Source organism: Gammaproteobacteria bacterium (genome assembly GCA_016712635.1).
Taxonomy (GTDB): Bacteria; Pseudomonadota; Gammaproteobacteria; order SZUA-140; family SZUA-140; genus JADJWH01.
This window is the reverse complement of record JADJQS010000007.1, coordinates 1-56,753: the sequence shown is the minus strand read 5'-3', so window position 1 is coordinate 56,753 and position 56,753 is coordinate 1. Positions and strand designations below refer to the sequence as shown.

The 56,753-nt window shown below is 66.2% G+C and carries 54 protein-coding genes, 4 tRNA genes and 4 pseudogenes (1 of these 62 running past the window's edge); 18 read left to right on the top strand and 44 right to left on the bottom strand.

What is annotated here, in order from left to right:
* From IPK65_09940 to prmB, 11 genes are all read right to left on the bottom strand, one after another.
* Positions 1-1,868, bottom strand: partial view of a TonB-dependent siderophore receptor gene (locus IPK65_09940; GenBank protein ID MBK8163439.1) — the 5' portion only. 271 nt of this gene lie to the left of the window's left edge; the window shows 1,868 of its 2,139 coding nt (coding positions 1-1,868); it begins with the start codon at positions 1,866-1,868; its stop codon lies off the left edge, out of view.
* Between the two features lie 266 nt (positions 1,869-2,134).
* Positions 2,135-2,323, bottom strand: coding sequence for a hemin uptake protein HemP (locus tag IPK65_09935; protein MBK8163438.1), 189 nt, complete (start codon positions 2,321-2,323; stop codon positions 2,135-2,137).
* A 335-nt stretch (positions 2,324-2,658) separates the two neighbouring features.
* Positions 2,659-2,734 (bottom strand) — tRNA-Lys (locus tag IPK65_09930).
* 64 nt (positions 2,735-2,798) lie between these two features.
* Positions 2,799-2,874 (bottom strand) — tRNA-His (locus IPK65_09925).
* Between the two features lie 40 nt (positions 2,875-2,914).
* A tRNA-Arg gene (locus IPK65_09920) sits at positions 2,915-2,991 on the bottom strand.
* Between the two features lie 60 nt (positions 2,992-3,051).
* Positions 3,052-3,128 (bottom strand) — tRNA-Pro (locus tag IPK65_09915).
* 107 nt (positions 3,129-3,235) lie between these two features.
* On the bottom strand, positions 3,236-4,375 hold the full coding sequence (locus IPK65_09910) for an MFS transporter (GenBank protein MBK8163437.1): 1,140 nt from the start codon (positions 4,373-4,375) through the stop codon (positions 3,236-3,238).
* Positions 4,376-4,457: 82 nt separating this feature from the next.
* The gene (aroC, locus tag IPK65_09905) at positions 4,458-5,564 is read right to left on the bottom strand and encodes a chorismate synthase (protein MBK8163436.1); all 1,107 of its coding nucleotides are present in this window, start codon (positions 5,562-5,564) and stop codon (positions 4,458-4,460) included.
* A 51-nt stretch (positions 5,565-5,615) separates the two neighbouring features.
* Positions 5,616-7,004, bottom strand: a complete 1,389-nt coding sequence (hemN, locus tag IPK65_09900; protein MBK8163435.1) for an oxygen-independent coproporphyrinogen III oxidase — start codon at positions 7,002-7,004, stop codon at positions 5,616-5,618.
* A gap of 60 nt (positions 7,005-7,064) precedes the next feature.
* Entirely contained in the window at positions 7,065-8,327 is a 1,263-nt protein-coding gene (locus IPK65_09895) for an MFS transporter (GenBank protein ID MBK8163434.1), read from the bottom strand.
* Positions 8,328-8,394: 67 nt separating this feature from the next.
* Positions 8,395-9,396 carry a 50S ribosomal protein L3 N(5)-glutamine methyltransferase gene (gene prmB, locus IPK65_09890; GenBank protein MBK8163433.1) on the bottom strand — a complete coding sequence of 334 codons (1,002 nt, stop codon included), beginning with the start codon at positions 9,394-9,396 and terminating at the stop codon, positions 8,395-8,397.
* A 104-nt stretch (positions 9,397-9,500) separates the two neighbouring features.
* Between prmB and IPK65_09885 the strand changes: the two genes are divergently transcribed.
* Complete coding sequence (locus IPK65_09885; protein MBK8163432.1) at positions 9,501-9,968, top strand: ATP-dependent zinc protease; 468 nt, start codon at positions 9,501-9,503, stop codon at positions 9,966-9,968.
* 79 nt (positions 9,969-10,047) lie between these two features.
* Here IPK65_09885 and IPK65_09880 read toward each other — a convergent pair whose 3' ends face one another.
* Together IPK65_09880 and rimK are read right to left on the bottom strand one after the other, a co-directional pair.
* The gene (locus IPK65_09880; protein ID MBK8163431.1) at positions 10,048-11,142 is read right to left on the bottom strand and encodes a succinylglutamate desuccinylase/aspartoacylase family protein; all 1,095 of its coding nucleotides are present in this window, start codon (positions 11,140-11,142) and stop codon (positions 10,048-10,050) included.
* The gene (gene rimK, locus IPK65_09875) at positions 11,102-12,007 is read right to left on the bottom strand and encodes a 30S ribosomal protein S6--L-glutamate ligase (protein ID MBK8163430.1); all 906 of its coding nucleotides are present in this window, start codon (positions 12,005-12,007) and stop codon (positions 11,102-11,104) included. The genes IPK65_09880 and rimK overlap by 41 nt, the downstream gene beginning before the upstream one ends.
* Before the next feature lie 144 nt (positions 12,008-12,151).
* On the opposite strand from rimK, the gene ettA reads away from it, so the two are divergent.
* Entirely contained in the window at positions 12,152-13,825 is a 1,674-nt protein-coding gene (gene ettA, locus IPK65_09870; protein ID MBK8163429.1) for an energy-dependent translational throttle protein EttA, read from the top strand.
* Positions 13,826-14,140: 315 nt separating this feature from the next.
* Here the strand turns inward: ettA and IPK65_09865 are convergent, their stop codons facing one another.
* From IPK65_09865 to IPK65_09825, 9 genes are all read right to left on the bottom strand, one after another.
* Entirely contained in the window at positions 14,141-14,884 is a 744-nt protein-coding gene (locus IPK65_09865) for a hypothetical protein (protein ID MBK8163428.1), read from the bottom strand.
* A gap of 97 nt (positions 14,885-14,981) precedes the next feature.
* Positions 14,982-15,431, bottom strand: a complete 450-nt coding sequence (locus IPK65_09860) for a hypothetical protein (GenBank protein MBK8163427.1) — start codon at positions 15,429-15,431, stop codon at positions 14,982-14,984.
* 27 nt (positions 15,432-15,458) lie between these two features.
* Complete coding sequence (gene rimI / locus IPK65_09855; GenBank protein MBK8163426.1) at positions 15,459-15,941, bottom strand: ribosomal protein S18-alanine N-acetyltransferase; 483 nt, start codon at positions 15,939-15,941, stop codon at positions 15,459-15,461.
* A gap of 10 nt (positions 15,942-15,951) precedes the next feature.
* A complete protein-coding gene (locus IPK65_09850; GenBank protein ID MBK8163425.1) occupies positions 15,952-16,668 on the bottom strand; it encodes a uracil-DNA glycosylase in 717 nt (238 codons plus the stop codon).
* 24 nt (positions 16,669-16,692) lie between these two features.
* Positions 16,693-18,243 (bottom strand): 2-isopropylmalate synthase, encoded by a 1,551-nt coding sequence (locus tag IPK65_09845; protein ID MBK8163424.1) that lies wholly within the window; start codon positions 18,241-18,243, stop codon positions 16,693-16,695.
* Positions 18,244-18,563: 320 nt separating this feature from the next.
* Positions 18,564-19,370 (bottom strand): CDP-diacylglycerol--serine O-phosphatidyltransferase, encoded by an 807-nt coding sequence (pssA, locus tag IPK65_09840; GenBank protein MBK8163423.1) that lies wholly within the window; start codon positions 19,368-19,370, stop codon positions 18,564-18,566.
* Between the two features lie 98 nt (positions 19,371-19,468).
* On the bottom strand, positions 19,469-20,485 hold the full coding sequence (gene ilvC / locus IPK65_09835) for a ketol-acid reductoisomerase (protein ID MBK8163422.1): 1,017 nt from the start codon (positions 20,483-20,485) through the stop codon (positions 19,469-19,471).
* A gap of 194 nt (positions 20,486-20,679) precedes the next feature.
* Complete coding sequence (ilvN, locus tag IPK65_09830; protein ID MBK8163421.1) at positions 20,680-21,171, bottom strand: acetolactate synthase small subunit; 492 nt, start codon at positions 21,169-21,171, stop codon at positions 20,680-20,682.
* Positions 21,168-22,889, bottom strand: coding sequence for an acetolactate synthase 3 catalytic subunit (locus tag IPK65_09825; GenBank protein MBK8163420.1), 1,722 nt, complete (start codon positions 22,887-22,889; stop codon positions 21,168-21,170). The genes ilvN and IPK65_09825 overlap by 4 nt, the downstream gene beginning before the upstream one ends.
* A 212-nt stretch (positions 22,890-23,101) precedes the next feature.
* Between IPK65_09825 and IPK65_09820 the strand changes: the two genes are divergently transcribed.
* Positions 23,102-23,446: a hypothetical protein gene (locus tag IPK65_09820; GenBank protein ID MBK8163419.1), complete on the top strand. Its 345-nt coding sequence runs from the start codon at positions 23,102-23,104 to the stop codon at positions 23,444-23,446.
* Between the two features lie 7 nt (positions 23,447-23,453).
* Here IPK65_09820 and IPK65_09815 read toward each other — a convergent pair whose 3' ends face one another.
* The 3 genes from IPK65_09815 to IPK65_09805 form a co-directional block, all read right to left on the bottom strand.
* The gene (locus IPK65_09815) at positions 23,454-24,158 is read right to left on the bottom strand and encodes a dienelactone hydrolase family protein (protein MBK8163418.1); all 705 of its coding nucleotides are present in this window, start codon (positions 24,156-24,158) and stop codon (positions 23,454-23,456) included.
* A 218-nt stretch (positions 24,159-24,376) separates the two neighbouring features.
* Positions 24,377-26,875, bottom strand: a complete 2,499-nt coding sequence (locus tag IPK65_09810; GenBank protein ID MBK8163417.1) for an FtsX-like permease family protein — start codon at positions 26,873-26,875, stop codon at positions 24,377-24,379.
* Positions 26,872-27,564 (bottom strand): ABC transporter ATP-binding protein, encoded by a 693-nt coding sequence (locus IPK65_09805; GenBank protein MBK8163416.1) that lies wholly within the window; start codon positions 27,562-27,564, stop codon positions 26,872-26,874. The genes IPK65_09810 and IPK65_09805 overlap by 4 nt, the downstream gene beginning before the upstream one ends.
* Between IPK65_09805 and IPK65_09800 the strand changes: the two genes are divergently transcribed.
* Positions 27,563-28,168, top strand: a complete 606-nt coding sequence (locus IPK65_09800) for an arylesterase (protein MBK8163415.1) — start codon at positions 27,563-27,565, stop codon at positions 28,166-28,168. The genes IPK65_09805 and IPK65_09800 overlap by 2 nt on opposite strands.
* 18 nt (positions 28,169-28,186) lie before the next feature.
* Here the strand turns inward: IPK65_09800 and hda are convergent, their stop codons facing one another.
* The 4 genes and pseudogenes from hda to IPK65_09780 form a co-directional block, all read right to left on the bottom strand.
* Positions 28,187-28,852, bottom strand: a complete 666-nt coding sequence (hda, locus tag IPK65_09795; protein MBK8163414.1) for a DnaA regulatory inactivator Hda — start codon at positions 28,850-28,852, stop codon at positions 28,187-28,189.
* 36 nt (positions 28,853-28,888) lie between these two features.
* Positions 28,889-29,975 (bottom strand): annotated as a pseudogene (locus IPK65_09790) (AI-2E family transporter).
* Positions 29,976-29,997: 22 nt separating this feature from the next.
* A complete protein-coding gene (locus IPK65_09785; GenBank protein ID MBK8163413.1) occupies positions 29,998-30,555 on the bottom strand; it encodes a CDP-alcohol phosphatidyltransferase family protein in 558 nt (185 codons plus the stop codon).
* A gap of 277 nt (positions 30,556-30,832) precedes the next feature.
* A pseudogene (locus IPK65_09780) lies at positions 30,833-31,648 on the bottom strand (DUF2066 domain-containing protein).
* A 105-nt stretch (positions 31,649-31,753) separates the two neighbouring features.
* On the opposite strand from IPK65_09780, the gene purM reads away from it, so the two are divergent.
* The 3 genes from purM to IPK65_09765 are packed head-to-tail and all read left to right on the top strand — an operon-like array spanning position 31,754 to position 34,367.
* Entirely contained in the window at positions 31,754-32,893 is a 1,140-nt protein-coding gene (gene purM, locus IPK65_09775; protein MBK8163412.1) for a phosphoribosylformylglycinamidine cyclo-ligase, read from the top strand.
* Between the two features lie 45 nt (positions 32,894-32,938).
* Positions 32,939-33,640 (top strand): phosphoribosylglycinamide formyltransferase, encoded by a 702-nt coding sequence (gene purN, locus IPK65_09770; protein ID MBK8163411.1) that lies wholly within the window; start codon positions 32,939-32,941, stop codon positions 33,638-33,640.
* 1 nt (position 33,641) lies between these two features.
* Positions 33,642-34,367, top strand: coding sequence for a DUF3108 domain-containing protein (locus IPK65_09765; protein MBK8163410.1), 726 nt, complete (start codon positions 33,642-33,644; stop codon positions 34,365-34,367).
* 215 nt (positions 34,368-34,582) lie between these two features.
* Here the strand turns inward: IPK65_09765 and IPK65_09760 are convergent, their stop codons facing one another.
* On the bottom strand, positions 34,583-35,149 hold the full coding sequence (locus tag IPK65_09760) for a dCTP deaminase (GenBank protein ID MBK8163409.1): 567 nt from the start codon (positions 35,147-35,149) through the stop codon (positions 34,583-34,585).
* A gap of 25 nt (positions 35,150-35,174) precedes the next feature.
* Positions 35,175-36,263 (bottom strand): iron-sulfur cluster carrier protein ApbC, encoded by a 1,089-nt coding sequence (gene apbC, locus IPK65_09755; GenBank protein MBK8163408.1) that lies wholly within the window; start codon positions 36,261-36,263, stop codon positions 35,175-35,177.
* 203 nt (positions 36,264-36,466) lie between these two features.
* Here apbC and metG point away from each other — a divergent pair, with 203 nt between their 5' ends.
* From metG to IPK65_09710, 9 genes are all read left to right on the top strand, one after another.
* Positions 36,467-38,560 (top strand): methionine--tRNA ligase, encoded by a 2,094-nt coding sequence (gene metG / locus IPK65_09750; GenBank protein ID MBK8163407.1) that lies wholly within the window; start codon positions 36,467-36,469, stop codon positions 38,558-38,560.
* A gap of 183 nt (positions 38,561-38,743) precedes the next feature.
* Complete coding sequence (gene rsxA / locus IPK65_09745) at positions 38,744-39,325, top strand: electron transport complex subunit RsxA (protein MBK8163406.1); 582 nt, start codon at positions 38,744-38,746, stop codon at positions 39,323-39,325.
* Positions 39,326-39,331: 6 nt separating this feature from the next.
* Positions 39,332-39,886: an electron transport complex subunit RsxB gene (gene rsxB / locus IPK65_09740; protein ID MBK8163405.1), complete on the top strand. Its 555-nt coding sequence runs from the start codon at positions 39,332-39,334 to the stop codon at positions 39,884-39,886.
* A gap of 8 nt (positions 39,887-39,894) precedes the next feature.
* Positions 39,895-41,508: an electron transport complex subunit RsxC gene (rsxC, locus tag IPK65_09735; GenBank protein MBK8163404.1), complete on the top strand. Its 1,614-nt coding sequence runs from the start codon at positions 39,895-39,897 to the stop codon at positions 41,506-41,508.
* A 42-nt stretch (positions 41,509-41,550) separates the two neighbouring features.
* The gene (rsxD, locus tag IPK65_09730; GenBank protein MBK8163403.1) at positions 41,551-42,627 is read left to right on the top strand and encodes an electron transport complex subunit RsxD; all 1,077 of its coding nucleotides are present in this window, start codon (positions 41,551-41,553) and stop codon (positions 42,625-42,627) included.
* 20 nt (positions 42,628-42,647) lie between these two features.
* Positions 42,648-43,301: an electron transport complex subunit RsxG gene (gene rsxG, locus IPK65_09725; protein ID MBK8163402.1), complete on the top strand. Its 654-nt coding sequence runs from the start codon at positions 42,648-42,650 to the stop codon at positions 43,299-43,301.
* Positions 43,288-43,977, top strand: a complete 690-nt coding sequence (locus IPK65_09720; GenBank protein MBK8163401.1) for an electron transport complex subunit E — start codon at positions 43,288-43,290, stop codon at positions 43,975-43,977. The genes rsxG and IPK65_09720 overlap by 14 nt, the downstream gene beginning before the upstream one ends.
* A gap of 37 nt (positions 43,978-44,014) precedes the next feature.
* Positions 44,015-44,701 carry an endonuclease III gene (gene nth, locus IPK65_09715; GenBank protein ID MBK8163400.1) on the top strand — a complete coding sequence of 229 codons (687 nt, stop codon included), beginning with the start codon at positions 44,015-44,017 and terminating at the stop codon, positions 44,699-44,701.
* A 15-nt stretch (positions 44,702-44,716) separates the two neighbouring features.
* On the top strand, positions 44,717-45,142 hold the full coding sequence (locus tag IPK65_09710) for a DUF1841 family protein (protein MBK8163399.1): 426 nt from the start codon (positions 44,717-44,719) through the stop codon (positions 45,140-45,142).
* An 18-nt stretch (positions 45,143-45,160) separates the two neighbouring features.
* Here IPK65_09710 and IPK65_09705 read toward each other — a convergent pair whose 3' ends face one another.
* Positions 45,161-45,637 carry a hypothetical protein gene (locus tag IPK65_09705; GenBank protein MBK8163398.1) on the bottom strand — a complete coding sequence of 159 codons (477 nt, stop codon included), beginning with the start codon at positions 45,635-45,637 and terminating at the stop codon, positions 45,161-45,163.
* 33 nt (positions 45,638-45,670) lie between these two features.
* Complete coding sequence (locus IPK65_09700; GenBank protein MBK8163397.1) at positions 45,671-46,450, bottom strand: RMD1 family protein; 780 nt, start codon at positions 46,448-46,450, stop codon at positions 45,671-45,673.
* Positions 46,451-46,636: 186 nt separating this feature from the next.
* Between IPK65_09700 and IPK65_09695 the strand changes: the two genes are divergently transcribed.
* Complete coding sequence (locus IPK65_09695; GenBank protein MBK8163396.1) at positions 46,637-47,482, top strand: ATPase; 846 nt, start codon at positions 46,637-46,639, stop codon at positions 47,480-47,482.
* A gap of 33 nt (positions 47,483-47,515) precedes the next feature.
* Complete coding sequence (locus tag IPK65_09690; protein MBK8163395.1) at positions 47,516-48,592, top strand: homoserine O-succinyltransferase; 1,077 nt, start codon at positions 47,516-47,518, stop codon at positions 48,590-48,592.
* Between the two features lie 83 nt (positions 48,593-48,675).
* On the opposite strand, the gene IPK65_09685 is transcribed toward IPK65_09690, so the two are convergent.
* The 11 genes and pseudogenes from IPK65_09685 to IPK65_09635 all read right to left on the bottom strand — a co-directional run.
* Positions 48,676-49,167, bottom strand: a complete 492-nt coding sequence (locus tag IPK65_09685) for a hypothetical protein (protein MBK8163394.1) — start codon at positions 49,165-49,167, stop codon at positions 48,676-48,678.
* A gap of 90 nt (positions 49,168-49,257) precedes the next feature.
* The gene (locus IPK65_09680; GenBank protein MBK8163393.1) at positions 49,258-49,452 is read right to left on the bottom strand and encodes a hypothetical protein; all 195 of its coding nucleotides are present in this window, start codon (positions 49,450-49,452) and stop codon (positions 49,258-49,260) included.
* Between the two features lie 87 nt (positions 49,453-49,539).
* The gene (locus IPK65_09675) at positions 49,540-50,130 is read right to left on the bottom strand and encodes a flavin reductase family protein (protein MBK8163392.1); all 591 of its coding nucleotides are present in this window, start codon (positions 50,128-50,130) and stop codon (positions 49,540-49,542) included.
* Positions 50,127-50,564 carry a flavin reductase family protein gene (locus tag IPK65_09670; GenBank protein MBK8163391.1) on the bottom strand — a complete coding sequence of 146 codons (438 nt, stop codon included), beginning with the start codon at positions 50,562-50,564 and terminating at the stop codon, positions 50,127-50,129. The genes IPK65_09675 and IPK65_09670 overlap by 4 nt, the downstream gene beginning before the upstream one ends.
* A gap of 116 nt (positions 50,565-50,680) precedes the next feature.
* Positions 50,681-51,194 (bottom strand): annotated as a pseudogene (locus IPK65_09665) (DUF4411 family protein).
* Between the two features lie 5 nt (positions 51,195-51,199).
* Positions 51,200-51,958 (bottom strand): ImmA/IrrE family metallo-endopeptidase, encoded by a 759-nt coding sequence (locus IPK65_09660; GenBank protein ID MBK8163390.1) that lies wholly within the window; start codon positions 51,956-51,958, stop codon positions 51,200-51,202.
* A gap of 90 nt (positions 51,959-52,048) precedes the next feature.
* On the bottom strand, positions 52,049-52,387 hold the full coding sequence (locus tag IPK65_09655; protein MBK8163389.1) for a hypothetical protein: 339 nt from the start codon (positions 52,385-52,387) through the stop codon (positions 52,049-52,051).
* A 183-nt stretch (positions 52,388-52,570) separates the two neighbouring features.
* A complete protein-coding gene (locus IPK65_09650; protein ID MBK8163388.1) occupies positions 52,571-52,792 on the bottom strand; it encodes a hypothetical protein in 222 nt (73 codons plus the stop codon).
* A gap of 80 nt (positions 52,793-52,872) precedes the next feature.
* Positions 52,873-53,481 carry a hypothetical protein gene (locus IPK65_09645; GenBank protein ID MBK8163387.1) on the bottom strand — a complete coding sequence of 203 codons (609 nt, stop codon included), beginning with the start codon at positions 53,479-53,481 and terminating at the stop codon, positions 52,873-52,875.
* A 279-nt stretch (positions 53,482-53,760) separates the two neighbouring features.
* Positions 53,761-56,440 (bottom strand): annotated as a pseudogene (locus IPK65_09640) (GNAT family N-acetyltransferase).
* A 97-nt stretch (positions 56,441-56,537) separates the two neighbouring features.
* Positions 56,538-56,753 (bottom strand): FixH family protein (locus tag IPK65_09635; protein ID MBK8163386.1); only part of this gene is annotated, 216 nt, incomplete at its 5' end.

Here is a 56,753-nt window from a genome sequence, read left to right as displayed (position 1 = left end):
TAGCTGATCCACGAGGACGCCAGCGTCTCCGCTACGAACGGCAGGCGCTCGCCGGTCTCTCCGTCCTCGGCGCTGAAATCGGTGAGATTCACCAGCATCTCCAGCCGCTCCCACTGCTTCCGCAGCTCGAGCTCCCAGCCCCTGATCACCGCGCCCGTCTGCGTGACACCCCCGGGCGTCAGGCCGTCGCTGACGCGGTTCTCCTGCTCGATGTCGAAATAGGCGAACATGACGGCCAGGGCCCGGTCGATCGACAGGTATTTCACGCCGGCCTCCACCTGCTCTCCGGTGGTCGGCTCGAGCGTGTTGCCGAATCCGTCATCGCCGTTCGGGACAAAGGATTCCGAGTAGCTGACGTAGGGGGAGGCCCCCGAATCGAATTTGTACATCAGTCCGAAGCGCCCCGTCGTCGCATCCGATTCATGCGTCTCGTCGGGGCCGCTGATGTTCAGCGTCGTATCCTCGGTCTCGTCGCGCCGCAACGACGCCGTGACGATCGTACGGCCGATGTCGACGTGATCGATCAGATAGAACCCGGTCTGTTTCAGGGCGCTGTCCGTCAGGTCCGCCGGCGTGAAACCGGTCGCGAGGTTGCCGTACACGGGATTGTAGAGGTTGATCGGGCCGCCATCACCGCTGAAGAAATTATCGCCGGTCCACTCCGCGTCCTGGTAATCGAGGCCGATGGCCAGATTGTGCCGCGTGGATCCGAGGGCGAGCTTCCCCTCCGCGCGGATATCGAAGCCGAACACCTCGGTCTCCCTGTCCACCGAATAGATCGTCCTTTGCGCCGTGCCGTCGTCCGCGGGCACGGTGGGAATGGCTATCCAGTGCTCGCGCGTCTCGGTGGCGGAATCGGTGGCACGCATGATGGAGGCGAATTTCCAGTCATCACTGATCCGGCGGTCGAATATCACCGTCAGATCCTGCCGCTCCTGGTCATAGCGGTCCCAGCCGGGTTCGCCCACGAAGGTATTGGTGGGTATCTGGCCCAGCGGCGCCGGGTCGATGGTCCCCTTGGACGGCAGGAACTGCGCGGAGACCTGCCCGTTGGTTTCCTGCAGATTCGCCAGCACGGTCAAGGTCGTCGCCTCGTCGGGGCGCCACGTGACGGCGGGCGATACCACGTAACCGTCATCGGCGACGTGATCGACCTGGGTGTCGCTCTCGCGGGCCAGGGCGATGAAGCGGTACAGGAACTTTCCTTCCTCGTCGATCGGCCCGGTGACATCCGTGGCCAGCTGCATGCGGTCATAGGACCCGAGCTGGGCCCACACCTCTCCCGTCGACTCCTCCTGCGGCATCTTCGATACGGCGTTGACGATCCCGCCGAGCTCGCTCTGCCCGTACAGGACCGACGAGGGGCCCTTCAGCACTTCTATGCTTTCCAGGGTATAGGTATTCGTGCGCACGCTGTTATAGAAACCGTAGATCGAACGCAGACCGTCCTGGTAACTGCTCGCGTCGAGGCCGCGCACCGACGTCCAGTCGCCGCGGGTATCGAAGCCGAACTGGCCCGCATACACCCCGGACGAATACAGCAGCGCATCCTGGATGTTTTTCGCACCGCTGTCGGCCATGAATTCCTCGTCCACGACCGTGATGGAGAACGGCGTTTCCACGACAGGCGCGTCGCTCTTGCTTCCCGCCGCCTTGCGGGCCGCGGTCTTTTCGATGTTCGCGCCGTCTTTCCGGGCGTCCGCCTCCACGGTCAGTTCATCGAGCATGACCTCATCGCCCTCCGCGGAAAAGACATGTTGCGCGAACAACAATGACACGGCGGCGGACATCGACAGGACGCCCGCCGACAGCCGGCTGCGCTGCACGCCTGTGAACGTATTGGATGATTGATAGCGTTGTAAATGCATGCACATCGAGATTCTCCCCCGTGTAATCCGGTTGATTAAGTCCGCCGCAGGGCGGCTGGACATGGAACTGCAGAGATCCCGGGTGGCACGCAGATGGAGTGGTCCGTGCCGTGCAGACACGGCGCGGAAACCATGGACGAATACGTCACTGAAACCTCCCTGACAGAGATGCCGAACCCGAATTCTCTATTGGCTGGCTGTCTCTGCCGGAGGCACGATTGGCTGGCTGTTCGTCCGCATCACATGAGGCGTGATGGCGGGACGCATTACTTGGTCAAGATCAATTTGCCCTTGCTTGTGATCCTCAAACGATACTCCGCACCCGCGTGCTCGATGATCAGCTCGGGCCTGCCGTCGAGCAGGACATCGATGGGAAGGCGATGGGGCGCGGAACTCGCCCCCGGCCGCCGCGCACCCGCGGGTCGTGTTGTCAGGTCCTGTGGCCCTTCGCCCATTCCCGTCATCCGAAACGAATGCTGCCCTGCTCTGTCGCCGCGGGACGGTGGCGAGTCGCATGTCCCCGACCGGCACCAGTTATCCGCACCGCGCCCATGACGAATGATAATTATTATTATTCCAATGTCAACAGGCATGACTGCCATTCATCAAACAAGACGGCCATGCGTGAACCGCCAGACATCGGACTGCGCAGCAGGGCGCCTGGCGCCGGGGCGGCGGCAACCGGCCACGAACGTCATATATAAGGGAATACCGGGCGGGTGAACGCCGATTGAAAAAACCCGCTCTCGCGGGTTCTCTGGGCTTGCCGGACTGAATGAAACCACCATGATGGTGGGCCGTGTTGGGATCGAACCAACGACCCGCTGATTAAGAGTCAGCTGCTCTACCAACTGAGCTAACGGCCCTGATGCAACAACAAGCAGAAACTTTACGGCTTCCCGCGCGCCAGTGTCTCGCGCTGCGAGAAAGTGGGGTGAACGATGGGGATCGAACCCACGACAACCGGAATCACAATCCGGGGCTCTACCAACTGAGCTACGTCCACCATAATTCTCCGCGGCAGCACATTCACGCGACGCAAAAAATGGCGCGCCCGGCAGGACTCGAACCTGCTACCCTCGGCTTAGAAGGCCGATGCTCTGTCCAGATGAGCTACGGGCGCAGGCTGAGGCGCTACTCCCGAATCTGTCCGCACGACCCGATTGGCAGCCGACGCAACTGATGGTCGGGGTAGAGGGATTCGAACCCCCGACATCCAGCTCCCAAAGCTGGCGCGCTACCAGACTGCGCTATACCCCGCACCGGGCTGAGCATAACGGGGTCACCCGTCCGCCGCAAGGATGGGGATGATACGCCGTGGCGACCCGGTGCGTCAAACCTCCACCGCCCTGCGCGTCCGGACCGCGCTAGTGCCCGGCCGTTGCCAGCGTGCGCCAGGCGACCAGCAGGGCCGCCGCGCTTGTCGCCGCCGCGACCGCGAACGCCGCCGTCGCCCCGCCTCCCGCCGCGCCCCACAGGTAACCCGCGTAAAGGCTCCCCACCGCCCCGCCCGCACCGAAGCTCAGGCTGCTGTAGAGCGCCTGGCCGCGGCCCTGGTGGCGGCCGGTGAAGAATTTGTGGATCAGCGTGATGGCGACCGCATGATAGACGCCGAAACTGGCCGCGTGCAGCATCTGCGCGAAGACCAGCACCGCGAGGCTGTCGACGAAGTACGCGATCAGCAGCCAGCGCAGCGTGGTCAGCGCGAGGCTCGCCAGCAGCAGGCGGCGCGCCCCGAAACGCGGCAGCCAGCGGTGCATCAGCAGGAAGACCGCGATCTCGGCGATCACGCCGAGCGCCCACAACTGGCCGATCAGCCAGCGCGCGTAGCCGTGCTCCTCGAGATAGATGGAATAGAAGCTGTAGTACGGTCCATGGCTCGCCTGCATCAGGAAACACACCAGCAGCAGGGTCGCCACCTGCGGGCGGCGCAGCACTTCCCACAGGCGCACGCGCTCATGGTGCACCGGCGCGGCGCCCTGATCAGGCACCAGCAGGGTGGAGACCCAGATCGCGCCATACAGCACGACCAGCACCCACGGCAGCAGGCCCGCGTCGTAGCGTCCGAGCAGCGGGCCCAGGACGGCCACCGCCGCGATGAATCCGATCGAGCCCCACAGCCGGATGCTGCTGTAGCGATGCGCGTCCGCGCCGAGCCGGCTCATGGTGACCGCCTCGAACTGCGGCAGCGCGGCGTTCCAGAAGAAGCTGAACAGGATCATCACGCCCGCCAGCCACCAGTAGCTCTTCCCGAAGAACACGCCGCAGAAGGCGATGACCGCCAGCAGCGAGGCGACGCGCACCACCGCCATGCGCCGGCCGGTGTGGTCGGCGATCCAGCCCCACACGTTGGGCGCGACGATCTTGGTCGCCATCAGCAGCGCGATCAGCTCGCCGATGGCCCCGGAGGAGAACCCGAGCGACTTGAGGTACAGGCCCCAGTACGGCAGCAGCGCACCGAGGGCGGCGAAATAGAACAGGTAGAAACCGGACAGGCGGAAGTACATTACCAGGTGAGGCGTGAAGCGTCAGGCGTGAGGCGGAAAACCGCCCCGGGATCTTTTCTCCTCACACTTCACGCCTCACACCTCACCCTTTGATCGCCGATGCGGGAACGACCGGCGTCCCGGACTGCACGTCGATGTTCTGCGCGCGATGCCGCAGCAGGTGGTCCATCAGCACGATGGCGACCATGGCCTCTGCGATCGGCGTGGCGCGGATGCCGACGCAGGGATCGTGGCGGCCCTTGGTCTCGATCTCGACCGCCTCGCCGCGGACATTGACGGTGCGGCCCGGCAGCCGGATGCTGGAGGTGGGCTTGAGCGCGATGCTCGCGAGGATGTCCTGCCCGCTCGAGATGCCGCCGAGGATGCCGCCGGCGTTGTTGCCGAGGAAGCCCGCCGGGGTGATCTCGTCGCGGTGCTCGGTGCCGCGCTGCTCGACGCTGGCGAAGCCGGCGCCGATCTCGACGCCCTTCACCGCGTTGATGCCCATCAGGGCGTGCGCGAGGTCGGCGTCGAGGCGGTCGAACACCGGCTCGCCGAGGCCCGGCATCATCCCGCCCGCCACCACATTGATGCGCGCGCCGACCGAATCGCCGGACTTGCGCAGCGCGTCCATGAAGGCCTCCATCTCGGCGACCTTGCCCGCATCCGGGCAGAAGAACGGGTTGCGCTCCACCTCGTCCCAGTCGAAACGGTCCGGGCGGATCGGCCCGAGCTGCGCCAGGTAGCCGCGGATCACGATGTCGTGGCGCGTGTTCAGGTATTTCTTCGCGATCGCGCCCGCGGCGACCCGCATCGCGGTCTCGCGCGCCGAGGAGCGCCCGCCGCCGCGGTAGTCGCGGAAGCCGTATTTCTGCTGGTAGGTGTAATCCGCGTGGCCCGGGCGGAAGCGGTCCATGATCTCGGAGTAATCCTTCGACTTCTGGTCCATGTTCCGGATCAGCAGGCCGATCGGCGTGCCGGTGGTGCGGCCCTCGAACACGCCGGACAGGATCTGCACCGCGTCATCCTCGCGCCGCTGGGTGACGTGGCGCGACTGGCCCGGCTTGCGCCGGTCGAGGTCGTGCTGCAGGTCCTGCTCCGACAGCTCCATCCCCGGCGGGCAACCGTCGACGATGCAGCCGAGCGCGGGGCCGTGGCTCTCGCCGAAGGTGGTGACGGTGAACAGCTTGCCGATGGAGTTGCCGGACATGCGCGCTATTGTAGCGGGTAATCCGGGCGCCGTCTTGCCCTGCGCGGCGGCTCAGATCACCTTGGAATAGCGCCGCTCGCCGCTGCCGCGCAGGTAGCGGTCGAACACCATGCAGACGTTGCGGATCAGCAGGTGCCCGACCGGATGCACGGTGATGACGTCCGCGCCGATGTCGAGCAGGCCGTCGGCCTGCATCGCCGCGAGGTCGCGCAGCTCGGCGGCGAAATAACCGGCGAAGTCGATGGCGAATTCGCGCTCGATCGCGCGCATGTCGAGCTCGAAGTGGCAGATCAGGCGGGTGATCACCTCGCGCCGCAGGCGGTCGTCGGCGTCGAGGCGGATGCCGCGGTAGACCGGCAGCCGGCCCTCCGCCAGCAGGCGCTGGTACTCGTCCAGCTCCTTGACGTTCTGGGCATAGCAGTCGCCGACCATGCCGATGGAGGTGACGCCGAGCCCGACCAGGTCGCAGTCGGCGTGGGTGGAATAGCCCTGGAAATTGCGGTACAGCGTGCGCTCGCGCTGCGCCACCGCGAGTTCGTCGTCCGGCCGCGCGAAGTGGTCCATGCCGATGTAGACATAGCCCGCCGCGGTCAGGCGGTCGATGGTCGCGTGCAGGATGGCGAGCTTCTCCGCCGGCTGCGGCAGGTCCTCGGCCCGGATGCGCCGCTGCGGCGCGAAGCGTTCGGGCAGGTGCGCGTAGTTGAACACCGACAGCCGGTCCGGACCGGCGGCGATGACCTTGTCCAGCGTAGCCATGAAACCCTGCCGGTTCTGGAACGGCAGGCCGTAGATCAGGTCGATGCTGACCGAATGGAAGCCGGCGGCGCGGGCCTGGTCAAGCACGGCGAAGGTCTCCGCCTCGCCCTGCAGGCGGTTGACGGCGCGCTGCACGACCGTGTCGAAATCCTGCACGCCCATGCTCATGCGGTTGAAGCCCAGCTCGCGCAGCAGGCGGATGGTGTCGGTCTTCACTTCACGCGGGTCGATCTCGATGGAATACTCGCCGCTGTCGTCGTCACGCAGCGTGAAATGCTCGCGCGTCGCCTGCATCAGCGCGCGCATCTGCTCGTGGCTGATGAAGGTCGGCGTGCCGCCGCCCCAGTGCAGCTGGTCGACGGTGCGCGAACGGTCGAACAGCCCGGCCTGCAGGGCGATCTCGCGGTGCAGCGCCTCCAGGTACGGCACGGCATGCGCGCGGTTCTTGGTCGCGATCTTGTTGCACGCGCAGTAGAAGCACAGCGTGTCGCAGAACGGAATGTGGAAATACAGCGACAGCGGCCGCAGCGCGGGCTCATCATGGGTGGCGGCGGCGCAGGCGCGGTAATCGTCGGCGGTGAACCCGGCATGGAAGCGGTCCGCCGTCGGATAGGAGGTATAGCGCGGCCCGCTCTTGTCGTAGCGCCGTATCAGCCCGTCGTCGATGGACAGCGATTGATCCATGCCATTCCCCCAGTGGATGAATGGCCATTATACGCGACCGACAGGACGGGCGAAATCCGCTCAGAGCCCCCGGCGCAGGCCGCGCCCCTTCTCGACGTCGACGAAATAGAGCAGCATCGCCCCCAGCACGAACAGCACCAGCAGGGCCAGCACCGAAAAGCGCGCGCTGCCGGTCAGCAGCGCGACCCAGCCCATCATGACCGGGCCGATGACGGCGGCGAATTTGCCCAGCATGTTGTAGAAACCGAAGAACTCGGCGGTCTTGTCCGGCGGAATCAGGCGCGCGTACAGCGCCCGGCTGAGCGACTGGATGCCGCCCTGCACCAGCCCGATCACCACCGCGATCTGGTAGAACCCGGCGACCGAGTCGATGAACGCGGCCCACACCGTCACCACCATGTAGACGGCGATCGCGATGAAGATGCCGGTCTTGGTGCCGAAGCGCTCGCCGATGCGGCCGAAGACGATCGCCGCCGGAAAGCCGATGAACTGGGTGATCAGCAGCGCGGTGATCAGGTCGTTGGAGCTGAAACCGAGCGAGAGCCCGTAATCCACCGCCATGCGGATGATGGTGTCGACGCCGTCGATGTAGAGCCAGTAGGCGGCGAGGAACAGCATGACCACGCGCATCTGGCGCAGGTGATGGAAGGTATCGACGAGCTGGCGCAGGCCGGCGCGCACCGCCGCGCCCAGCGAGCTGGCCGCGGGCGGAGCCTCGCGCACGAACAGCAGCACCGGCAGCGAGAACACCATCCACCACACCGCCACCGCGAGGAAGGAAAGCCGCACCACCTGCGAGGCGTCGTCGAAGCCGAAGCGCTGCGGAAACACCGCCATCGCGACCAGCACGGCGAACAGCAGGCCGCCGCCGAGGTAGCCGAGGGCATAACCCCAGGCCGACACGCGGTCGAAGCGGTCTTCCGAGGCGACCTCGACGATGAGGGAGTCGTAGAACAGGTTGCCGCCCATGAATCCCAGCGTCGCGACGACGTAGAAGGCGACGGCGACGAGGTATTCCCCCTGCGCGACCAGGTACAGCGAGGCCGTTGCGCTCACGCCCAGCACGGTGAAGAACAGCAGCAGGCGCTTGCGCGCCCCGGCCCGGTCCGCGATCGCGCCCAGCAGCGGCGCGCACAGCGCGATCAGCACGCTCGCGAGCGAATTGGCGACACCGAGCGCGAAGGTGCTCTCCCCCGTCGTGAGGCCGGCAGCCCAGTACTGCTTGAAAAATACCGGGAAGAAACCCGCCATCACCACCGTGGCATAGGCGGAGTTCGCCCAGTCATAGAAGGCCCAGGAGAGTACCTTGCGGTCCATAGCCATGATTTTCCCTTCCATTCCCGGCATGCAGCGGGGACGGATTTATTTACCGGAGAGCAAGGGGACAGATTTACAAATCTGTCCCCATCTCTCCAGGCACGTCGGGGACGGATTTTACAATCCGTCCCCATTCAACGATGCGCCCGCTTTCCACGGCAAGAACTAGGCTGTCACAAAGCGACGCGCGGTGCGCATTCACCTGCTCGGCCGTGAGCAGGAACACCCCGCCGCCGCCGCGCTCGAACTCCAGCCACAGGAACGGCACCCCGGGGAAGCGCCGCGCCAGTGCCTCCTCGCTGTTGCCGACCTCGACCACGAGTATGCCGCCGGGCGCGAGATGATCGGGCGCCGCGCGCAGCAGGCGTACGACGATGTCGAGCCCGTCCTCACCGCCGGCCAGCCCGAGCTCCGGTTCGTGGCGGTACTCGCGCGGCAGCGCGGCCATGTCGTCCGCGTCGACGTAGGGCGGGTTGCTGACGATGATGTCGTAGCGCCGCCCGGCGAGGCCCGAGAACAGGTCGGATTCCAGCGCATGCACGCGGCCCGCGAGGCCGTGATCGGCGATGTTGCGCCGCGCGACCGCGAGCGCGTCCGGCGACACGTCCACGGCGTCGACCTCGGCGTCCGGGAAGGCGCAGGCGCAGGCCATCGCGATGCAGCCGCTGCCGGTGCCGATGTCCAGCACGCGCCGCACCGGATGCTCCGCCGCCAGCCACGGTTCGAAACCGCCCTCGATCAGTTCGGCGATCGGCGAGCGCGGCACCAGCACGCGCTCGTCGACGTAGAACTTCAGGCCGCAGAACCACGCGGCGTGGACCAGATAGGCGGTCGGGATGCACTCCTCCACGCGCCGGCGCACCAGCGCGTCCAGCGCGGCCTGCTCCGCCCGCGTCAGCACGGTCGCCAGCACCGCATCCGGCACCACGGGCGGCAGTCCCAGCGCGCCCAGCACCAGCCAGGCCGCCTCGTCCAGGGCATTGTCGGTGCCGTGGCCGAAGCTGATGCCGGCGCGCTCGAAGCGCGCGGCGGCGCCGCGTATGGCCTGCTCGATGGTCGTCGTCTGATCCCGCATCATCCGTCCAATCCACTGCCGCGCGATTGCCGCGGGCGGGTGATTGCCACTACACTGGTCGACGGGGCCGCTGACATCAACATTTCGATATACCGTTCCACCGTATGGGACAGGCAGTTATACCACAGGACAAACGCATCGCGGTCGGCTGGCGGGAATGGGTCTCGCTGCCGGAGCTCGGCATCCACGCCATCAAGGCCAAGGTGGACACCGGCGCGCGCACCTCCGCCCTGCACACCTTCGAACTGCTGGCCTACCGCGAGAAGAGCCGCGACATGGTGCGCTTCAGCATCCACCCGCTGCAGAAGCACACCAGCACCGTCATCGTCTGCCGCGCCCATGTCATCGACCGGCGCTGGGTCAGCGACTCGGGCGGCCACCGCGAGCTGCGCTACGTGATCACGACGCCGCTGCACCTCGGCCCCCATGTCTGGCCGATCGAGATCACGCTGACCGCGCGCGACCCGATGCGCTTCCGCATGCTGCTTGGGCGCACCGCCATGGACAACCGCCTCCAGGTCCTCCCCGACGCCTCCTACCTCGTCGGCAAGGCGCCGTCAGCGGCGCACTGAACCGATGCCATGATGGGGACAGATTTATAAATCTGTCCCCTTACACTCGATAAATCTGTCCCCGCGTGAATTTCTTGACTCAATCCGCCGACGCCTCCTCCACCAGCTCGGGGTCGAGCTCCTGCTGCCGGCTGCGGAATTCCGCCACCCGCGCCGCGGCCTCGCGCAACCGGGCGAAGCGCGCGATGTGGAACACCGCGTCCCCCTCATTGACCAGCGGCAGGTTGAGGCAGCCGATCACGATGCCGTGCGTCGGCGCCTCGAGCGTGATCTCGCGCTCGCCGAAGGGATCGGAGACCACGCCCAGCACCTCGCCCTTGCGCACGTGGCTGCCGAGCGGCAGCAGCGTGCGCAGAATGCCGCCGCTGGGCGCGCGCAGCCACGTGGTGGAGCGCGCGATGACCGAATCGCCGGTGTGGTGCGGCCGCTTCGGCCGCGCCGGGGGCAGCATGCCGAGCTCGCGCATCACCCCGACCACCCCGCGCAGGCCGACGCGGATCGAGTCCTCGTCGAAGCGCAGCGCCTCGCCGCCCTCGTACACCAGCACCGGGATGCCGAGCCGGGTCGCGACCTCGCGCACCGAGCCCGCCCGCACCTCGGCGTTGATCAGCACCGGGACGTGGAAGGCCGCGGCCAGGCGCAGCGTTTCCGCGTCCTCCAGGCGCGCGCGCACCTGCGGCAGGTTGCTGCGGTGCAGTGCGCCGGTGTGCAGGTCGATGCCGTGGGTGGAACGGCTGACGACCTCCCTGGTGAACATGTGCGCGAGCCGGGACGCGAGCGAGCCCTGCCCGCTGCCGGGGAAGCTGCGGTTGAGGTCGCGCCGGTCGGGCAGATAACGCGACTGCGCGATGAAGCCGTGCACGTTGACGATCGGCACCGCGATCAGCACGCCGTGCAGGCGGTCCAGCAGCGGCAGCCGGATCAGGCGGCGGATGATCTCGACGCCGTTGATCTCGTCGCCGTGCATCGCGGCGGAGATGAACAGCCGCGGCCCCGGCCTGCGGCCGTGCACGACGTGCACCGGCATGGTCAGCTCGCTGTGGGTGTAGAAGCGCGCGATGCTGAGGTCTACGGTGCGGCGTTCGCCGGGCGCGACCTTTGCGCCCGCGATCTCGAACGGCGCGGCCGCCGCCTCAGCCCTTGCCGCGCGTGCGCGTATGGTTCGCCTTGGCATTTTTTTCCGCGAACTCCACCATCCGGCCGGCGATGTCGAGGCCGGTCACCCCTTCGATGCCCTCCAGCCCGGGCGTGGAATTCACCTCCATCACCACCGGCCCGTGATTGGACCGCAGTATGTCGACGCCGGCCACGTTCAGCCCGATCGCGCGCGCGGCGCGCAACGCGGTGGAACGCTCCTCCGGCGTCAGCTTGACCCTGGAGGCCTCGCCGCCGCGGTGCAGGTTGGAGCGGAACTCGCCCTCCTTCGCCTGCCGCTTCATCGCCGCCACCACCTTGTCGCCGATGACGAAGCAGCGGATGTCGGCGCCGCCGGCCTCGCGGATGTATTCCTGCACCAGGATGTTTGCCTTCAGGCCGAAGAAGGCCTCGATGACGCTCTCCGCCGCCTGCCGCGTCTCCGCCAGCACCACGCCGATGCCCTGCGTCCCCTCCAGCAGCTTGATCACCAGCGGCGCGCCGCCCACCATCGAGATCACGTGCTCGACGTCGTCCGGCGAGTGGGCGAAGGCCGTCACCGGCAGGCCGATGCCCTTGCGCGACAAGAGCTGCATCGAGCGCAGCTTGTCGCGCGCGCGCGAGATCGCAACCGACTCGTTGAGCGGGTAGACGCCCAGCATCTCGAACTGGCGCAGCACGGCAGTACCGTAGAAGGTGATCGACGCCCCGATGCGCGGCACGACGACGTCGAAGGGTTCCAGTGCCTTGCCCTTGTAGAAGATGCCCGGCCGGTGGGTGGCGATGTTCATGTAGCAGCGCAGCGGATCGATGACCTGCGCCTCGTGCCCGCGCGCCTGCGCCGCCTCGACCATGCGGCGGGTGGAGTAGAGGCCGGGCTTGCGTGACAGGATGGCGAATCTCATCGGATACCGGGCTCTGACGGTTGCACCTGCTGTTACACGGCGATCCGCCGCATCCGTGCAGCCGGCGGGGGACACGCTCCGCCGGGGAGTGTGCTAAGATTCCGCCCGATCCACGGCCTCATCAACATTATCCGGGAAGCATTCATGGCGCAATACATCTTCACGATGAACCGCGTGGGCAAGGTCGTCCCGCCCAAGCGTGAAATCCTCAAGGACATTTCGCTGTCATTTTTCCCCGGCGCCAAGATCGGTGTGCTGGGCCTCAACGGCTCCGGCAAGTCGAGCCTGCTCCGCATCATGGCCGGCGTCGACAAGGACCACCTCGGCGAGGCGCGCCCGCAGCCCGGCATCCGCATCGGCTACCTGCCGCAGGAGCCGCAGCTCGATGCGGGCAAGGACGTGCGCGGCAACGTCGAGCAGGCCGTCGGCCCGGTGAAGGACCTGCTCGACCGCTTCAACGAGATCAGCATGAAATTCGGCGAGCCGATGGGCGACGACGAGATGAACGCCCTGCTGGAACAGCAGGCCAAGCTGCAGGACGCCATCGAGATCGCCGGCGGCTGGGAGCTGGACCGCACGCTGGAGATCGCCGCCGACGCGCTGCGTCTGCCGCCGTGGGACGCCGACGTCAGCAAACTGTCGGGCGGCGAGCGCCGCCGCGTCGCGCTGTGCACGCTGCTGCTGTCCAAGCCGGACATGCTGCTGCTCGACGAGCCGACCAACCACCTCGACGCCGAATCGGTCGCCTGGCTGGAGCGCTTCCTGCACGACTTCCCCGGCACCGTGGTCGCGATCACCCACGACCGCTACTTCCTCGACAACGTCGCCGGCTGGATCCTCGAACTCGACCGCGGCCACGGCATCCCGTGGGAGGGCAATTATTCCTCCTGGCTGGAGCAGAAGGAAAAGCGGCTGGAGACGGAAGAGAAGCAGGAGAGCGCCAAGCAGCGCGCCATGAAGGCCGAGCTCGAGTGGGTGCGCACCAACCCCAAGGGCCGCCACGCCAAGAGCAAGGCGCGCCTCGCCCGCTTCGAGGAACTGGCCTCGCAGGAATCGCAGAAGCGCAGCGAGACCCAGGAGATCTTCATCCCGCCCGGCCCGCGCCTCGGCGACCAGGTGATCGAGGTCAAGGGCCTGAGCAAGGGCTTCGGCGACACCTTATTAATAGACGACCTCAGCTTCAGCCTGCCGCCCGGCGGCATCGTCGGCGTCATCGGACCCAACGGCGCCGGCAAGACCACGCTGTTCCGCATGCTGGCCGGCACCGACACGCCGGACTCCGGTGAGATCGTCTACGGCGCGACCGTCAGCCTCGCCTGCGTCGACCAGTCACGCGACTCGCTCGACGACAAGAAGACGGTATGGGAAGAGATCTCCGGCGGCCAGGACATCATCCAGGTCGGCAAATACGAGACGCCGTCGCGCTCCTACCTGTCGCGCTTCAACTTCAAGGGCACCGACCAGCAGAAGCACATCGGCAACCTGTCCGGCGGCGAGCGCAACCGCGTTCACCTGGCCAAGATCCTGAAGAGCGGCGGCAACGTGCTGCTGCTCGACGAGCCGACCAACGACCTCGACGTCGAGACGCTGCGCGCACTGGAAGAAGCATTACTCGCCTTCCCCGGCTGCGCCGTCGTCATCTCGCATGACAGATGGTTCCTCGACCGCATCGCCACCCACATCCTCGCCTTCGAGGGCGACAGCCACGTCGAATGGTTCCAGGGCAACTACGCGGACTACGAGGCCGACCGGCACAAAAGGCTGGGGACCGACGCGGATTCACCGCACCGGCTGAAGTACAAGAAGCTGACGAAGTAAAACCGCAACGGGGACAGATTTCACAATCTGTCCCCGCTGATTCATTCAATACGTAACCAGCCAATGAGAACTACGCCGACATGAGGAAACGCAAACCTAACCCCGGGCTGATTGACAAGGAAAACCCGGAATGGACAGCGGCAGATTTCAAGCGCGCCCGGCCGGCCAGCGAGGTATTGCCCAATCTAGTCAGCAAACAGACTGCTGAACGCCTGTTGAAACCCAAAAACCGTCTCCGATAGCACTAATCGTGCTGGGAATATGTAGGTTGGACTGAATAAAATGAAGCCCGACATTTCACACCCCTCCTTGATATTAGGGTTTTGTTGAATCATTTGCATTACTAGGCGATTCGCCTTTAATCGCTCGAACTACCTCATCGGATTCATAGAGCCGAACAGGAATTTTCTTACCTGTATTTGATGCCAAATATGGAATTGCTGCACCAATAAGAATAGGAAATACTTGCCGAAGATCACCGCTGGAGCCTGTACTGGTTATCGTAGTGCGCCAAAGTTGAATTTGCTTATTTGAATCTTTAAACGCTTTAAAATCATACCCTGTAATAAGCGCATACCGGTAATAAGTTGTTACTGACCCAATCTGGGTTGTATAACCAGTCACACCATAAGTTGGAGTGTATGTTGTTGTTCCTGAATAATTGACAGAATTGCCATAAGACGTTGCAGTTCCATAAGTGTGCGATGAAGAAATCCCAGTTTTCCCCCACACAGGAAGAGCATAGCTATATTGATGCTCCCGCGGATCACCAATTCCATAAGACAACACTATAGCTACATCAGCATCTTCGGCCTTATCAGTCGCTATGAAACCTTGAGAATTCAGGGCGCGCATAAGATACATGGCAAACTCTTGAAACTGGAGATCTTCCCATTCAACGCCTTCATTACCTGGTAGCAGTAAATAGGTATGTTTTTCTTTGGCTTCTGACGATGCCAGCGAGTCAACTTCGACATGATATTGTGGTTGTAGTCCTACTGTGGCACATCCCGAAAGAACCATTAGTGCAGAGAAAAATACTATTCTTAGAATCAACATATAATCACCCAAGTCCCAAAATCATGCCGGTCGGCCTGGAGCTAAGGCAAAAGCTAGAGACTGCCGCAGCATCACAGTATCTACATCGAATACAGAGCTAGAGGATATGAGCACAATATCTTGAGAAAATCTGAATAAAAATACCAATACCCACTGCAACAGAACCAAGTGCAAAACTCCAGAGTTGGCCGCGAAAAATGCCCCAAGTCATCTCTCCAAGACATCTAGATTCTTCTCGCCATTCCTCAAGACGAGGGTCATTACTATTTTTCGGGTTTGCAATTTTGGTAGTAACCCGAAAATCCGTAAGACGATTTATTGCACACCACAGAGCTAATACAACTGACATTACAAGAAAAAAACATGCTGTAATGCCAGAATCTAATGCGAAAGTTGTTACCAACTTCTCATCAAGCAGAAGCAACGTTGTAAATGCGAGCAAACCAGTAGCTAGCCCAAGCACTAAATTTGAAGTGGCCCCAAGTTGCTCACGGGTGATGCCCTGCCACCTTGCAAACCGATAATATCCATTTTCCAGGTCCGCCATTTAGCTCTCTCCAATTAAAATTCAGCACTAAATCTCCCGCTCCAACATAATCGCATCCTCCCTCCCATTCCTCGCCGGATAATAACCCCTCCGCATCCCGATGCGCTTGAACCCCATCTGCTCATACAACGCGATCCCCGCCGCGTTCGACTCGCGCACCTCGAGCAGCATGGTCTTCGCGCCTGCGGCGCCGGCGTCTTCCAGTAGATAGGCGAGCAGCGCGCGACCGAGGCCGCGGCGGCGCAGGTGGGGGTCGATGCAGAGGTTGAGGATGTGAGACTCGCCGGCGGCGGCGGCCATGACGCCGTAGCCGGCGATCATGCCGTCGAGCAGGATCACATGGCAGCGGTAGCCGACAGTGAGGCAGTCGCGGAAGATGCCTTCGGTCCAGCAGAATTCATAGGCGCGCTGCTCGATGTCCATCACCACCGGCAGGTCGGCCAGGCGCATGGCGCGGAAGCGGCGGGCCGGCGCGGGTGACGGGGGTTCGTCGATGCGCGCCGAGGCCATGCGGTTTCCCTCAGCCCGCGTCCCCGGCCAGGGTGCGGGCGGCGAGCTGCAGGTCGTCCCAGGCCTTGCGTTTTTCCAGCGGCGAGCGCAGCAGATAGGCGGGATGATAGGTCACCACCAGCGGGATGCCGGTGTCGGCGTAGCGATGCACGCGGCCACGCAGCGCGCCGATGCGGGTGTCGGTCTTGAGCAGGTTCTGCGCGGCGATGCGGCCGACGGCGAGGATGAGCTTCGGCTGGATCAGCGCCACCTGCCGCTTCAGGTAGGGCTCGCAGCAGGCGACCTCGTCGGGATTCGGGTCGCGGTTGCCGGGCGGGCGGCACTTCAGCACGTTGGCGATGTAGACCGCGCCGCGCTCGAGGCCGAGCGCCCACAGCATCTCGTTCAGCAACTGGCCGGCGCGGCCGACGAAGGGCTCGCCCTGCTTGTCCTCGTCCGCGCCGGGTGCCTCGCCGACGACCATCCACTGTGCCTCGCGGCTGCCGACGCCAAACACGGTCTGCGTGCGTGTCTTTTCCAGGCCGCACAGCGCGCAGCCCGCGACGCGCTGCTGCAGCGCGTCCCAGTCGAGGCGCGCGATGTCGCCGCCCGCCTCATCCGTCCCGCGGTCCGGATACGAGGATGCCGGTTCGGCGACGGCCGCGGTCGGCGACGGCGACCCGCGCTCGACCCAGGCCTGGATGCCCATGGCCTCCAGGTATTGCCGCCGCCGCAGCGCGTCGCTCATCCCTGCACGCTCATCGGCGCCGCGTTACAGCTGCACCTGCTGCGGGTGCTGGCGCTGCAGCGGCTCGAGGATCTTGTTCACGCCGTTGATGTAGGCCTTGGCGGAGGCGACGACGATGTCGGTGTCCGCGCCCTGCCCGTTGACGATGCGCCCGCCCCGCTCCAGCCGTACCGTCACCTCGCCCTGCGAGTCGGTGCCGCTGGTGATGTTGTTGACCGAATAGAGCTGCAGCGTCGTGCCGCTCTTCACCACCGACTCGATCGCCTTGAACGCGGCGTCGACCGGGCCGCCGCCGGTGGCATGCGCGCGGCACTCGCTGCCGTCCACCGTCAGCGTGAGCTGCGCCTCGGGCGCGGTGCCGGTCTCCGAGCACACGCGCAGGTAGACCAGCTTGATGCGCTCGTCGCCCTCCTGCTGGTAGGTCTCACTGACCAGCGCCTGGATGTCCTCGTCGAAGATCTCCGACTTCTTGTCGGCGAGCTCCTTGAAGCGGGCGAAGGCGGCGTTGAGCGCCTCCTCGCCGTCGAGCTGGATGCCGAGATCCTGCAGGCGCGCGCGGAAGGCGTTGCGGCCGGAGAGCTTGCCGAGCGTGAGCTTGTTGGTGGTCCAGCCGACGTCCTGCGCGCGCATGATCTCGTAGGTCTCGCGGCTCTTCAGCACGCCGTCCTGGTGGATGCCGGACTCGTGCGCGAAGGCGTTGGCGCCGACCACCGCCTTGTTCGGCTGCACCGGGTAGCCGGTGATCTGGCTGACCAGCTTGGAAGTCGGCACGATCTGGGTGGTATCGATGTTGCTGTCGCAGGGGAAGACGTCGCGGCGGACCTTCACCGCCATGACGACCTCCTCCAGGCTGGCGTTGCCCGCGCGCTCGCCGAGACCGTTGATGGTGCACTCGACCTGGCGCGCCCCGGCCAGCACCGCGGCGAGCGAATTCGCAACCGCCATGCCGAGGTCGTTGTGGCAGTGGGTGGACCATACCACCGTGTCCGCGCCGGGCACGCGCTCGATGAGCTGCCTGATGCGCTCGCCCCACAGGCCGGGGATGCTGTAGCCGACCGTGTCCGGCACGTTGATGGTGCGCGCGCCGGCCTTGATCGCCGCCTCGAACACGCGGCACAGGAAGTCGAACTCGGAGCGCACCGCGTCCTCGGCGGAGAACTCGACGTCGTCGGTGTACTGGCGCGCGCGCTTCACCGCGTGCACCGCCTGCGCCAGCACCTGCTCCGGCGTCATGCGCAGCTTCTGCTGCATGTGGATGGGCGAGGTGGCGATGAAGGTGTGGATGCGGCCGGAGGCCGCATTCTTCAGCGCCTCGCCGGCGCGGTCGATGTCCTTGTCCAGCGCGCGCGCGAGGCCGCACACGGTACTGTCCTTCACCGCCTCGGCGACCGCCTGCACGGCCTCGAAGTCGCCCGGGCTCGCGATCGGGAAGCCGGCCTCGATGACGTCGACGCGCATGCGCTCCAGCGCCTTGGCGATGCGCACCTTTTCTTCCTTCGTCATGGCCGCGCCGGGGCTCTGCTCGCCGTCGCGCATGGTGGTATCGAATATGATGAGTCTGTCTTTGCCGCTCATGGGTCTGCTCCTGGGTAGCGCTCAGTTTACCCCACCGTCAGGCGCGCACAAATCGGCGCTGCGCCTCGGTCGGGGCGTGGGAACTGCGTAATGGGGGAAACGGGTCGGTGGCTGCCTTACGGCAGCAGCAGTCGCAGGGACAACAGGGAGGCACGGGCAAACACAACGCCGGAACGGCCGGAGACGGCCGCGCGCGAAAGGATGGAACCGGTTGTGCTTGCTATACCCATGTGGCGACTATAGACCAAGTTTGAACGGATGCCAAGCGCGGCACCGGACGCCGCGCCCTGTAACAGGCATCGGCCGCGGCGGGCGGCGCTTTAGCGGCTGGAATGACGGTCCTCGTCGGCGCCTGCCTCGCCCGCCTCCGGCTCGGGCGGCGGGGGCAGATGGCGCTCGCGCAGGCGCCGGCGGCGCTGGAACAGGGTCATGACCGGGCCGGACACGGTGTAGATCAGGGCCATGCTGAACAGCACCAGCGGCGGATCGATCGAGATGAAGACGAAGACGAGCACGATCACCAGCACGGCGACGAAGGGGATCCTGCCGCGCAGGTCGAGGTCCTTGAAGCTCTTGTAGCGGATGTTGCTGACCATCAGGAGGCCGGTCAGCACGGTGAGCGGGAAGGTGAACAGGACGATGTCCTCGCCCGGCATGCCGTAGTCCGCCCCGACCCACACCAGGCCGGCGATCAGCGCCGCGGCGGACGGGGAGGCGAGGCCCTGGAAGTAGGCCTTGTCGACGATCCCGAGCTGGGTGTTGAAGCGCGCGAGGCGCAGCGCCGCGCAGGCGGTGTAGACGAAGGCGGCCAGCCAGCCAAGCTTGCCGAGGCTCGCCAGCGACCACTCGTACATCACCAGCGCCGGGGCGAGGCCGAAGGCGATCATGTCGGACAGGCTGTCGTACTGGGCGCCGAATTCGCTCTGGGTGTGCGTGATGCGCGCGATGCGCCCGTCCATGCCGTCGAGGATCATGGCGGTGAAGATCGCGACCGCGGCGGCGTCGAAGTGCCCGCGCGAGGCCGCGACGATGGCGTAGAAGCCGGCGAACAGCGCCGCGGTCGTGAGCAGGTTGGGCAGCAGGTAGATTCCGCGGTGGCGCCTGGGTTCCCTGGTCTCGTCGTGCATGCCGCTATCCGGTCGGAGTGAGGGCTATTATAAGGAAACGGGGTTGCCCTTCAATCCAAGGGCAACCCCGCGGGTATTGCATGCGGCCGGACGGGATGTCAGTTCCTGTCGCGGTCGACGATCTTGTTGGCCTTGATCCACGGCATCATGCTGCGCAGCTTCTCGCCGACCACCTCGATCTGGTGCTCGCGGCCGATGCGGCGCTTGGCCTTCAGCGTCGCGGCGCCGCCCATGTTCTCCAGGATGAATTCGCGCGCGAACTCGCCGGTCTGGATCTCCTTCAGGATGCGCCGCATCTCGGCGCGCGTCTCGTCGGTGACGATGCGCGGGCCGCGCGTCAGGTCGCCGTACTCGGCGGTGTTGGAGATCGAGTAGCGCATGTTGGCGATGCCGCCCTCGTACATCAGGTCGACGATCAGCTTGAGCTCGTGCAGGCACTCGAAGTAGGCCATCTCGGGGGCGTAGCCCGCCTCGACCAGGGTCTCGAAGCCGGCCTGCACCAGCGCGGTGGCGCCGCCGCACAGCACGGCCTGCTCGCCGAACAGGTCGGTCTCGGTCTCCTCGCGGAAGTTGGTCTCGATGATGCCGGCGCGGCCGCCGCCGTTGGCGCTGGCATAGGACAGCGCGATGTCCTTCGCGCGGCCGCTCGCGTCCTGGTGGATCGCGATCAGGCTCGGCACGCCGCCGCCCTGGGTGTAGGTGGAGCGCACCAGGTGGCCGGGGCCCTTGGGCGCGATCATGATCACGTCGAGGTCCGCGCGCGGCTCGATCTGGCCGAAGTGGATGTTGAAGCCGTGCGCGAAGGCGAGCGCCGCGCCCTTCCTGATGTTCGGAACGATGTCCTCGCGGTACAGGCGCGCCTGATGCTCATCCGGCGCCAGGATCATCACCACGTCGGCCCAGGCGACCGCGTCCTTTATCGTCTTGACCTCCAGCCCGGCCTTCTTCGCCTTCGCTGCCGAACCCGAGTCGGGACGCAGGCCGACGACGACGGACACGCCGGAATCCTTCAGGTTGTTGGCGTGGGCATGGCCCTGCGAACCGTAGCCGATGATGGCGACCTTCAGCTTGCGGATGATGGAAAGGTCGGCGTCTTTGTCGTAGTAGATTTTCATGGATGGTTTCCCTGCTTTCTCGTTGGCAAATGTCATTCAGGTCGATGGTTACACCGGGCGCAGCCCCGGCAAGCGGGTGCCGATCAGGGAAGATTCCGTTTTGCTCGTCATGCCCGCGAAAGCGGGCATCCAGGGTTCGACGGCATGGATTCCCGCCTGCGCGGGAACGACGGCAAAGAGGTTCTGCGCGACACCTATAAACTCAGGTTTTTCTCCCCGCATGCGATACCGGTTACGCCCGAACGGACGGTCTCGACGATCGGCACGCCGTCCATCGCGGCGATGAAGGCATCCAGCTTGTGGCTGGTGCTGGTCAGCTCGATGGTGTAGGTCTTGTCGGTGACGTCGATGACGCGGCCGCCGTAACTTTCGGTCAGGCGTTGCACCTCGTCGCGGTCGTGGTCGGTCGCGCGCACCTTCAGCAGCAGCAGCTCGCGTTCGATGTACGCGCCGTCGGTCAGGTCGAGCAGCTTGATGACGTCGATCAGCTTGTTGAGCTGCTTGGTGATCTGCTCGATGACCTCGGCCGAGCCGCCGGTCACGATGGTCATGCGCGACATCGAGGGGTCCTCGGTCGGCGCCACGGTGAGCGACTCGATGTTGTAGCCGCGCGCCGAGAACAGCCCGGCCACGCGCGACAGCGCACCCGCCTCGTTCTCGAGCAGGATGGAGATGACGCGCCTCACAGATCCTCCGAGCCGAGCAGCATCTCGGACAGCCCCTTGCCGGCCTTCACCATCGGCCACACATTCTCGGTCTGGTCGGTGATGAAATCGAGGAATACCAGCCGGTCCTTGAGTTTGAATGCCTCGCGCAACGCGCCCTCGACATCGGCCGGCTTGTCGATGCGCATGCCGACGTGGCCATAGGCCTCGGCCAGCAGCATGAAGTCCGGCAGCGCGTCCATATACGATTCCGAGTAGCGGCTCGAATAGTCGATTTGCTGCCACTGCCGCACCATGCCGAGGTAGCGGTTGTTGAGATTCACGATCTTGATCGGCAGGCGGTACTGGCGGCAGGTCGAGAGTTCCTGGATGCACATCTGGATGCTGCCCTCGCCCGTCACGCACGCCACGTCGGCGCCGGGGTTGGCCAACTGCACACCCATGGCCGCCGGCAGGCCGAAGCCCATGGTGCCCAGGCCGCCGGAGTTGATCCAGCGCCGCGGCTTGTCGAACTTGTAGTACTGGGCGGCCCACATCTGGTGCTGTCCCACATCCGAGGTCACGAAGGCATCGCCGCCCGTCACCTTCCACAGCGCCTCGATCACGGCCTGCGGCTTGATGCTCTGGCTCGTACGGTCGTATTTGAGGCAATCGCGCGCACGCCATTCGCCGATCTGCGTCCACCAGGACTTGAGCACCGCCGCATCGGGCGCATCGCGTCCCGCACGCAGCTGCTCGCCGAGATCGGCCAGCACCTGGCGCACATCGCCCACGATCGGGATGTCCACCTTCACGCGCTTGGCGATGGACGATGGATCGATATCAATGTGGATGATGGTGCGCGGCTGCTGGAAAAAGTGCTTGGGGTTGCCGATCACGCGGTCATCGAAGCGGGCGCCCACCGCCAGCAGGACGTCGCAGTGCTGCATCGCCATGTTGGCTTCGTAGGTGCCGTGCATGCCCAGCATGCCGACGAACTGCGGGTCGGTGGCCGGATAGCCGCCCAATCCCATCAGGGTATTGGTGCAGGGATAACCCAGGGCGCGCACCAGCGCGGTGAGCTGCTCCGAGGCATTGCCCAGCACCACACCGCCGCCGGCATAGACCATCGGGCGCCTGGCCCCGAGCAGGGTCTGCAGCGCCTTCCTGATCTGGCCGGCGTGGCCCTTGACCACCGGATTGTAGGAGCGAATGGATACCGACTTCGGGTACTCGAAAACCGCCTTGTGCGACGGCGAGGTGATGTCCTTGGGAATGTCCACCACCACCGGCCCCGGCCGCCCGCTGGCGGCGAGGTAGAAGGCCTTCTTGATGGTGACGGCGATGTCCTTCACGTCCTTGACCAGGAAGTTGTGCTTCACGCAGGGACGGGTGATGCCCACGGTGTCGCATTCCTGGAAGGCGTCTTCCCCGATGGCGTAGGTCGGCACCTGGCCGCTGATCACCACCATGGGGATGGAGTCCATGTAGGCGGTGGCGATGCCGGTCACGGCGTTGGTGACGCCGGGACCCGAGGTGACCAGCGCCACGCCGGTCTTCCGGGTTGAGCGCGAATAACCGTCGGCGGCATGCACCGCACCCTGCTCGTGACGGACCAGGATGTGCTTGATCTTGTCCTGTTTGAACAACTCGTCGTAGAGGTGCAGCACCGCCCCGCCGGGGTAGCCGAACAGATATTCGACGCCCTCTTCCTGCAGGCAACGCACCACGATTTCAGCACCTGTCAGTTCCACGCTGATCTACCTTCGCTATAAACCGCTGTTTCCGGCCGCAACGCAGCCTTCCTCGAAAATTATCCATTGTAATAAGATCGCCTGCTGAAAGATAGGGTAGCGCATTGATACGCGTAGGTATTCAGGCGCTATCCCGGAACGGTCCCGGGGTATTCCGCGGCCGTCCGCCCGCGCTAGACTTCCGCCATCGACTCGCCATCCGCAACCGAGGAGCCGCCATGCCCTGTCTCAGGATACAGACCAATGTCGAACCGGATCCGTCCGCACTGCCCGGCCTGCTTGCCGTGCTTTCGAAGGAGGTGGCCGCCGCGCTCGGCAAGGGCGAACGCTACGTCATGGTGGCGCTCGACGCCGGAACGCCGATGCTGTTCGCCGGCAGTGACGCCCCGCTCGCCTACCTGGAACTGAAGAGCATCGGGCTGCCGGCGCAGACCGGGGCGCTGTCCCGCAGGCTGTGCCGCGCGGTCGGGGAAGGGCTCGGCATCCCGGCGGACCGAATTTACATCGAGTTCGCCGACGCCCCGGCCCACCTGTGGGGCTGGAACGGGGGCACCTTCGGCTGACGCCGGGTTATTGAAACAGGCGTGTCAGGAACTGTTCGGTGGCGGTCCAGGCGTCGGCGGTCGCCTGCGCCGGCAGCGTCTCCGCCGGCGGTCCGGCGAGGGTGCGCGGGGTGAGCACGTCCAGCACGGGGAAGGGCTGCTTGCCGGCGCGGTCGCCCGCCATCAGGGTCTCGCTGTCGTAATAGGTCACCATCGCACGGATCACGCCGGGATGGCGCTCCAGCAGGGGCACGGCGGCGCCTACCCCCTTGCCCCAGCCCATCAGCACGATGCGGCCCTGCCCCCGGCTCAGATAGGCCATCGCCGCGTCGAGATCGGCCTCGATCCAGACCGGGTCGATGGAGCGCCACACCTCGGCGGCCGCGCCTGCATCGGCCACGTGCCTGCCGTCGTACAGGTCGACGGCGAGCACGCGGTACCCCAGGGCCGCGACGCGGTCGGCCCAGTCCTTGACCTCGGCGCCGAGGCCCCAGCGGTCCGGCACCAGCAGCACGCCGACCGGCGCGTCCTCCGCCCCGGCGAGATAGGCGTCGAAGCGGGTGTGGTAGGCGGTGGACAGGGTCACCATGCGGCCCGCGGCGACGGCGGGTCCGGGCACGGGGTCGGGGGATTCTGCGGCGGGAACGGCAGGCGCTGTCTCACTGGCGGCCTCCTCGGCCCAGGCCGGCGCAACCGCCAGGCACGCGATCAACAGCCCTATCCAACGCGACATCGACACTCCCCCTATCACTCAGGCGCCCGTGGCGCGTAGTGTACCCCAAAACACAGGACTGAGGACTCAGGACTGAGTACGGAGTGAAGATCAAAACACCGCAGTCTCGCAGGGTGGGCACGTCGTTAGAGATCCTAGCCCGGATTCCGCTGCGCTTCATCCGGGCGACGATTCGATGTTTTACTCAGCACTCAGTCCTGAGTCCTCAGTCCTGATATTTACAATCCCCGCAGCGCCTGGATCGGCGGCGTGCTCAGCACGAAACGGGTGGCGAGCACGCCCGCCAGTCCGACGCCGAGGCCGCCGCCCAGCGCACCGATCAGCCACAGGGCGGGATCCCAGCCGTAGTTCAGCTGAAACACCTGCTCCGCCAGCACCTGCGCGATCATGCCGGCGGCGAACGCGCCGAGCAGGCCCGACAGCACGCCCAGGCTGACGAACTCGGTCGCCAGCCCGAACAGCAGCTGGCGCCGGCCGGCGCCCAGCGTGCGCAGCAGCACGCTCTCGCGCACGCGCTCGTCGAGGCTGGCATGGATCGCCGCGACCATCACCAGCAGCCCGGCGACAAGCGTGAACAGGAATACGTACTGCACCGCGAGCGCGACCCGGTCCATGATCCCGCGCACCTGGTCCATGATGGCCGAGACGTCGATGACGGTGATGTTCGGGAAGGCGCGCACCAGCTCGTTCAACACCGCGTAGCGGTCGGCGGGCACGTACAGGCTGGTAATCCAGGTGGCGGGAAACGGCTCCAGCACGCCGGGCGGCGTCAGCACGAAGAAGTTCACGCGGAAATTGTCCCACTCGACCTCGCGCAGGTTCGCCACGCGTGCGCGCAGTTCGGTGCCCGCGATGCGGAACGCCAGGGTGTCGCCGAGCCCGATGCCGAGAGTCCTGGCGAGTCCGGCCTCGACGGACATCAGGGCCGCGCCGGTCTCTGCCGCGCCCCACCAGGCGCCGGCGACGATGCGGTTGTCATCCTGCATGCGCTCCGCCCAGGACAGGTTGAACTCGCGCTCCACCAGGCGGCGCGCGCGGTCGTCCGCGTAGAGGTCGGCGGACACCGCGCGCCCGCCGACCTCCGTCAGGCGCCCGCGCACCATCGGGAACAGCTCCGGCGCCTGCAGGCCGGAGCGCGCGAAGAACTCGCGCACGGCGCCGACCTGCTCCGGCAGGATGTTGATCAGGAACCGGTTGGGCGCCTGCGCCGGCAGCTCGCGCTCCCATTCGCGCAGCAGGTCGCCGCGCACCACCGCCAGCAGCAACAGCACCATGATGCCGAGGCCGAAGGCCATCACCTGCACCACGCCGGTCCCGGCGCGCTGCGTCAGGCTGAGCAGGCCGAAGCGCCAGGTCGAGCCGACGCGGTGGCGCAGCTGGCGCAGCAGCGCGATCAGCGCGGCGGCGGCGGCCGCCAGCAGCGCCAGCGCCGCGACCGCGCCGAGCAGGACATACAGCCCGAGGATGCGGTCCTCCGCCTGCCACCACACCAGCGCGGCCATCGCCGCCGCCGCGGCGACATAGCTCAGCAGGCGCATACCGCCCCCCGGACCGCCCAGCTCGCGCCGGATCACGCGCAGCGCGGGCACGTTCCTCAGGTGCAGCAGCGGCGGCAGCGCGAAACCCAGCAGTGTCACCAGCGCAACGCCCGCGCCGAACAGTGCCGGCCGCGCCGACGGCGGCGGCAGGTCGATCCCGATCAGGCCGCCGAGCAGGACCTCGAGGCCGAACTGGGCGAGATAGCCGAGCGCGCATCCCAGCAGCGCCGCCGCGAGGCCGAGCAGGCCGAGCTGCAGGCCGTAGACGCCGAGGATGAGCCGCTGGCTGGCGCCGAGGCAGCGCATCACGGCGCAGTAATCGAGGTGGCGGGCGATGAAGCGGCGCGCCGACAGGGCCACGGCGACGCCGGACAGCAGGACGCTCACCAGCGTGGCGAGGCCGAGGAAGCGGCCGGCGCGGTCGAGCGCGCCGCGGACCTCGGGGCGGGCGTCCTCCACCGATTCGAGGCGCTCGCCGCGGCCGAGCGCGGGGGCGACCCCGGCGCGGAACGCGCGCACCGCGCCCGGCTCGCCCGCGAACAGGTAGCGGTAGCGCACGCGGCTCGCCGGCTGCACCAGCCCGGTGGCCGCGAGGTCCGCCGCGTTGAACAGCAGGCGCGGCGCGAGATTGAACATGCCGATGCCGCCGCCCGCCGGCTCGGCGGTGAGGATGGCGGCCACCGCGAGGCGCGCATCACCCACCTCGACCGCGTCGCCGACCGCGACCCCGAGCTGGCTCGCGAGGCGCGACTCCAGCCAGGCGCTTCCCGCCGGCGGGATGCCCTCCGCCGCGGCGTCGGGCGCGAACAGCTCGCGGCTGATGCGCAGGTTTCCGCGCAGCGGGTAGTCCGGACTGACCGCCCGGAGCGAGGCGAGCTGCGACTGCTCCCCGGCGATCACCATGCTGGGGAATTCGACCGCTGCGGCACGGCGCAGTGATGCCCCGCCTTGCCCGAGCAGGGCCGCGTCAACGGGATGGTCGGAGCTGATCACCAGGTCCGCCCCCAGCAGCTCGGTCGCCTGCAGCTCCAGCGCCAGCCGGATGCGGTCGGAGAAGAAGCCCACCGCGGTGACGGCGGCGACCGCCACCACCAGGGCCGCCGCCAGCACGCGCAGCTCGCCCGCGCGCCAGTCGCGCAGCAGCATGCGCAGTGCCAGCGCGGGGACGCGCGCGCTCATGCGGCGGATTCCCGCAGGCGGCCGCCGTCCAGCAGCAGGCGCCGGGTGCAGCGCGCGGCGACCGCCTCGTCGTGGGTGACCAGCACCAGCGTGGTGCCCTGCTCGCGGTTGATCTCGAACAGCAGGTCGATCACGCGCCGCCCGGTGGCGAGATCGAGGTTGCCGGTGGGCTCGTCCGCGAACAGCAGGCGCGGCCCCGTCGCGAAGGCGCGCGCGATCGCGACGCGCTGCTGCTCGCCGCCGGAGAGCTGGCGCGGGTAGTGCCGGATGCGGCGTTCGAGGCCGACGCGCGCAAGCAGCTGCTCCGCCTGCGCGCGGGCGTCGCTGCGGCCGGCCAGCTCCAGCGGCAGCATCACGTTCTCCACCGCGGTCAGCGTCGGCAGCAGGTGGAAGGACTGGAACACGAAGCCGATCGCCTCGCGCCGCACGCGCGCGCGGCCGTCCTCGTCGAGGGCGAACAGGTCCGCGCCCTCGATGAGCACGGTGCCGGCGCTCGGGGTGTCGAGTCCGGCGAGGATGCCGAGCAGGGTCGTCTTGCCGGACCCCGAGGCACCGAGCACGGCGACCGCCTCGCCGGCCAGGATGCTAAACTGGACGTCGCGCAACAGTTCGAGTTCGCCCTCGGGACTGACCACACGTTTGCCCACACCGCGCACCTCGACCACGGGACACTGCGACTGATCCGACATGCTGCCACGACTCCTGTTGATACTCCTGCTGCTGGCGCCGCTCACGGCGGGCGCGGCGCCGACGATCCTGATCCTGGGCGACAGTTTAAGCGCCTCCTACGGCCTCGATCAAAACGACGGCTGGGTCAGCCTGCTGGAGCGGCGCCTCGAACTGGCGGGCCGCCCGGAGCAAGTGGTCAACGCCAGCATCAGCGGCGAGACCACCGGCGGCGCGCTGGCGCGCCTGCCGGCGGAACTCGAGCGGCACGGGCCGTCCATCGTCGTGGTCGAGCTCGGCGGCAACGACGGCCTGCGCGGCATGCCGCTGGAACGGATGCGGCGCAACCTCGCCGCCATCATCGATGCAAGCCGCGCGCGGGGCGCGCGGGTGCTGCTCGCCGGCATGCGGCTGCCGCCGAATTACGGGCGCGCCTACACACAGGGCTTCGAACAGGTGTACGCCACGCTCGCGCGCGAGCACCGCATCGCGCTGATACCCTTCCTGCTCGAGGGACTCGACGACGGGCCGGCGCATTTCCAGGCCGACGACATCCATCCCAACCGGGAGGCGCAGGCCATCATCCTCGATAACGTGTGGAAGCACCTGCGCCCGCTGCTGGAATGATCCGATCAGCGCGCCGCCTCACTCGTCGCCCGTAACCTCGCGCACGAAGGGCACGGTGAGGCGGCGCTGCGCCGCGAGCGAGGCGCGGTCGAGGCGCTCCAGCAGTGCGAACAGGGCGGCCATGTCGCGCGCGTGGCGCTGCAGCAGATAGCGCACAACGGCCTCCGGCATGTCCATGCCGCGCGCGCGGGCGCGCGCCTGCAGGGCCCGGGCCTTCTCTTCATCGAGCAGCGGGTGCAGCTGGAACACCAGGCCCCACGCCAGCCGCGTCGCGAGGTCCGGCAGGCCGAGCCCGAGCGCGCGGGGCGAAGCGGCGCCGGTGATGGCGATGCGTCCGCCGCCCGCGCGCACGCGGTTGAACAGGTGGAACAGCGCGGCCTCCCAGGCGGCGTCGCCCGCGATCGCGTCGATGTCATCGACGCACACCAGGGACAGCGCCTCCAGGCCCTCGAGCAGCGCGGGCGCCAGTTCGGCGCGCTGGCGCAGCGGGAGATAGACCGAGGACTCGCCGCGCCCCGCGGCGTCACGGCACACGGCCTGCAGCAGGTGCGTCTTGCCCGTGCCCGCGCCGCCCCACAGGTAGACGCACTGCCCGGCGGCGATGCCGCCCTGCAGGCAGTGCGCCGCCTCCGCGTTGCGGCCCGGCACGAAATCCGCGAAGGTGGAACCGTCGCGGAAGCGGATCTGCAGCGGCAGTTGCGCGCTCACGTCGGCGCCGGCTCAGCCTTCGCCGCGCGTCTCACGTGTCTCATCGGCCTCTCCGTATGCCTCGCTGCGCAGGTAGCGCCGGTGGAGATGCCGCAGCAGCACCGCGATCACCGCGGCCGCCGGCAGGGCGATCAGCACGCCGACGAACCCGAACAGCTGGCCGCCCGCCATGACGGCGAAGATCACCGCCACCGGGTGCAGGCCGACGCGGTCGCCCACCAGCCAGGGAGTCAGCACCATGCCCTCGAGCATCTGGCCGGCAACGAACACGCCGATCACGAGCAGCGGATGGAACAGGTCGTGAAACTGCGCCGCCGCCGCGATGCCTCCGGCGAGCAGGCCGACGATCGGCCCGAGGTAGGGGACGAAGCTGACCAGCCCGGCGCCCATGCCGATCAGGAAGGCGAGGTCGAGTCCCACCAGCCACAGGCCGGCGGAATAGATCAGCCCCAGCGCGAGCATCACCCAGAGCTGGCCGCGCAGAAACGTCGCCAGCACCTCGTCGCACTCGCGCGCGAGCAGCGTCGCCACGGGCTCGATCCGCCGCGGCAGCAGGCCCTGCAGCCTCAGCATCAGGCCATCCCAGTCGCGCAGCAGGTAAAACGTCACCACCGGGATCAGCATCAGGTTGAGCAGCCACTGCACGATCGCCAGGCCGGACTGCGTCACCGCCACCACCGCCCGCGCGGCGATGCCGCCGGCCTGCTGCCACTGGTCGAGCAGCGCCTGCTTCAGCTGCGACAGGTCGAACGGCTGCGCGGCGATGCCGAGGGAATCGCGCAGCCAGGGGACGACGCGCGTCTGGAGGGTATCCGAGGTAATCGGGCCAGCGCTGGATGAACACGGCGACCTGGCGTTCCAGCAGCGGGAACAACACCACCGGCGCCAGCAGCAGCGCGCCGAAGATGAGCAGGAAGACCAGCAGCACCGCGGCGAGCCGCGGCAGGCGCCGCGCCGTCAACCGCCCGACCAGCGGGTTGCCGAGATAGGCCAGCAGCGCGGCCAGCAGGAACGGGGTCAGGATCGGCGCCAGCAGATAGACCAGCAGCGCGCCCACCACGCCGGCCGCCGCCCATCCCGCCACCTGCAGATCCTTCATCTGACCGGCCATGCCGCGCGCCTCAGCGGGCACCGGAGCGCGCCCGGCAGGCGCGCACGCCCCAGGTCCACACGTAGTCGATGCCGCTGAACAGCGTGGTGGCGAGCACCAGCCAGATCATGCCGTCGATCAGCGCGGGCGGGAGCAGGTAGACGCCGGCGGAGAACACGGCCGTCAGCCCGAGCGAGATCTGCGCGAAGGTGTTGATCTTGCTGATCAGGGTGGGCGCCATCTCGTATTCTCCGATCATCAGGTGGTAGGAGGCCGCGCCGGCCAGGATCAGGATGTCGCGGCCGACAACGGCGGCCACCAGCCAGAGCGGCAGCAGTTCCAGCCACGCCAGCGCCAGGTAGGTGGATACCAGCAGCAGCTTGTCCGCCAGCGGGTCGAGGATCGATCCCAGCCGGCTGGTGCAGTTGAAGCGCTTGGCGATGTAGCCGTCGATGCCGTCCGACACCCCGGCGACGGTGTAGAGCAGCAGCGCGAGCATGAATTCCTGGTGCACCAGCGCCGCGACCACCGGCAGCACCAGCCCGATGCGCAGCACGCTGATGATGTTGGGGATGTCCGCACGCGTCACGGCACCAACCGATAGGCCAGTTCATCCCCCGCCGCCGGCGGCCGGCGGCGGGCACGAGCACGCGGCCGAATCCGATGGCCTGGAGCAGCGCGGCGCGGTCACCCCGCAGCACGAGGTGAAAATGCACGCCGGCGGCGTCCACCTGCGTCACCCCGAGTTCGTGGACGGCGTCGAGCGAGCGCAGGTACTGCTGCGCGCGGCGGTAGTCCTCCAGCTTCTCCACCCCCGTCACGAGCAGGTCCACCGGCTCGGTTGCATCGGTGCCGAGGGTGCGGGCGTAGCGTGCGGCCAGCCGGTCGGCGGCCCCGTCGACACCGTCCGCCAGGACCTCGGCCCGCGGCCCTGCGACCGATTCCCAGTGTTCGACACCGGCGTCCAGATAGAGCGACCAGCGACCGGCCCAGTCGCCCGACCGCGCGCGATGCACGCGTCCGACCAGCACGGCGCCGGACTGGTAACGCGCGGACGCCGCGCGCACCTCCTGATCGAAGCCGCCCCACACGTCCGCGAAGTTCACGCGACGCTGGTCCTCGACATCGAGCAGCGGGAACAGCAGCGGCACGCCGCGCGCCTCCGCCTGGCCCTCCAGCTCGCTGCGCAGTTCGGGCCGGGAGTCGTTTCCGGCCAGCGCGCGCCTCCCCTGGTCCTCGACGGCGAGCCACACCAGGGTGGACGGGCGCATGCGCCCCCACACGGGCTCGTTCGCCTGCTGCAGCAACAGGTCGACCGCCTGCGCATCGAAACGCACCCACAGCATCTGCGTGGGGGCGGGGTCGGCCGCCGCGGCGGGCGTGTAGTCCGGCGGCAGCGGACGGTACAGGTACTGCTGGACGTAGCCGAGCGGGGACCGGGCCAGCGCCTGCACGGCCTGGTGCGACGCCGCGCCGCGGTCGCCGGTGACCTTGACCAGCACCTGGCGGAAGGCGGTCCGCAACGCGTCCACCCGTTCCGCCTCACGCTGGCCGGTGACCGGCACCTGCGTCTCGTAGAGTCCTTCGACCTCGCCGGCGCGCGCGCCGGCGGCGCAGGCCAGCGCGCACAACAGCAGACACAGGCGCAGGCGGCGCGCGGACGATTCACCATCGAACCACATGCACTTCACATCCTCGGATCCGGTTGAACGGGGTACGCTTTTACTCGCACACCAGTCTAAGCGAAACGCCCGCGCGTTTCACCCTTGCTAGGAGGGGCTGTGATTATGCGCTACAATTGCGCCGGAAAAATCCGCGTCGCAGGCCCGGCGCACCGGACCGCGACGACCGATCATCCAGCGCCAGAGCACAATCCCGTGAACAACGACGAGAAAGCCGCATCACCGCTCAGTTACCGCGACGCCGGCGTCGACATCGACGCCGGCAACCGGCTGGTGGAAAACATCAAGCCGATCGCGCGGCGCACCACCCGTCCCGAGGTGCTCGCCGGACTCGGCGGCTTCGGCGCCCTGATCGAGCTGCCCAAGCGCTACCGCCAGCCCGTGCTGGTGGCGGGCACCGACGGCGTCGGCACCAAGCTCAAGCTCGCCATCGAGCTCGGCCGCCACGACACCGTCGGCATCGACCTCGTCGCGATGTGCGCCAACGACGTCGTAGTGCAGGGCGCCGAGCCGCTGTTCTTCCTCGACTACTACGCCTCCGGCAGGCTCGACGTGGATGTCGCCACCGCCGTGATCAAGGGCATCGGCGCCGGCTGCGAGCAGGCGGGCGCGGCGCTGATCGGCGGCGAGACCGCCGAGATGCCGGGCATGTACGCGCACAAGGATTACGACATCGCCGGCTTCTGCGTCGGCGTGGTGGAAAAGGACCGCATCATCGACGGCTCGCGCGCATGCGCGGGCGACGCGCTGATCGGCATCGCCTCCTCCGGCCCGCACTCCAACGGCTATTCGCTCATCCGCAAGATCCTCGAGCGCAGCGGCACCGCCCTCAGCCAGCCGTTCGGCGCCGGCACCCTCGGCGACGCCCTGCTCGCGCCGACGCGCATCTACGTCAAGCCCGTCCTCGCCCTGCTGCAGCAGGTTGACGTGCGCAGCATTGCGCACATCACCGGCGGCGGCCTGCTCGAGAATATCCCGCGCGTCCTGCCGGACGACGTCCAGGCCGTCATCGACGCCGCCGCATGGCCGCAGCCGGCGATCTTCGACTGGCTGCAGCGCACGGGCAACGTCGAGCCGCGCGAGATGCACCGCACCTTCAACTGCGGCATCGGCATGACCCTCGCCGTGGCGCCGCAGGACGCGGAGCGGACGCTCGCGCTGCTGCACCAGTCGGGCGAACGTGCGTGGCGCATCGGCACGCTCGCGACCCGCGCCGCGGATGACGCCTACGTCACCATCCGGTAATCGCATGCGCGGTTCCACCGGCACGGACGGCGGCGCGGCAAAGACATGACCCCGCCGCCACAGCCGCTCCCCGTCGCCGTGCTGATCTCCGGGCGCGGCAGCAACCTGCAGGCGCTCATCGACGCGGTGCGCGCGGGCAGCCTGGCCGCAGACATCCGCCTCGTGATCAGCAACCGCGCCGACGCCCCGGGCCTCGCGCGCGCCCGCGCGGCCGGCATCGCGACCGCGGTCATCGAATCCGCCGGCCGTCCCGACCGCTCCGGGTACGACCGCGCGCTGCGGGAATGCATCGACGCCAGCGGCGCGCGCCTGGTCGTCCTCGCCGGCTTCATGCGCGTGCTCAGCCCGGAGTTCGTACGTCATTACGACGGGCGCCTGATCAACGTGCATCCCTCGCTGCTTCCCGCCTTCACCGGCCTGCATACCCACCGGCGCGCGCTCGCGGCGGGCGTTGCCGAGCACGGCGCGAGCGTGCACTTCGTCACCGACGAGCTGGACGGCGGCCCGGTGATCATCCGCGCGCGCGTGCCGGTCGCGCGCGGAGAAGACGAACCCGGACTGGCGGAAAAGGTGCACCGGGTTGAACACCGCATCCTGCCGCTGGTGGCCGCCTGGTTCGCCGCCGGCCGGCTCGAGAAACGGGGCGAGCATGTCATGCTCGATGGCCGCGCACTCTCCGGTCCGATCGATCTCGCGGACCTGGCCGAGGCCGCGGACGGAAACCCCGCGCCGGACCGGATGCAGTGACATGGCCGAATCAAGGCTGCTCCTGACGCTCCTCCTCTGCCTCGTCCTGCCGCCGCCGCCCGCGCAGGCGGCGGATCTTTCCGTGCGGACATTCACGGCGCACTATGATTTCACCGCGAACCGGCTGCTCGTCGCGCGCATGGAGCGCCGCCTCCGGGCCGAGGGCGACGGCCGTTACGTCTTCGAATCGAAGTCGGAGGCGGCCGGCATGCTGCCGGTCCTGTTCAGCGACAACATCAACGAGAGCAGCGTGTGGGACCTCGCCGACGGCCGCCTGCGCCCGCTCAAGTACCAGTACCACCACACCGGCCGCAAGCAGGCGGAGCGCCACGCGGTGCTCGATTTCGACTGGAAGAAGGGCGTCGTGACCAACCGCATCAACAACGACCCCTGGACCATGAAGGTGCCGACCGGCGCGCTGGACAAGCTGCTCTATCAGTACGCCATGATGCGCGACCTGAAGGCGGGCCGCGGGACCCTGTCCTACGACATCGCCGACGGCGGGGAACTGAAGAACTACGTTTTCGAGCGCATGGGCAGCGAATCCATCGCCACTCCGCTCGGGACCCTGCAGGCGGTGAAGCTGCAGCGCATCCACGGCAGCCGGCGCACCGTCATCTGGTGCGCCGCCACGCTTGACTACCTCCCGGTGCGCATCGAACAGCACAAGGACGGCAAGGTGCTGACGATGGAGTTGCGGGAGGTGGAAGGAATTTCAGTTAAGTGAGGCGTGAGGCGTGAGGCGTGAGGCGTGAGGCGTGAGGCGTGAGGCGTGAGGCGTGAGGCGTGAGGCGTGAGGCGTGAGGCGTGAGGCGTGAGGCGACAAGAGCATGGCCGCTTCATTTTTCCTGTCAACTACTATGTAAATTCAATTTTTTGTTTTGCCCCCTAACCCCTAACCCCTAACCCCTAACCCCTCACGCCTCACGCCTCACCTGACCCTCAGGTTCTAGGCAGCGTCACCCCGCGCTGTCCCTGGTATTTCCCGCCGCGGTCCTTGTACGAGGTCTCGCACTCCTGGTCGGACTCGAAGAACAGCACCTGCGCCACGCCCTCGTTGGCGTAGATCTTCGCCGGCAGCGGCGAGGTGTTGGAGAACTCCAGCGTCACGTGCCCCTCCCACTCCGGTTCGAGCGGGGTGACGTTGACGATGATGCCGCAGCGCGCGTAGGTCGACTTGCCGAGACAGATGGTCAGCACGCTGCGCGGGATGCGGAAATACTCCAGCGTGCGCGCCAGCGCGAAGGAGTTCGGCGGGATGATGCAGACGTCGGACTTGACGTCGACGAAGCTGTTGGAATCGAAATTCTTCGGATCGACCACCGCCGAGTTGATGTTGGTGAAGATCTTGAATTCGTCGGCGCAGCGGATGTCGTAACCGTAGCTCGAGGTGCCGTAGGAGATCACACGGCCGCCGCGGTGCTCGCGCACCTGCCCGGGTTCGAACGGCTCGATCATGCCGTGCTTCTGCGCCATCTCGCGGATCCAGCGGTCGGACTTGATGCTCATGGGGTGCCTGCTCCCTGGTTTGGTGTCAGTTCTGCTCGATCACGATGCTCGGGATTTTCGCGCTGTAATCCTTCGCCAGCAGCGACAGCCTGGCAGCGACGCGGCGCGCGATCTCGCGGTATCCCTGCGCGATCCTGCCCTCCGGGTCGGTGGCGACGCTCGGGTTGCCGTTGTCCGCCTCGGCGCGGATGCGCGGATCGAGCGGCAGCTGCCCGAGCAGGTCGACGTTGTACTGTTCCGCCATGCTCTGCCCGCCGCCGGAGCCGAAAATCGCCTCCTCGTGGCCGCAGTGGCTGCACACGTAGATGCTCATGTTCTCGATGATGCCGAGCACCGGCACGTCCACCTTCTCGAACATCTTTAAGGCCTTGCGGGCGTCGAGCAGCGCGATGTCCTGCGGCGTGGTCACGATCACCGCGCCGCTCACCGGGATCTTCTGCGCCAGCGTCAGCTGGATGTCGCCGGTGCCGGGCGGCAGATCGATGACGAGATAATCCATCGGCTGCCAGTTGGTGTCGCGCAGCAACTGCTCCAGCGCCTGCGTCACCATCGGGCCGCGCCAGATCATCGGCGTCTCCTCGTCGATCAGGTAGCCGATCGACATCGACTGGATGCCGTGCGCGATGATCGGTTCCATCGACTTGCCGTCGCGCGACTTCGGCTGCTCGTGCGCGCCGAGCATGCGCGGCTGGCTCGGTCCGTAAATGTCGGCATCGAGGATGCCGGCGGTCGCGCCTTCCGCCGCCAGCGCCAGCGCCAGGTTGACGGCGGTGGTCGACTTGCCGACACCGCCCTTGCCGGAGGCGATGGCGATGATGTTCTTGATGTTCCTGAGCGGCTTGACGCCCTTCTGCACCGCGTGCGTGATCACCTTGGTGCCGATCTCGACCGCCGCCTCCCTGATCCCGGGCACCGCCAGCACACGCTCACGCACGGCCTGCGCCAGGGCGGCATGATAGCCGCGGGCGGGGTAGCCGAGCTCGAGGCGGATTTCGGCCTTGCCGCCGCTCACGGCGATCTTCTTCACCACTGCGGCGGAGACCAGATCCCGCTTGAAATAGGGATCGATATACTCCTTGAGCGCGGCCTCAACCTGCGCTTCGGGCGTTTGCATGACTGCTACCTCCTTTGCATCCGGCGCCGTTCTCCGCGCGCGGCAAATAAGCCAGGCGCTGCATTCTACACCAAGGCGCCCGCGGTTGCCGGTGCGCACGCGCCGCACGCGGCCGCCGGATGTGACCATCCCGCGCCCAACTGGGTTATAATAGCGCGATTTATCACCAGCCCCGGGCTGAAAAACTCAAAAAACCCCACGCCATGTCCAGCCATCCGCCCCGTCCCACAGCCCGGAAGATCCTCGTCACCAGCGCGCTGCCCTACGCCAACGGCTCGATCCACCTCGGGCACCTGGTGGAGTACATCCAGACCGACATCTGGGTGCGCTTCCAGAAGATGCGCGGGCACGAATGCCACTACGTGTGCGCGGACGACACCCACGGCACGCCGGTGATGCTGCGCGCCGAGCAGGAGGGCATTGCGCCGGAGCAGCTCATCGCGCGCATGCAGCAGGAGCACCTGCGCGACTTCACCGACTTCGGCATCGGCTTCGACAACTACTACTCGACCAACTCGGAGGAGAACCGGGTGCTGTCGCAGGAGATCTACCGGCGGCTCAAGGCGCGCGGCCTGATCGAGGTGCGCACGATCGAGCAGTTCTTCGACCCGGTGAAGCAGATGTTCCTGCCCGACCGCTACATCAAGGGCGAATGCCCGCGCTGCCACGCGGCGGACCAGTACGGCGACGCCTGCGAACGCTGCGGTGCGACCTATGATCCGACCGAGTTGATCAACCCGGTGTCGGCGATCTCGGGCAGCACACCCGTCAGGAAGGAATCGGAGCACCACTTCTTCCGGCTGGGCGAGTGCCGTGACTTCCTGCAGGACTGGGTGCGTCACGGCCGCCGGCGCGGCAACCCGCCGCTGCAGGATGAGGCCCACAACAAGCTCGAGGAATGGTTCGACGCCGGCCTCAGGGACTGGGACATCTCGCGCGACGCGCCGTATTTCGGTTTCGAGATCCCCGGCGCCCCCGGCAAGTTCCTCTACGTCTGGCTCGACGCGCCGGTCGGCTACATGGCGAGCTTCCAGGACCTGTGCCGCCGCCGCGGCCTCGACTTCGACGCCTTCTGGGCGGCGGACAGCGCGGCGGAGCTCTACCACTTCATCGGCAAGGACATCCTGTATTTCCACGCGCTGTTCTGGCCGGCGACGCTGCACTTCTCCGGCTACCGGACCCCGGACCGCATCTTCGTGCACGGCTTCCTGACCGTGAACGGGCAGAAGATGTCCAAATCGCGCGGCACCTTCATCACGGCGCGCTCCTTCCTGAACCACGTCGATCCCGAATACCTGCGCTATTACTTCGCCGCCAAGCTGAACGAGCGCATCGAGGACCTCGACCTCAACTTCGACGACTTCACCGCGCGCGTGAACAGCGACCTGGTCGGGAAATACATCAACATCGCCAGCCGCACCGCCGGCTTCATCAGCGACCGCTTCGGAGGCGCGCTCTCCGGCCGCCCCTCCGGCGACGGCGCCGCCCTGCTCGCGCGCATGCAGGGCGCGGCGGAGGGCATCGCCCGCGCCTACGAGGAGCGCCGCTACGGCGAGGCGGTGCGCACGATCATGGAACTGGCGGACCAGGCCAACGCCTACATCAACGACCGCCAGCCCTGGCGCCTGGTCAAGGATCCGTCCTCGCAGGCTGAGGCCCAGGAGGTCTGCAGCGCCGGCATCAACGCCTTCCGCCTGCTGACCCTGTACCTGAAGCCGATCCTGCCCCGCATGGCCGCCGCGGTGGAGGATTTCCTCGCCGTCCCGCCGCTCGCGTGGCAGGACGCGGCGGAACTTCTGGCCGGGCACATCATCAAACCGTATACGCATCTCGCCAAACGGATCGAGCGTGCGCAGATCGACGCCCTCATCGGGGAAAACAGGGCGCAACTGCCGGCTACGGGGGGAGAGCCGCAGAGCGAGACACGCCACGGAGCGGCCCGGCAGCACGATAACCCTCCATCGCCTGAGACAATCAGCATCGATGACTTCACCCGCATCGACCTGCGGGTGGCCCGGATTCTGGCCGCGGAGGATGTCGAGGGCGCCGACAAGCTGTTGCGCCTGACGCTCGACATCGGCGGCGGCGAGACGCGGCAGGTGTTCGCGGGGATCAAGGGAAAGTACCCGGCAGCCGAACTGATCGGACGCCACACCGTCGTGGTCGCCAACCTCGCCCCGCGCAAGATGCGCTTCGGCGTATCCGAGGGCATGGTGCTGGCGGCAGGACCGGGCGGAAAGGACCTGTGGCTGATCCAGCCCGACGCGGGCGCGCAGGCCGGCATGCGGGTGAAATAGGACGACGGAGACCTGGCGGGCGGAATCGACCGGACGGATTCAACACGCAGCGGCCACAGTCTTATAACGGGAATTTATAGCGGTCTTCGCCTGGATTATATGCATATTCGATTAACGGGCCCTTCCGAGATCAGATAAAATGCACACACCGATGAAGTCAGCGTCGATCCTCCTCCCTCCGCCATGACCGAGTACGTCCTCATCCTCGTCAGCACCGTACTGGTCAACAACTTCGTCCTGACCAAGTTCCTCGGCCTGTGCCCGTTCATGGGGGTGTCGCGCAAGCTCGAGACCGCCGTGGGGATGGGACTTGCTACCACCTTCGTGCTCACCCTGTCCTCGGTGTGCAGCTACCTGGCCGACACCTACCTGCTCGCGCCGCTGGGGCTGGAATACCTGCGCACCATCACCTTCATACTGGTGATCGCCGCCGTGGTGCAGTTCACCGAGATGGTGATCCACAAGACCAGCCCGCTGCTGTACCAGGTGCTTGGCATCTTCCTGCCGCTCATCACCACCAACTGCGCGGTGCTCGGCGTCGCCCTGCTCAACGTGAAGCAGGAATACGGTTTCCTGGAATCCGCCGTCTACGGCTTCGGGGCCTCGGTCGGCTTCTCCATGGTCCTGGTCCTGTTCGCCGCCATGCGCGAACGCATCGCGGTGGCGGACATCCCGTTCTCCTTCCGCGGTCCGCCCATCGCGCTCATCACTGCCGGCCTCATGGCGCTGGCGTTCATGGGCTTCACCGGGCTGATCAGGGAGTAGGCGCGCATGCTCGCCGCCATCATCGCCCTCAGCGTCCTCGCGGTCGTATTCGGCCTCACCCTGGGCTACGCCGCCATCCGCTTCAAGGTGGAGGGCGATCCGCTGGTCGACCGCATCGACGCGCTGCTGCCGCAGACGCAGTGCGGCCAGTGCGGCTTCCCGGGCTGCCGCCCCTACGCCGAGGCGATCGCCGGCGGCAAGGCCGACATCAACCAGTGCCCGCCCGGCGGCGAGGCCACCATCCTGGCGCTGGCCGACCTGCTCGACCGCGATCCCAAGCCGCTCAATCCGGAGAACGGCCAGGAGAAACCCAAGACCGTGGCGATCATCGACGAGGCGCGCTGCATCGGCTGCACGCTGTGCATCCAGGCCTGCCCGGTGGACGCCATCGTCGGCGCGGCGAAACACATGCACACGGTGATCGCGGAGGAGTGCACGGGCTGCAACCTGTGCGTGCCGCCCTGCCCGGTCGACTGCATCGACATGGTGCCCGTCAAGCAGAATATCCAGATCTGGAAGTGGCCCTACCCCGAACAGAAGACGGCGGGACAGGCGTCGTGACGGGGGCCATCAAGCGCCGCCTGTGGTCATTCCACGGCGGCATCCACCCTGCACAGCACAAGGTCGTATCGACCCATCTGCCGATCCAGCCGCAGCGCCTGCCGCAGCGTCTGGTGCTGCCGCTGCACCAGCACATCGGCGAGCCGGCGGAGCCGGTGGTCAAGGCGGGCGAGCGCGTGCTGAAGGGACAGCTGATCGCCCATGCCAGCGGCTACGTCAGCGCCCCGGTGCATGCCTCGAGCTCGGGCGTGGTGACGGGGATCGGCGAGGCGCCGATCCCCCACCCCTCCGGACTGTCCGCCCCCTGCATCGTCATCGAGCCCGACGGCGAGGACCGCTGGGCGGAGCGCCTGCCGGTGGAGAACTACCGCGAGCTCGCGCCGAGCGCCCTGCGCAACATCATCCGCGAGGCCGGCATCGTCGGCCTCGGCGGCGCCGGGTTTCCCTCCTACATCAAGCTCAACCCCGGCCACCACAAGTCGATCAAGACGCTGATCCTGAACGGCGTCGAGTGCGAGCCGTTCATCACCTGCGACGACATGCTGATGCGCGAGCGTGCGGCCGAGATCCGCGGCGGCATCGAGATCATCCGCCACGCCCTGCAGGCGGAGGAATGCCTGATCGCCATCGAGGACAACAAGCCCGCGGCCTTCGAGTCGATGCGCACGGCCGTCGCGGGCATGGACAGGGTCGAGGTGGTGCGGGTCCCGACCCTGTACCCCCAGGGCAGCGAGAAGCAGCTGGTCAGGGTGCTGACCGGAAAGGAAGTGCCGCGCGACGGCCTGTGCCTGAACGTCGGCGTCGTCTGCGTCAACGTGGGCACCGCCGCCGCGGTGCACCGCGCGATCCATCTCGGCGAGCCGCTGGTCTCGCGCATCGTCACGGTCACCGGCAGCGCCGTCGGCCGGCCCTGCAACATGGAGGTGCTGATCGGCACCCCGATGAACGAGCTGATCGCCCAGTGCGAGGGCGCCGTCGAGCGCATCGAACGCCTGATCATGGGCGGACCGATGATGGGCTTCGCGCTGCACCGGCCCGACCTGCCGGTCATCAAGACCACCAACTGCGTCCTGGCCGCCACCGCCGCCGACCTGCCCCCGGTCAGGCCGGTGATGCCGTGCATCCGCTGCGGGGCCTGCGCCGACGCCTGTCCGGTGAACCTGCTCCCGCAGCAGCTCTACTGGTATTCCAAGACCAAGGACCTGGACAAGGCGCAGGAATACGACCTGTTCGACTGTATCGAATGCGGCGCCTGCTCCTACGTCTGTCCCAGCAACATCCCGCTGGTACAATACTTCCGCTACGCCAAGGGGGACATCTGGACGCGTGAGCGCGAGAAAGAGAAATCCGACCTCGCGCGCCAGCGCCATGAGAGCCGCCAGAAGCGGCTGGAGCGCGAAAAGGCGGAGCGCGAGGCCAAGCGGCAGCAGAAGAAGTCCGCCCTCGACGCCGCCGCCACGGCCGAGCGCGGACAGGCACAGGCGGCCGCGGCCATGCAGCAGGCCGAGTCGCGCCGCGACGCGGCGCTGCAGGAGGCGGAGAAACGCCGCGGCGAGGGCTGGCCGGGGCGCAAGGACGGTGCCGACGCTCCTCCGCGGGAGAACGATCGCGAATCGAACTAGACGGACGCCGCCGGCGCGCGTCCGCGCAAAATAACAACAAACATGCCACTCACTACATCGACCTCCCCGCACGTCAGGTCTCCGGCCTCGGTCACCGAGGTCATGCTGCAGGTGCTGCTCGCCCTGGTCCCCGGCATCGGGATCTACATCTGGTTCTTCGGCTGGGGGCTGGTGATCAACATCGTCATCGCGGCGTGCGCGGCGCTTGTCGCCGAATCCGCCATGCTGATGATCCGCAAGCGCCCGCTGCGACAGTATCTCGGCGACTGCAGCGCACTGGTCACCGCCGTGCTGCTGGCGCTGGCGCTGCCCCCGCTGTCGCCGTGGTGGATCACCGTAATCGGCGTGTTCTTCGCCATCGTGGTCGCCAAGCAGTTGTACGGCGGACTCGGCTTCAACCCGTTCAACCCGGCCATGGTCGGCTACGTGGTCCTGCTGGTCTCCTTCCCGGTCCAGATGACCAGCTGGCTGCCCATCAGCACCTTCAGCAGCTATGACATGAGCTTCCTCGAGGTGGCCGCGTTCATCTTCGGCGGCCAGCTGCCGCCCGGGCTCACCTTCGACGCGCTCACCGAGGCCACGCCGCTCGACACCCTGAAGAACAACCTGGGCCAGGGCAACACCGTGACCGAGATCCGCGCCCAGCTCGGCCTCGACGACGTGACCAGCCTGCTGCTCAGCGTCATCCCCATCTTCGGGGCGATCGGCGGCAAGGGCTGGGAATGGGTCAACGCGGGCTTCCTGCTCGGCGGCCTGTGGCTGATCTACCGGCGCATCATCGGCTGGCACATCCCGGTCGCCATGCTCGGCTCGCTGGCGCTGATCTCCGGCGCGTTTGCCCTCTACGATCCCGAACACTACGCCTCGCCGATGTTCCACCTGTTCAGCGGCGCGGTGATGCTCGGCGCGTTCTTCATCGCCACCGACCCGGTCACCGCCGCCGCGAGCGCGCCCGGCCGACTGGCCTACGGCGCCGGCATCGGGATCCTGTTGTACGTCATCCGCGTGTGGGGCGGCTACCCGGACAGCATCGCGTTCTCCGTGCTGCTGATGAACATGGTCGTGCCGATCATCGACGACCGCTTCAAGCCCCGCGTCTTCGGGCACGGCAGGAAGTAGCGCCCGTGCTGCTGCGTCACATGGCCATGACGGCGGCTATCCTCGGCGCGTTCGCCGTCGCCGGCACCACACTCGTGGCGCTGACCGAGGAAGACACCAAGGTACTCATCGCGCAGAACGAGCGCGCCTCCCTGCAGCGCAAGCTGAACGAGGTCGTCCCGCGGGCCGCCTACGACAATGACATTACCGCCGATACCACCCTCGCCGCCTCGAAGCCGCTGCTCGGCAGCCCCAAGCCGTTGACGGTGTACCGCGCGCGCATGGAGGGCCGGCCGGTCGCCGCGGTGCTGGAGACCGTGGCGCCGGACGGCTACACCGGGGCGATCAGGCTGCTCGTCGCCGTGCGTTATGACGACGAGTCCCTGCTGGGCGTGCGGGTAATCGAGCACCGCGAAACCCCCGGCCTCGGGGACTGGATCGATTCGGAGCGCTCGGACTGGATCTCGCATTTCGCCGGCCATTCGCTCTCCGATCCGGACGACCTGGGCTGGCGGGTGGAAAAGGACGGCGGCATCTTCGACCAGTTCACCGGCGCCACCATCACCCCGCGCGCGGTGGTCAAGGCGGTGCATAACAGCTTAAAATACTTCCAGACACACAAAGACGAATTGTTCCGAACCACGGAGGCCGCCACCGGCGCGCCGCAGGAGGGGATCGAACATGGCACAGAATGATTTCGCCACCATCACGCGCGACGGGCTGTGGAACAACAACCCGGCGCTGGTGCAGATCCTCGGACTGTGCCCGCTGCTCGCGGTGACCAACTCCACCGTCAACGGCATCGGACTCGGCCTCGCCACGATGATGACGCTGGTGGTCACGAACGGCCTCGTTTCGATCATCCGCAACTGGGTCACCCCCGAGATCCGCATCCCGGTGTTCGTCCTCGTGATCGCCTGCGTGGTCACCGTCATCGAGCTCGGGATGAACGCCTACTTCCACGAACTCTACAATGTGCTCGGCATCTTCATCGCGCTGATCGTCACCAACTGCAACATCATCGCGCGCGCCGAGGCGTTCGCCTCGCGCAACCCGCTGCTGCCGTCCTTGCTCGACGGCTTCATGATGGGCACGGGCTTCCTGCTCGTGCTGGTCGCGCTCGGCGCCTTGCGCGAGATGATCGGCTTCGGCACCCTGTTCGCCAATGCGCACCTGATGTTCGGCGAGGGCGCGCGCGACCTCACCCTGCACCTGGGAGAGTACAAGGGCATGCTGCTCGCCGTCCTCCCGCCCGGCGCGTTCATCGGGCTTGGCCTGCTCATCGCGCTGAAGAACGCCATCGACCGCAGCCGCAGGGAACGCAAGGCAGCGCCCGTCGTCGCCGCGGCGCCGGAACCGCATGCCGCCTGACCGGGCGTTCGCCGCGAACCGCTGACCCGGCGATCGCATGAACGCACGGCAGCGCCGCGCCATATTCACGCGCCTCAGGGCGGCCAATCCCCGGCCCACCACCGAACTCGAGTACGCCACCCCGTTCGAGCTGCTGGTCGCGGTCATCCTGTCCGCGCAGGCCACCGACAAAAGCGTCAACAAGGCCACCGCCGGCCTGTACCGCGCCGCGCGCACCCCCGCCGCCATGCTCGCGCTGGGCGAGGCGGGGCTGAAGGAGCACATCAAGAGCATCGGGCTGTTCAACACCAAGGCGGGCAACATCATCAGGACCTGCCGCCTGCTGATCGAACGGCACGGCGGCGAGGTGCCGCGCGAGCGCGCGGCGCTGGAGGCGCTGCCCGGCGTGGGCCGCAAGACCGCCAACGTGATCCTCAACACCGCCTTCGGGGAGCCCACCATCGCGGTCGACACGCACATCTTCCGGCTCGCCAACCGTACCGGCATCGCGCCCGGCAGGAACGTGCTAGAGGTCGAAAAGACCCTGCTGCGCGCGGTCCCGTCCGAGTTCCGGCGCGACGCCCATCACTGGCTCATCCTGCACGGGCGCTATGTCTGCACCGCGCGCCGCCCGCACTGCGCGGACTGCATCATCGCGGACCTGTGCGAATTCCCGCACAAGGAGACGGACGCGCCTCCAGGCGGCGCGGCCGCCACCACGGCCCGCGTGTCGAAGCGGGCCTGAACCGGAGGCGCCATGCTGTACAGCAACGACCGGGAACAAATGCGGCGGGTATATATAGAGTCATGGCGGAAACACCTGGACGGCCGGCCGCTCTCGCCGCTGGAACACCGCGTCGCGCAGGTGGTCGCCGAACACCCGGAATACCACCGGCTGCTGGACAGCGCACAGCTCGACCGCGACTATCCGCCCGAGACCGGCGCCCCCAACCCGTTCCTGCACATGGGCATGCACATCGCGCTGCGCGAGCAACTCGCGACCGCCCGCCCGGCGGGGATCGTGGAACTCCATCGCGCCATCCTGCACGGCGCGGCCTCCGCGCACGACGCCGAACACCGCATGATGGACTGCCTGGCGGAGGCCCTGTGGCAGGCGCAGCGCACGGGCGCGGCGCCGGATGAGGCGGCCTATCTCGACTGCCTGCGCAAGCGCGGCGTGGCCTGAAGGCCGCCGCGGCGGCCCTCAGGCGAAGACGCCCGCCACCCAGCGGCCGACGGCGAAGGTCGACACCACCACGATGAGCGCAATGGCGAGGTGCTCGCCAATCACCTTCCAGGCGGCCACCCCCTGCGACCGCGCGATCAGGTAGCTCAGCGCGCTGATCACCCCCAGCCCCCATACCAGGCTGACCAGCACCGCCGTGCCCGGTTCGAGCAGCAGGACCGGCACCAGGAAGGAGAGCGCCATGATGAACTTGGCGCAGAACGTCGTCACCGTGGCGAGCCAGATCTCGCGCGCGGTATGGCTGTTGCGCGATTCCTCCGAGATATGGATGCCCAGCGCGTCGGACAGGGAATCCGCGATCGCGATGGTGACGATGCCGCCGACGATGACGGGCGTCGAGTGGGTGCCCGCGTGCAGGCCGATCATCAGCCCGAGCGTGGTGATCACCCCCGAGGTGAGGCCGAAGCTGATCCCGGCGTTCATGGATTTCCGCATCATGCCGTCCATGACGTATCTCCCCCGACCGGCTCAGACGTGATCGAAAAAGAACATTTGATAAAGCAGAATGACGATTTCGATCACGATCAGGATGACGATGTACCACTCCACGCGCAGGTTGCGGCGCGCCTGCAGGATGCTGAGCACGGTCTCGGCGGTGCGCGAGATCAGGTCCAGTTTGCGTTCGAGCGCCCGGTAACGCTCGCGCAGCTCGTACTCGGTCTCGAGCCGGGCGTAGAGGCGCTCCAGCTCCGGGTGGTCCCACAGCAGCTCGGGTTTCTCGCTGACCTCGATGCGGCCGACCATCTCCTGCTGGTTGAGCAGCACCTCGCCGATATGGACCAGCAGTTCACCCGGCCTCTCCCAGCGCGTCCGCGGCCGGATCAGGCGCCGCGCGAACGGCTCGACCAGGTCGAAGCTGCGCGCCGTGCGTGATTCGTAGTACTCGAGCACCAGGCTCCTGGCGAGCACCTCGGCGACGAGCTGCAGGTGCTGCAGGCTGACCGCGGCCAGGAACACCTCCCCGCCCTGGACGGTGTCGCCGCGCCCGGGGTCGATCCGGATCAGCACCTCCTCGCGCTCCGGCTGCGGGTGCGGCTCGACCAGGCAGGGGCGCAGGTATTCGATCAGGGACTCCTCGTCCGGCGCCGTGACATTGAAGAAGACCACGGCGCCGTAGCGGAACACGACGGCGCAGCCGTGCCCGCCGACGCGCAGCGTCAGCGGCGCCAGCGCGAGCACCGCGCGCTTCTCGAGCGCGCGCACCTGGATGCGCGCGCCGAGGTAGAGCGCCCGCACCGGGATCGTCATCAACTGGCGCAGGGAAAACTCGTCTTCGCTGGTCATGGCCTGGTCACTGGCGTCCGGGAAGCGGCGCACCGGCGGCGCGCCGGGCCGGCCGTTCGGGCGATGATACCAGAATCCGGACGGCGCGCCGCCTCGGCAGCGGGGCGAGTCTGCGGTAGAATACACGGCACGAACGAAAGGGATCATCCGATGAAATTCAGCGCGGCGGACTTCAGGGCCTGGGAGAACAAGTCGATCACCCTGCTCGGCATGTCGGGCGTGGGCAAGACCCACCTGTCCGACCTGCTCATGCAGGACCACTGGTTCCACTACTCGGGCGACTACCGCATCGGCACCCGCTACCTGGACGAGGCTATCCTCGACAACATCAAGCTCAAGGCGATGGAGGTGCCGTTCCTGCGCGACCTGCTGCGCACCGACTCGATCTACATCAACAACAACATCTCGGTGTACAACCTGCAGCCGGTGGCGACCTTCCTCGGCAAGCTCGGCGACCCTGAACAGGGCGGTCTGCCGCTGAAGGAGTTCAAGCGCCGGCAGGAACTGCACCGGCTGGCGGAGATCGCCGCCATGAAGGACGTGCCGGATTTCATCCGCAAGGCGCAGACCATCTACGGCTACAAGCACTTCATCAACGACGCCGGCGGCAGCATCTGCGAGCTGGACGATTCCGGCGTGATCGAGGCGCTGAGCCGTCATACGCTGATCCTCTACATCAAGGCGAGCGAGCGCGACGAGCAGCAGCTCATCCGCCGCGCCGTGAGCGACCCCAAGCCGCTGTACTACCGCGAAGCCTTCCTCGACGAGCAGCTCAGGATATACATGGAGGAACAGGGCATCGGCTTCGTCGCGGAGATCGTGCCCGACGACTTCGTGCGCTGGATCTTCCCCAGACTGTTCTACGCGCGCATCCCGCGCTACGAACAGATCGCGGCGCAGTACGGCTACACGGTCGGCACCGACGAGCTCGCCGGCGTGCGCGACGAGGCGACCTTCCTGCGCCTGGTGGAACGCGCCATCGACCGGCGCAACTGACTGTTATCGCCATGACACGGGACGGATAGACGCATGCCGCTGGTCGCAAAATCCAATCTCCCCACCTTCGATTACCTGAGGCGGGAAGGCGCGCGCATCCTCACCAGCGAGGAGGCGCAGAGCCAGGACATCCGCGAACTGCACATCGGGCTGCTCAACATGATGCCGGATGCCGCGCTGCAGGCCACCGAGCGGCAGTTCTTCCGCCTGGTGGGCGAGAGCAACCAGATCGCGCAGTTCATCATGCACACGTTCACGCTGAAGGAGCTTGCGCGCAGTGCGCAGGCGCAGGACTACATCGACACCTACTACGACTCCTTCGCCCAGCTCAAGGCGGACGGGCTGGACGCGCTCATCATCACCGGCGCCAACGTGACCCAGCCCGACCTCGCCGCCGAGCCGTTCTGGGAGCCGCTCATCGAGGTGATCGACTGGGCCGCCGAGCATGTCACGTCGATCTTATGCTCCTGCCTCGCGACGCACGCCGTGCTGCAGTTCCGCCACGGCCAGCACCGGCGGCGCCTGCCGGCGAAGCGCTGGGGCGTGTATCCGCACCGCGTGGTGAACGCGCGCCACCCGCTGGTCGCCGACGTGAACAGCCTGTTCGACGTGCCCCATTCGCGCTTCAACGAGATCGGGCGCGACCAGTTCGAGGCGGCCGGCCTGCAGGTTCTGGTGGAGAGCGACGTCGCCGGCGTGCACCTCGCGGTGAGCGATGACCTGTTCCGCTTCGTCTACTTCCAGGGGCACCCGGAATACGACACCATCAGCCTGCTCAAGGAATACAAGCGCGAGGTGAAGCTGTACGCCCAGGGCCTGCGCGCGGACTACCCGCCGTTTCCGGAGCATTACTTCACCGACAAGTCACAGGCGATCCTCGAGGAATACCAGGACCGCCTCGCCACCGCGCAGGCCCGCGGCGAGCCGGTGCCGGAATTCCCCGAGGACCACGTCCGCCCGGCGCTGCACAACACCTGGCACGACACCGCCGAGGCGGTCATCGACAACTGGATCGGCAAGGTCTACGAGGTCACCCACCACGACCGCAAGCTGCCGTTCAAGGCCGGCATCGACCCGGCGGATCCGCTGGGGTTGCGCGAAAAGCGCTAGACACCGTCAGGATGAAACCCGGCGTTATCCGGAATTCCCCCTGCGCTGCCGCTCAAGAAATCCGTCCAGGAGTCTGATGACCGTCACCGGGCCGGCTGCGCCGTCCGGAAACCCCGCAGCGCCGACCACCCCAGCGATACGAACAGCGCAAACACGAGCGCCTGCGTCGCCGCGAAGGGCAGTTCCTGCTGTGTCGGCGCCAATTGCACGAGCATGGGTGTCCTGGCGAAGAGCTGCACGACCAGCACGAAGACATTGAGATAGAGCGCCGCCACGGCGGTAATGACGTACGTCGCCCGCCAGCCGCCCGCCAGTTCTTTCCAGTAGTACGCCATCAGACAGACGGCCAGCACCGCGAGCGATATTGTCCCCACGACATGTGCCGGCGTGACTGCCGCGGACGGAAAGCCGAATCCGCTCACGCTGGTGATGATCGTGGTCGCGAGGAACAGCGCGGCCCAGCCCTCCAGCCGCGCCCCGGCCATGAGTCCGCCCACGACAACAAGTCCCGCGATGATCCCCAGGACACTGATGACGACATGGAGCAAGGTGAACATCGGCAGATCGAACAGCATGGCATCCTCCCGTGATGGCCGTGAGCGCAATCCCCGGCGCGAACCTCCCTGTGAAGCAACAGGGGAGGAATTCCTCCCCTCATCGCCAGTTTATACCGCGCACGCCATGTCCTGGCCGCAGCACATCGGCGATTTCACCTTGCCGTGCCCGCCCGGACATTCCGAGACGTGTACCGACTTGCCGTCGGCCGTGGTGATCGTGCCATGATTGAGTTCCTTGCCGCATTTGCCGCACGTCATGCTGCCGATCGACATGCCGCACTTCTTGCACGTGTACCCCGCCATGATCGCACCTCCCGTTAAGTCGTGGAAAAGACCGCCGCCCGCAGGATGGAACAGGGATACTGTACTGCTTTTCCGCTCCGGCCCCAACTATCCCGACATTGCGCCGGAAGAAGGCTGACGGAACGATCTGCCGGACCAGGCGCCCGGCGGAATCTTCGCACGCATCGCCTTTCTGCGATCCAGCCTGCGCCCGTCGGCGATGAAGGTGCCGTCGCCAACGGCATGCAGGGTGCGCTTTTCCTTACGGTCATTGTCGATATACGCCATCATGCCCTCGAGGACGACGATATTGTGTTTCCTGACGATATCGATGACCTTACATTCGATGTTGGCGAGGCACTCCCGGATCAGCGGCGCCCGGACGTGTTTGCCCTTCACCGGCGTCAACCCGAAGCGCGCGAACTTGTCCGTGTCGGCGCCGGAACAGGTCCCCACGTCGACGACCGTGTCGATCAGATCCACCGTCGGAATCGCGATGACGCACTCCCGCGTCTTCTTCAGCGCGGCATAGGAAAAGTTCCAGGGACCCGTGGTGATGGCGAACAGGGGCGTGAAGTCCATCACCATGGCCCAGGAGATAGTCATGAGGTTCGCCTTCTTCCCGTCGTGGGTCGTAATGAACACGACCGGGCCGGATTCCATCAGGGTGAAAGCCTTGCCGATCGGTATCTTCTTCATTGCCCTGCACCTCCAATGCCGGCCATCGTAGCATTATGGCCCGGATGAAGCGCAGCGGAATCCGGGGAGCTTATAAAAACACCTAGCGATACCGTGGTCTGTCCCCGATTTTCACGGACGTATTTACCCTTCGCCGGCGTCAACCCGAACCGCGCGAATTTGTCCGTATCGGCGCCGGAACAGGTGCCCACGCCGACGACCGTGTCGATGAGGTCCACCGTCGGGATCGCGATGACGCACTCCCGCGTCTTCTTCAGCGCGGCATAGGAAAAGTTCCAGGGACCCGTGGTGATGGCGAACAGGGGCGTGAAGTCCATCACCATGGCCCAGGAGATGGTCATGATGTTGGCCCTATTCCCGTCATGGGTCGTCACCAGGACGACCGGGCCGGATTCCATCAGGGTGAAGGCCTTGCCAATCGGTATCTTCTTCATCACCTCACCCTCTCGCTCATAGATGTAGCCCGGATGGAGCGAAGCGGAATCCGGGAAGCTTATAAGCTATCTCGCAAAATTAAGGGCTCCGACCCCTTAATGCCGTCCGCGGATGCTCATTCCCGCCATCCGGTCCTGAAATCTAATTCATTGAGCATATTGAAATTATTGATGCAGCGAATACCCATAGCGCGGCAAACATCAGGAACCCTACGATTTGCTCTCGTCCGACTTGGCTTCGACACCTCGGTGGAAACGATGGTCCGATTGCCAAGGTCAGCTTTAGCATACGCGATGAGGAAAGGGTCTCGCCCAATCTTTTCGATTTCATCTTCCGTCAAATCTGAGGCGTATCCAGTCGCCGTGACAAATGCGACCACCGGGATCGGCGTCTTCGGACAGCAGCAGCGCATCCCGAACTTTGGGTCTTGCGGCCCATTCCGAAAGTTCGTCGCGACTCCCATCCGCTCTTCGCGCCTCCTCAAACTCCTCATAGATCTCGAGCGGCACTTTGATTTTTCCAATATCACCCTGATTCTGTAGCCAATCCCAAAACTCTGGGACGCGCTCGAACTGAAAATAGTCGCGCTTCGCATCAATTAGGGTATTGGCGTCAAGAAGATAAAGCATCGCTTCTAACCCAAATTGGGCTCACTGAACATCTTCTCGACCTTCAGCGCCCGAACGCCCAAAACCGTCGCTGCCCGGGTGGTCGAAAGCTCACCCGACCTAAGTAGGCGTTGAGAGGCATCCAGGAGCGCAGTCCCAACTCGATACCGATTTAGGATGTAGTAAGATGGCCCGCCTTCGCTACTTCGATCTTTCGCCTTCTGCTTCTTTCTCTCAGCCCCAGCGCTCAAAGAAAAACGTCCAAGTTGTTCAAACTGCTGGCGATCAATCGCATTCTGTTGCAACAACCGAAACGCGAGGAGTCGAGAACTTACCTTCCAAGTTGTGGCAAAGAAATCAATGGCCTTGATAGAACTGTCCCGATCTGCTAGTGCATCGTAATTAAATCGCGCCCTCAGTTCAGCCTCGGGCACTAAAATCTCAGATGCGACCTCATTGCAAAATTTTTCAATGGCCCGGTCATAGGTACCGCCGCTAATGCCAGTTTCACCAAGCCATATATGTGCTAACTCATGAAGTAAAGTGACAGACCAAGCAGCTTTTGCGTCTTGATCATTTATTACAACAAACGGGGCAATGTCATCCGATAAGGCAAATCCCCGGAAGACTTCAGTGCTCAGAGTTGTGTGGTGGCTACCTAGATTTCCAAGGAGCAGCGTGAAGACACCGATATTTTCAACTCGAGAGCGTAAGTACTTGAATGCTTCCGGCTGGCTCCGGAACTGTCGATATTGCTCTCGATCAAAATCAATTGACTGTTGAATCCTATCAACGAGCCCTGGTGCGCCATTTTGAGATCATAGGAACCAACGAAACCAAGCGGTTCCCGCTCCTGCGCCGAGACCAAGGCATCTTTAACGATTTCTTGTCTCGCGTACGTTTCGAACCAAGGCATCAACAAGCGCATTTTGCGAGGGTTCAACCGCATGCGTTAGGTGCGAAAGTCCTCCTCGGTTACCAGCGAGTGGTGGTTCGCTCAGATAGAAGGTCAAAAGCGGTCGCCGATACTGCTTCGCCATTTTGACGAGCAGGGGGCGAGAGGGCTGCCGCAGGCCCGCTTCGTAGGCATGTAACTTCTCGATGCCGGACGCTGTTTTGGAATCTGCAAGTGCAAGTTTCTTGGACGCCGTGGCGACGTCAAATCCTGCGGATTTTCTTGCCCAAATAAGGATTTGTGGGTTTATCTCTGGCATGTATGATTCCGAAGAATGCGGCCCTCGTGCCTCAAGAAGTCCATTCTACCTAGGATCGGCGAGAGGGTATCCATCGAGCCGCCCAACGTTCAGCATCAGCCGCGCGCGGATTGATGTGCGTCGGCTGCATGCTGGGGTTAGGCATGTATTCGCCTGGAATTCCGAGCTGTAAGCTGTGCCCGTTCATGCTTTGGCGGTATCAATTGGAACGCGGCGCACGGCACGTGCCCGAACGGAAAGCTCTTGGTTTGACCACGAGAACTCCTCGTAGACCGAGCGGATCGATACCTCGGCAGATGATTCGAATTGACTCGCCATCCTCGTCGAGTGATCGACGAACGCGACAGTGTTCTCGTAGTACTTTGCATGCTCTTTGTCTACATTCAAGGATTTAATGACTTTCACCAAATCGCCGGAACGCGTGTGTCTCCAGTGCCGCGGCCAATCCAGCACATAGTCACCCCATTGCGCAGGAACGGGGTCTTTCAGATGCTGGTCAAACTCGAGAACAATCGCTTGGGAATCGTCTGGTCAAGGAAAGTCTTGCACACGCCCGCGCCAATAGCTCTCTGTCCACGTTCCAGTCGAGCGGCGTCAACCAAGGGAACGCCCAGAAAGATGCTGTTTCCACTGTCGAGGACAGCGTCCCCCATTGACACCGCACCTCGGAGCGGTAGTCCCACTTCCAGTCCGTGACAGATCAGATCATTGCATACATCAAGAAAGTTATCGCAGGGGACTGGCCTAACAGCCCACCCATTCGCCGGGTCTTGGGCAAGCAGATCGAGTTCACCGGCATCCATGGACCGCGCCTCCGGCCATGTTCGATTTGCCCACAGCAGGATTGAATCGCTAGCGTAGGCACCGTGCGTCTCGCTAAAGATGAAAACGTCGCCATCAGCAGTCCAATAAGGGGCTTCTTGAAACTTCATTTCGCCAAAGACACGCTGTGCCTGCTGCTTGCGGTAGTTAACTGCGCCGATAAGCGCTTCATAGCGCGCCCGCATTTCGGCCAAACCAATTGCCCTGAGCTTTTGCTCGAATCCGAGTACGTCGAAGAGTCCAACTAGAAAGCCGTGAGTCATCGCCGCCAAGTTTCGTACATGCCTAACAGTTAATTAGACGGAATCGTTGATATTGGTGATAGGCCGATTCCGTATAGCACACCTCACCCATCCCCAACCCCTTGCTCCCCAAGATATCAACTCTATCAAACACAGCGTCGCGATACGTTGGCACATCACACCTGGCTTCCTGATTCGCACACCCGGTCGCCCGCTGCAAGCCAGAGAATTGACGACTACTTTATATAGGAGACCTCTTCATCACAAGGATAGCGGACATAACCCGACGGGGGTAATGACTTTGTATTATTACAACGCGAGCGTCACCCGCCTGATCCCGTCATCCCCCGCCACCCCGCTGATGCGGAAGCCCAGCGCCGCGGCGAGGGCGAGCATCTCGGTGTTCTGCGCCAGTACCTCGCCCTCCATGGTGTCGAGGCCGCGCACGCGCGCGATCTCGATCAGGCGCTGCATCAGGCGGTGGCCGATGCCCTTGCGGTGCCAGGCGTCGGCGACGACGATGGCGAATTCGCAGGAGCGGCGGTCGGGGTTGACGACGTAGCGCGCCACGGCGACCTCGCGCTCCTGGCCGCCCTGGCTGACGACGGCGATCAGCGCCATCTCGAGGTCGTAATCGATCTGCGTGAAGCGCACCAGCATCTCCGGGGTCAGCTCCTGCAGGCTCTGCATGAAGCGCAGGTATTTTGCCTCGGGTGACAGTCCGCGCACGAACGCCTGCTCGATGCGCGCATCCTCGGGGGCGGATCGGCCGCAGCGTGACATCGGTGCCGTCGGGGAGCTGGTAGGAGAGGGCGAGGTCGGCCGGATAGGGGTGGATCGCCATGTGGGCGTAGGGCCGCGTGGCCGGCGCGGGAAAGGCGACGCGCACGCGCGCATCGAGCGCCAGCACACCGCGGTCGTCGACCATCAGCGGGTTGATGTCGAGTTCGCGCAGTTGCGGCAGCTCGCACACCAGGTCCGACACGCGCCGCAGCAGCGTGACCAGCGCAGCGATGTCCGCCGGCTTCATGCCGCGGAAGGCCTGCAGCAGTCCGTACACGCGTGCGCCGGCGATCATCTCGCCGGCGATGAAATCGTTGAGCGGCGGCAGCGAGACGACGCGGTCGCGCAGGATCTCCACCATGGTGCCGCCGGCGCCGCAACTGATCGCGGGCCCGAACACGGGATCAGACACCACGCCCACCAGCAGCTCGCGCGCGTTCGGATTGCGGTACATCGGCTCGATGGTCACGCCGCGGATCGCCGCCTCGGGTCGCTGCCGCCCGACCGACTCGACCAGGTCCTTGAAGGCGTGACGCACCTCCGCCGCACCGGCGACGTCGAGGCGCACGCCGCCGACGTCGGACTTGTGCGAGATCTCCGGTGAATCGATCTTGAGCGCGACCGGGAAGCCGAGGTTCTCCGCCACCACCAGCGCCTCGTCGGCGTCGCGCGCCGCGACGGTGGGCACGACCGGGATGCGGAACGCGCGCAGCAGCGCCTTGGCCTCCAGCGGCGTCAGCACCTCGCGCCCCTGCGCCAGCGCACCCTCCACGATCAGGCGTGCGCCCTCGACGTCCGGCGCCTCATGATAGGAAAGCGGTCCCGGCACCTGCAGCAGCAACTGCTGGTTGCGGTGATAGGCGGCGAGATAGGAGAACGCCTCGACCGCCTCCTCCGGCGTGTCGAAGTGCGGGATCCTGTGGCGCGAACAGCGCCTGCGCATCCTCCACCTGGGTGTCGCCCATCCAGCAGGTCAGGACCGGTTTCGCGCTGTCCGCCGCGGCCTCGACCACCGCCTGCGCGGCCTCGAGCGGATGCGTCATCGCCTGCGGCGTCAGCATGGCGAGCACGCCGTCGACCCCGGCATCGGCGAGGCAGACTCCGACCGCCTGGCGATAGAGTCCCGGTCCCGCGTCGCCGAGCAGGTCGATCGGGTTGCCGCCCGACCAGCGCGCGCCGAGCGCCGCACCGAGGTCACGCGCGGTCGCCTCGCCCGGCGCCGCCAGCGCGACATCCTTCTCCGCGGCGCGGTCCGCCGCCATGACGCCGGGGCCGCCGCCGTTGGTGACGATCGCCAGCCGGTTGCCATACGCGTGGGAACCGTCCGCTGGCGAGGATCCCCGCGGCGGCGAACATCTGCTTGACGGTATAGGCGCGCACGCGCCGGCGCGGCGCAGGGCCGCGTCGAACACGTCGTCGCCGCCGACCAGCGCGCCGGTATGCGACAGCGCCGCGTGCGCGCCCTCGCCGTGGCGCCCGGCCTTGATCACCACCACCGGCTTGAGGCGCGCGGCCGCGCGCAGGCCGCTGAGGAAGTTGCGCGCGTCGTGCACACTCGATGTAGAGCAGGATGCCGCGGGTGGACGGCGTCGAGCGCGAGGAATCCGAGCAGGTCGCCGAAATCAACGTCGACGGCATTGCCGAGCGAGACCACGGCGGAGAATCCGACCTCGCGCGCCTGCGCCCAGTCGAGGATGGCGGTGCACAGCGCGCCCGACTGCGAGACCAGCGCGAGCTGCCCGGACGGCACCTGGTTGTTGCTGAAGGTTGCGTTCAGCCCGTGGCGCGGGACCATGATGCCGAGGCAATTCGGCCCGACCAGGCGCACGCCGTGCGCGCGCGCGGCGTCGCGCACCTGTTCCTCCAGCGCGCGCCCGTCCCCGCCGATCTCGCCGAAGCCGGCGGACAACACCACAGCGGCACGCACACCGGCCTCGCCGCACTGGCCAATGATGCCGGGCACGGTGGCCGCGGGTGTCGCGATCACCGCCATATCGACCGGCGCTCCGACGGCGCCCAGCGCGGGATAGCAGCGGAGGCCCTGCACGGTCTCGTACCTGGGATTGACCGGATAGAGGCCGCCGGCGTAGCCGCCCTGCCGCAGGTTGCGCAGCACGATCTCGCCGACCGCCTCCGCCCGCTCGGTGGCGCCGAACACGGCGACCGACTGCGGGTCGAACAGGCGGTCGAGGTAGTGGGGGCCCATATAAAAGACGGTGAGGAGTGAGGCGCCAGGCGTGAGGAGTCAAGTATGAATCGCGTCCGGATTTTCGCCTAACGCCTCACACCTCACCCCTCACGTTTTACTCCGGCCACTCCAGCGTGTAGTCGAATGCGGCCGTGCGCGCCTGGCCGGCGCAGGTGAACGTCACCTCGATGCGCCAGTCGCCGCCCATAGTGTATTCGGACGATGCGCCGGTGTAGACCCCGCCGCCCGTGTCTCCCATGGTCACGACGGTATTGTCGCTCGACATCTCCATACCAGGCATGTGTTGCCGGAATGTGACGACGCAACCTTC

What these genes read in the sequence shown, in the direction of transcription:
- IPK65_09935 (MBK8163438.1), bottom strand. Translation starts at nt 2,323, where the DNA reads ATGGGCGAAGGGCCACAGGACCTGACAACACGACCCGCGGGTGCGCGG.
- IPK65_09910 (MBK8163437.1), bottom strand. Translation starts at nt 4,375, where the DNA reads ATGTACTTCCGCCTGTCCGGTTTCTACCTGTTCTATTTCGCCGCCCTC.
- aroC (MBK8163436.1), bottom strand. Translation starts at nt 5,564, where the DNA reads ATGTCCGGCAACTCCATCGGCAAGCTGTTCACCGTCACCACCTTCGGC.
- hemN (MBK8163435.1), bottom strand. Translation starts at nt 7,004, where the DNA reads ATGGATCAATCGCTGTCCATCGACGACGGGCTGATACGGCGCTACGAC.
- IPK65_09895 (MBK8163434.1), bottom strand. Translation starts at nt 8,327, where the DNA reads ATGGCTATGGACCGCAAGGTACTCTCCTGGGCCTTCTATGACTGGGCG.
- prmB (MBK8163433.1), bottom strand. Translation starts at nt 9,396, where the DNA reads ATGCGGGATCAGACGACGACCATCGAGCAGGCCATACGCGGCGCCGCC.
- IPK65_09885 (MBK8163432.1), top strand. Translation starts at nt 9,501, where the DNA reads ATGGGACAGGCAGTTATACCACAGGACAAACGCATCGCGGTCGGCTGG.
- IPK65_09880 (MBK8163431.1), bottom strand. Translation starts at nt 11,142, where the DNA reads ATGCCAAGGCGAACCATACGCGCACGCGCGGCAAGGGCTGAGGCGGCG.
- rimK (MBK8163430.1), bottom strand. Translation starts at nt 12,007, where the DNA reads ATGAGATTCGCCATCCTGTCACGCAAGCCCGGCCTCTACTCCACCCGC.
- ettA (MBK8163429.1), top strand. Translation starts at nt 12,152, where the DNA reads ATGGCGCAATACATCTTCACGATGAACCGCGTGGGCAAGGTCGTCCCG.
- IPK65_09865 (MBK8163428.1), bottom strand. Translation starts at nt 14,884, where the DNA reads ATGTTGATTCTAAGAATAGTATTTTTCTCTGCACTAATGGTTCTTTCG.
- IPK65_09860 (MBK8163427.1), bottom strand. Translation starts at nt 15,431, where the DNA reads ATGGCGGACCTGGAAAATGGATATTATCGGTTTGCAAGGTGGCAGGGC.
- rimI (MBK8163426.1), bottom strand. Translation starts at nt 15,941, where the DNA reads ATGGCCTCGGCGCGCATCGACGAACCCCCGTCACCCGCGCCGGCCCGC.
- IPK65_09850 (MBK8163425.1), bottom strand. Translation starts at nt 16,668, where the DNA reads ATGAGCGACGCGCTGCGGCGGCGGCAATACCTGGAGGCCATGGGCATC.
- IPK65_09845 (MBK8163424.1), bottom strand. Translation starts at nt 18,243, where the DNA reads ATGAGCGGCAAAGACAGACTCATCATATTCGATACCACCATGCGCGAC.
- pssA (MBK8163423.1), bottom strand. Translation starts at nt 19,370, where the DNA reads ATGCACGACGAGACCAGGGAACCCAGGCGCCACCGCGGAATCTACCTG.
- ilvC (MBK8163422.1), bottom strand. Translation starts at nt 20,485, where the DNA reads ATGAAAATCTACTACGACAAAGACGCCGACCTTTCCATCATCCGCAAG.
- IPK65_09820 (MBK8163419.1), top strand. Translation starts at nt 23,102, where the DNA reads ATGCCCTGTCTCAGGATACAGACCAATGTCGAACCGGATCCGTCCGCA.
- IPK65_09815 (MBK8163418.1), bottom strand. Translation starts at nt 24,158, where the DNA reads ATGTCGCGTTGGATAGGGCTGTTGATCGCGTGCCTGGCGGTTGCGCCG.
- IPK65_09810 (MBK8163417.1), bottom strand. Translation starts at nt 26,875, where the DNA reads ATGAGCGCGCGCGTCCCCGCGCTGGCACTGCGCATGCTGCTGCGCGAC.
- IPK65_09800 (MBK8163415.1), top strand. Translation starts at nt 27,563, where the DNA reads ATGCTGCCACGACTCCTGTTGATACTCCTGCTGCTGGCGCCGCTCACG.
- IPK65_09805 (MBK8163416.1), bottom strand. Translation starts at nt 27,564, where the DNA reads ATGTCGGATCAGTCGCAGTGTCCCGTGGTCGAGGTGCGCGGTGTGGGC.
- purM (MBK8163412.1), top strand. Translation starts at nt 31,754, where the DNA reads ATGCGCTACAATTGCGCCGGAAAAATCCGCGTCGCAGGCCCGGCGCAC.
- purN (MBK8163411.1), top strand. Translation starts at nt 32,939, where the DNA reads ATGACCCCGCCGCCACAGCCGCTCCCCGTCGCCGTGCTGATCTCCGGG.
- IPK65_09765 (MBK8163410.1), top strand. Translation starts at nt 33,642, where the DNA reads ATGGCCGAATCAAGGCTGCTCCTGACGCTCCTCCTCTGCCTCGTCCTG.
- IPK65_09760 (MBK8163409.1), bottom strand. Translation starts at nt 35,149, where the DNA reads ATGAGCATCAAGTCCGACCGCTGGATCCGCGAGATGGCGCAGAAGCAC.
- apbC (MBK8163408.1), bottom strand. Translation starts at nt 36,263, where the DNA reads ATGCAAACGCCCGAAGCGCAGGTTGAGGCCGCGCTCAAGGAGTATATC.
- metG (MBK8163407.1), top strand. Translation starts at nt 36,467, where the DNA reads ATGTCCAGCCATCCGCCCCGTCCCACAGCCCGGAAGATCCTCGTCACC.
- rsxA (MBK8163406.1), top strand. Translation starts at nt 38,744, where the DNA reads ATGACCGAGTACGTCCTCATCCTCGTCAGCACCGTACTGGTCAACAAC.
- rsxB (MBK8163405.1), top strand. Translation starts at nt 39,332, where the DNA reads ATGCTCGCCGCCATCATCGCCCTCAGCGTCCTCGCGGTCGTATTCGGC.
- rsxD (MBK8163403.1), top strand. Translation starts at nt 41,551, where the DNA reads ATGCCACTCACTACATCGACCTCCCCGCACGTCAGGTCTCCGGCCTCG.
- rsxG (MBK8163402.1), top strand. Translation starts at nt 42,648, where the DNA reads ATGGCCATGACGGCGGCTATCCTCGGCGCGTTCGCCGTCGCCGGCACC.
- IPK65_09720 (MBK8163401.1), top strand. Translation starts at nt 43,288, where the DNA reads ATGGCACAGAATGATTTCGCCACCATCACGCGCGACGGGCTGTGGAAC.
- nth (MBK8163400.1), top strand. Translation starts at nt 44,015, where the DNA reads ATGAACGCACGGCAGCGCCGCGCCATATTCACGCGCCTCAGGGCGGCC.
- IPK65_09705 (MBK8163398.1), bottom strand. Translation starts at nt 45,637, where the DNA reads ATGCGGAAATCCATGAACGCCGGGATCAGCTTCGGCCTCACCTCGGGG.
- IPK65_09700 (MBK8163397.1), bottom strand. Translation starts at nt 46,450, where the DNA reads ATGACGATCCCGGTGCGGGCGCTCTACCTCGGCGCGCGCATCCAGGTG.
- IPK65_09695 (MBK8163396.1), top strand. Translation starts at nt 46,637, where the DNA reads ATGAAATTCAGCGCGGCGGACTTCAGGGCCTGGGAGAACAAGTCGATC.
- IPK65_09690 (MBK8163395.1), top strand. Translation starts at nt 47,516, where the DNA reads ATGCCGCTGGTCGCAAAATCCAATCTCCCCACCTTCGATTACCTGAGG.
- IPK65_09685 (MBK8163394.1), bottom strand. Translation starts at nt 49,167, where the DNA reads ATGCTGTTCGATCTGCCGATGTTCACCTTGCTCCATGTCGTCATCAGT.
- IPK65_09680 (MBK8163393.1), bottom strand. Translation starts at nt 49,452, where the DNA reads ATGGCGGGGTACACGTGCAAGAAGTGCGGCATGTCGATCGGCAGCATG.
- IPK65_09675 (MBK8163392.1), bottom strand. Translation starts at nt 50,130, where the DNA reads ATGAAGAAGATACCGATCGGCAAGGCTTTCACCCTGATGGAATCCGGC.
- IPK65_09670 (MBK8163391.1), bottom strand. Translation starts at nt 50,564, where the DNA reads ATGAAGAAGATACCGATTGGCAAGGCCTTCACCCTGATGGAATCCGGC.
- IPK65_09655 (MBK8163389.1), bottom strand. Translation starts at nt 52,387, where the DNA reads ATGCCAGAGATAAACCCACAAATCCTTATTTGGGCAAGAAAATCCGCA.